The organism is Tepidiphilus margaritifer DSM 15129, assembly GCF_000425565.1.
Classification (GTDB): domain Bacteria; phylum Pseudomonadota; class Gammaproteobacteria; order Burkholderiales; family Rhodocyclaceae; genus Tepidiphilus; species Tepidiphilus margaritifer.
Window position 1 is genome coordinate 1 of record NZ_KE384397.1, and the last position, 55,241, is coordinate 55,241.

Here is a 55,241-nt window from a genome sequence, read left to right on the forward strand (position 1 = left end):
CTCGATGCCGACGAAGTCATCGACCCCGCACAGCAAGGCGCACACCGAAATCACCAGCATCTCGACCAGATCGTGCTTCGCACGTCCTACGACGCGCGGGTCCGGGATCTCCGAAAACACTTCGAGCAGCAACGAGCGGGACGGCTCGCCGTCCGCGTTTGTTTTCTCTGTCTTCATGCGCCGCCCCAAAAAGACAGAAAACTACACGAATCAGGGCACTGTGAACAGCCCCTCTGGGCAGCCCATGGAGTTTAAAAACTATTTTTTAAGACAGGACTCTTGGTTTGATGCGATTGCCCTGGGTGCCTTGACAGCGCAGGCCTGCATCGCCATAATTATGTGCGTTAACCCCGCTGGCGAGAGCATCGCCAGCCCGACGCCCTCCCCGTGAGGGCGTTTCTCTTTGTGCACCGCCGCAAATAGCATCTGCGGCCCGACGCCCTCTCCGTGAGAGCGTCCCTGTCTCTGAATCTGAATACGGCCCAGCCTCACAGCGAGCCCTCCGCACTCGTGGCGCGCGCGAGCAGTGCGTCGAGGTCGAGGTTGATGCTGCTGACGGCCCAGTCCGGCTCCTGCGTGAAGGGCTGGCGCACATAGAACGGACCTTCGTAGCGATCGCCATCCACCAGCACGATGGCGAGGAGGAACTGCTCGACCTGATTGAGGGCGTAGAGAATCTCGTTGCGGGTGACGGTGAGGGTGGTCTGACCCTTGGCGCGGCCCTTGACTTCGATGTGACGCGAGGCGGGGATTTTCCCGTCCCGCTCGGGCGGCAGGCTGGTGATGTCCCAGCCGCACTTTTGTGCGGACACGTCGATGACGGTATGGCCCAGCGCGCGCTCGGCATCCATCACCGCCTGCATGGCGATCCGTTCGATCCGCGCCCGCGCAGCGGCGTCCGCCGTCCAGCCGGGCTCGCCCCGGCGCTGCAGCAAGAGGCCCTTGGGGATGACCAGCGCGCCGCCCAGCACCACCGGCGTGGCCGAGACGACGTGGCGCATGGCTTCGAGCTGGGCGGTACGGCTGTGCAGGCGGGCGCCGAGATCGTCGATGGTGCGACGCACGTTCTCCAACGTCAGGCGTACGTCCTTGCCGGCGGCAAGGTCGTCTCGCAGTTTGAGCTCGCGGTCGGACCAGAAGTTGATTTCCTTGACGAGCCGCTCGCGCACGGCGGCGAGCGTCTTGTCCACCATCGCCTCCCGGCGGGCGCGCACTTCGGCGAAATGTTCAGGCGCGAGCCCAGCCGCGGCGTGCGCCAACGCCATTTGCTCCAGATTTTGGCGGATCCAGGGGGCGGAGAGCACGTCTTCGACCAGGTCGCGGTCGGCCGGCGTGATCGGTTCGATGTCGAGGTGGGGCGCCCAGCCGGCGTTGCGGGCATTGCCGGAAGGATCGATGTCGACGAACTGCAGGCGACGCGAGACGGTGCGCGCGGGGTCCGCCCCTTCCCTGATCGCGTGGTCGATGAGAAAGAGCAACCGCGGGGTGAGCCCCATGTCGGCCGGGTCGACCAGTACCGCGCCTTGCCTGAGCTTGGGCCGATGTTCCTCGAGGACGAGATCGGTGAGCGCCTGCATGAGCGGATGGCCGGGATGGATGAGGCTCGCCATCGGCGCACCCAGACGATCCACGAGGCGCACATGGCGCTTTTCGAAGCAGATACGCTCGTAGCGGCGTAGCACGGGGTGGGTGTAGCGCCGGTCACGACCGCTGATCTGCCGGTCGCGCTCGCGCAGAATGGCTGGCACGTGCGTGATCTCGTAACGACCGGGTTCACGCGGGTGCATGGCTCCTTGGAATCGCCGGAACGCCTGGGTAAAGAAGGAGCGAATGAAGAAAGGCTGCAGTTTGCGCGCATCGGCCTTTTCCATCTCTTCCTTGACGGCGAAGAGGCGCTTCTCGTCCATCACTTCCTCGCACAGGGCATTGCGCCGGATGAGGTCCTCGAGATGGCGGGTGTCGAGCGCGCCTTCGACTTTCTGGAGCAGGCGGGCGCGCACGTCGGGGTCTTCGCCGTAGCGGATGGCTTCGATCAGCAGGTCCTTGAGCGGTTTGTCCTCGAATACCTCGCCCAGGATGTCGAATACGCGGCCTCCCAACGCCTGGCGCTCGTTTTCCAGTTTCCTGAAGAGGCACTGGAAGACGTCGCCTTCGCGGGTCCCCGAGGCCACCATGTTCCACAGATGGCAGACCTCGGTCTGGCCGATGCGGTGGATGCGACCGAAGCGTTGCTCCAGCCGGTTCGGGTTCCACGGCAGGTCGTAGTTGACCATGAGGTGGGCGTTTTGCAGGTTTACGCCTTCACCGGCAGCGTCGGTAGCAAGCAGAATGCGCACGACGGGATCGTTGCGAAAACGCTCCTCTATCTTGCGCCGCTCTTCGCGTTTGATGCCGCCATGAATCAAGACCACGGCCTCTTCATTGCCGAGCAGGCCGCGGATCTTCACCGCGAGGTAGTTCAAGGTGTCGCGGTGCTCGGTGAAAATGATGAGCTTGCGCTGGCGGCCACCGGCATCCCGCATCTCGGGCGTATCCTGCAGGAGCCGCGAGAGTTCTTCCCATTTGCGATCCTGGCCGGAATACACCACCCGACGGGCCTGCTCTTCGAGGTGTTCGAGCACGTCGATCTCGCTGGCGAGCTCCTGGAGGGTCTGGGCGGTCGTGGCGAGATCGACGAGCGTTTCTTCGAGCGTTTCGTATTCCTCGGCGGGGAGTTCGTCGTCGGAATCCCAGAGCTCTTCGGGCAGGCTCCCGTTACCGGTCAAGGTCTGCGCCACCGTCTGCCCGCGTTGACGCAGCTTTTCTTCTTCGAGGCGGCGCTCGAGCCGCTCACGGCGACGCTTGAGCGATTGGTAGATGGCCTCGGGGCTGGAGGCGAGCCGGCGCTGCAGCGCCGTGAGCGCGAATCCTACCGTGCCTTTGCGTCCGCCGTCCGTGAGCGCATCGACCTTGTTGAACTGCTCCTTGACGTACTCCGTGACCGCGACGTAGAGCGCGGCCTCCTGGTCGGAGAGCGTGTAATTGACCGTGTAGGCGCGGCGTTCGGGGAAGAGCGGCGTGCCGTCGAACTTGAGGAGCTGCTCTTTGACCATGCGGCGCATGAGGTCGGAGACGTCCACCTTGTGCGCACCGTCGCGAAACTTGCCGTAGAAGCGGTCGGCATCGAGCAGGGAGAGAAAAAGCTGGAAGTCTTCTTCCTTGCCATTGTGCGGCGTGGCCGTCATCAGCAGGAAGTGCCGCGTGATCGAACCCAGCAGTTCGCCCAGCTGGAATCGCTTGGTTTTCTTGATCTCGTTGCCGAAGTAATTGGCCGAAAGCTTGTGGGCTTCATCGACCACGACGAGATCCCAGCGGGTCTGCGCCAGCTTGTGTCGCAGCTCATCGGCTCGGGCGAGCTGATCGAGGCGGGCAACCAGCAGGTCGTGTTCGTCGAAAGGGTTGCCGCTGCGGGATTGCTCCACCAGCTCGCGCGAGAAGAGGGTGAAGGACAGGCCGAATTTCTCCTCCATTTCATCCTGCCACTGCCCGACCAGCGAACCGGGCGCGACGATGAGCACGCGTCGGGCATCGGCCCGGATCATCAGCTCCCGCAGGTACAGACCGGCCATGATGGTCTTGCCGGCACCCGGATCGTCGGCGAGCACGAACCGCAAGGGTTGGCGCGGCAGCATGGTTTCGTACACCGCGGTGATCTGGTGCGGCAGCGGTTCGACGTTGGCAGTGTGCACCGCCATCATCGGATCGAACAGGTAAGCGAGATCGATGCGGCAGGCTTCGACGGCGAGCTTGAAGTCTTCGCCGGGGGCGTCGAACGCCCAGGGGCGACCCTGCTGCGCCAACGACAGCTTGGATTCTTCCACCCGAAACAGCAGGCGGTCGTGCGGTTCCCCGTTTGCCGTTTTGTAGACGATGCTGAGGGCGTCTTTGCCAACCGGTTTGGCCGCGACGATGCGCACGGCCTCTCCCGGCTCGATTCCGGCAATTATCGCGTCCTCGCGGATCTCTTCGAGCTTCAGCATGCCCGGCTCTCCACTCGCCTTTCACCACCGAAGACCAATGGTATCACCGTCGGCAAGCCCGGGCACGCGGGGCGATCAGGCCGGCAGCGCCTCCAGCCCGCCAGTGCGCGACCAGCACGATGCGCACTAGATCTTCTCCGATGGTTCAGTCATTCCCCTCTTCGAACCGGACTTCTGCTCCTCCACCACCCGCTCGGAAATCATGGATTTCCTTGCGGATAAATGCGCCTCCCCTCCCGGCGGATTTTATCCCTGAGGGCTGTATTGGCGAGGCGATCCCAGTGCAGGAGGTCGATCTTGAAGAGGATGGGAAGGTCGTCGATCTCCTGCCAAAGGGCGGCGAATTCCGCCTCGCTCATCGAGGGGGCGAACACGGCGAGGTCGATGTCGGAGCCGGGGCGATGCGTTCCCTTGGCGCGTGAACCGAAGAGGCGCACTTCCTCGATGCCGGGATGGCGGGCAAAGACGCGGCGCAGGTCGGCGAGGATTTCGTCCGACAGGCCGGATGGGTCGGTCACCGGGGCAACCATTGGCGCACCTGCCGTGCGAGTTCCTGAAAGAGGGGCAACCCCGTGCGGCAGACGAAACGATAGACTTCTTCGGCCAAGGATTCGTCGTAGGTGTGGCTGGTGAGGTTGCGCATGCGCTGGGCCTGGCTCCAGGCGTTGCCGTCATGCAGCAGCCCCGCGGCCAGGGCCTCACGGAAGACTGCGCGGGGCGTGAGTGCCTCGATTCCCTCCTCGAGCAGTTTGAGCCGCAGGACCTTCCAGGCGAGCTCCCAGCAGAATTCGAAACGTTGGATGACCGAATCGCGGAGAAATTCCGAATACGGCTGGGCGCAGGCCTCGGCGAGCCGATCGGTGGCCTTGAGGAAATCCTGGCAGCGTTCATGAAATCGTTCGTGATTCGTCATGCCGCCTCCCGAAAAGATCGAAAGACCGATCGTATCACCGTCGGCGAGCCCGGGCACGCGGGGCGCTCAGGCCGGCAGCATCGCCTGCCACTGCCCGGCGATGCGGCGGATCGCCCCGGCGCGCTCGAGCTCCTCGCCCAACCAGCGCACCGCCTCCTCGGGCGTCAGTTCGATCCACTCCAGAGCGCGTTGAAAGAGCTCGACCGAGGCCAAGGTGGAGCGCAGTTCGTCTTCCTGCATGCGCCCCCGTTCGAGCAGGGTGAAAGTGACGCAGGCGCGCAGGGCGTTGCGCGCGATGCGCCGGGGATCGTTGGCGAAGGCTTCGAGCCGACCCCAGGCGCGCTGCAAGGCGCCGGCCACGTCGCGAAAAGGGGCGCCGTGCCCGGGGATCACCCAGCGTACCGGCAGGCGTTCGATCGCCGCGAGCGCCTCGCGCGCCGCGGCGATGGCGTCGGCCTGGCCCAGTAGCGAGGGAAAGAGGATGCCGAATCCGTCTTCCCACAGGGCGTCGCCGCTGATGAGCACGCCGTGCGTCGGCTCGAAATAGGCGAGCGCGTGCATGTCGTGCCCTGGCACGGCGATCGCACGCCACTGCCATTCGCCCATCGCAATCGTATCGCCCGGGGCGATGGTGGCCGAATAGGAAAAGGGTTCGGCCCGCTGGCCGGCGGTGGAGAGCAGCAAGGCGGCTTCGTCCCAGCGCCCGATCGGGTCGGCCAGCCCCTCCGGCACCCAGATGGGACAGCCGAAACGCCGCGCCACCGCGGCGTTGCCGCCGAGATGATCCGAATGCGAGTGCGTGTTGACCAGGCGCACGATGGGCTCCCCGCCCACCGCGGCGTCGAGCAACGCCAGCGTCTCGCCAGCTTTCGTCACGTAGCCGCTGTCGACCAGCGTCCAGCCGTCGGCGCCACGCAGCAGCACCGAGTTCGACGACAGCCAGCCGCGCTGCAGCACCACCATTCCTTCGGGCAGAGTCTGCGTCGTCATCGTTTCCCCTGATTCTTCGCCATACATGCGCCGACCGCAGCCGACGCATACTCCGTCTTCGATCGTGCAGATGCCCACGCACTCGGGTTCCATGGAACGCCTCGAACGCGCTACGGCACCGCCGGATCGCCGCGTTGCGCGGCACCCGACCGCGCATCCAGCGCCTGGCTGTTCGCTTCCCTCTCACCGAGCGCGGCGCGACGCCGCGCCACCGCCGCGAGGATACGGCGGCGCCCGGTCTCGTCGGCGTCGCGCCAGCGGGCGATTTCTTCGCGCGTGCGCAGGCAGCCAACGCACCAGCCGGCCCGCTCGTCGAGCCGGCACACGCCGATGCAGGGCGAGGTCACGACCGTCATGACTGCGGCGCGGCGCAAGACCCGCCCAGCGCCCGGGCCACGCGCGAGGCCGGTTCGCGCCCGAGCAGCCCGCTCACCCACCAGGCGGTCTCGATGAGCGCTTTCAGGTCCACGCCCGTCTCCACGCCCAGACCGTCGAAGAGATAGACCAGCTCCTCGGTGGCAACGTTACCCGAGGCCCCTTTGGCGTAGGGACAGCCGCCCAGGCCGGCGACGGAGGCGTCGAACGTGGCCACTCCCAAACGCCAGGCGGCGTAGACGTTTGCCACCGCCATGCCGTAGGTATCGTGGAAATGCCCGGCGAGCCGCTCGAGCGGCACGCGCCGCGCCACCGCCTCGAGCATGGCGACCACCTGCCGCGGCGTCCCCACGCCGATGGTGTCGCCCAGTGAGATCTCCTCACAGCCCATCTCGAAGAGGGCGGCGGCGACTTCCGCGACTTTCTCCGGCGCCACCGGCCCTTCGTAGGGACAGCCCACCACGCAGGAGACGTAGCCGCGCACCCGCACTCCGGCCTCGCGAGCCCGGCGCACCACCGGACGAAAACGCTCGAGCGCTTCGGCGATGCCGCAATTGATGTTCTTGCGGCTGAAGGTTTCGGAGGCGGCGCCAAAGACGGCGATCTCGTCGACGCCGGATTCCAGGGCCGCTTCCAGCCCCTGGAGATTGGGCACGAGCACCGGATGGCGCACGCCGGGGCGGCGGCGCTCGCGCAGGGCACGCATCACTGCAGCGTGATCGGCCATCTGCGGCACCCATTTGGGCGAGACGAAAGCGGTGGCCTCGATCACCTTCAGGCCGCAGGCGGCGAGCCGCTCGATCAGCGCCAGTTTGTGCTCGAGGGCGATCGGGGTCTTCTCGTTCTGCAGGCCATCGCGCGGCCCCACTTCGACGAGCGTGACCTTGGCGGGTCTTTCCATCACGATTCCTCCTTGGCAGGTACGAAATCGACCAGCTCGGCCCCGTCGGGCACCTGTTCGCCCACGGCAAAGCGCACCGCCTCGACCACACCGTCGGCCGGCGCGACGATGGCGTGTTCCATTTTCATGGCTTCGAGCACCACCAGAGTTTGTCCGCGGCTCACCCGCGCCCCCGGTTCGACCTTGACCGCGATCACCCGCCCCGGCATGGGCGCGGTGAGACCGGCCGCATCGACCCCGGTGCCGGATCCTTCCGCTCCTTCTTGGCCGCAGAGGTCGAACACCCAGGCGCGACCATCGAAGAAGACGTGCCGCCGGCTGCCGGCGATCACCGCGGTCACGGTCGTCCGCCGCCCGTCGAGCTCGAGACGCAAGTTCTCCTCGTCGAGCATCGCGCCCCAGGCGGTGGCGCTCGCCAGAATCTCCCCCTTCTCGTCGAGCAACTGCAGCTGCAGCTTCTCGCCCAGACAACGGGCCTGCACGCGGCGCGTTGCCTCGCCGCAGCGCCACTGCCAGCGCCGCAGCGCCGGCGCATTGACGCGCCAGCCGTCCACCGCATGCCAGGGCGAGGTGGGGTCGGGCGCGCGACGGGCAAACTCCTGCATGCGGCGCGCCTCGGCCAGACGCTCGGCGCAGGAGACGGCGAACCAGGCCGCTGGCGGCGGTGTTTCGGGTGCGCCGAAGAGGAAGGCCGATTCGCGCTCGATGAGACCGGTGTCGAGATCCGCCTGGCGAAAGGCCGGAGAATCGACCAGTTTCCCCAAGAATTCGACGTTGTTCGCCACGCCGACGATGCGGTAGTGCGCCAGCGCCTGGCGCATGCGGGTGAGCGCCTGTGCCCGGTTCTCGCCCCAGACGATGAGCTTGGCGATCATCGGGTCGTAATAAGGCGTGATCTCGTCGCCCTGCTCCACGCCGGTATCCACCCGCACCCACACGCTCTCGGGCGGCGGCTGCAAGTGCACGAGCCGACCCACGGAGGGCAGGAACCCCTTGGCCGGATCTTCGGCGTAGATGCGCGCCTCGATCGCGTGCCCTTCGAGCGGAATCTGGTCCTGGGCAAGCGGCAAGGGCTCGCCGGCGGCCACGCGCAGCTGCCATTCGACCAGGTCGAGCCCGGTGATCATCTCGGTGACCGGATGTTCGACCTGCAGCCGCGTGTTCATCTCCATGAAGTAGAAAGCGCCGGAAGGCTCGACGATGAACTCGATCGTGCCGGCGCCGACGTAACCCACCGCCTTGGCCGCCGCCACCGCCGCCTCGCCCATGGCGGCGCGCCGCTCGGGGGTCATGCCGGGGGCCGGCGCCTCTTCCAGCACCTTCTGGTGGCGGCGCTGCACCGAGCAATCGCGCTCGTAGAGGTGGATCACCTGGCCGTGGCTGTCGCCGAAGACCTGCATCTCGATGTGCCGCGGGCGCAGGATGTACTTCTCGATCAGCACCCGGTCGTCGCCAAAGCTCGATCGCGCCTCGCGCTGGCAGGATTCGAGCGCCTCGGCGAAATCTTCGGGTCGATCGACGCGCCGCATTCCCTTGCCCCCGCCACCGGCGCTCGCCTTGATGAGCACCGGAAAGCCGATGCGCTGGGCCTGCTCGAAAAGAAACTCCGGATCCTGCTCCTCGCCGTGATAGCCCGGCGTGAGCGGCACGCCGGCCGCTTCCATCAGGCGCTTGGCCTCGGCCTTGGAGCCCATCTTGCGGATCGCCTCCACCGGCGGGCCGATGAAGACGATGCCGGCATCGAGACAGGCCTGGGCGAAGTCCTCGTTCTCCGACAGGAATCCGTAGCCGGGGTGGATCGCCTGAGCGCCGGTACGCCGCGCGGCCTCCAGGATGCGTTCGATATCGAGGTAGGACTCGCGCGCCGGCGGCGGCCCGATCCACACGGCCTCGTCGGCGAGCCGCACGTGGCGGGCGTTGCGATCGGCATCGGAATAGACCGCCACCGTGGCGATGCCGAGCCGCCGTGCCGTGGCGATCACGCGGCAGGCGATCTCGCCGCGGTTGGCGATCAGAATCTTTTGGAACATTGCTCCCTCCTCAAGGACGCGGTACCCAGGCAGCGGGACGTTTTTCCAGGAAAGCGCTCAGCCCTTCGCGCGCCTCGTCGGTGGCGCGCAAGCGGGCGATGCGTTGCGCCGTGTCTTCGAGCACCGCCTCGCTGAGCGGACGGTCGGCCACGGCGTCGATGAGCTCCTTGGCCGCCGCCTGCGCCTTGGGCCCGCCGGCGAGCAGCGCCTGCACCACCTCCTCGATCTTGGCATCGAGTGCCTCTTGTTCCACCACCTCGTGCGCCAAGCCCAAGGCAAAGGCCCGGGCGGCGTCGATGCGCTCGGCACTCTGGAAATAGCGCTTCGCCTGGCGCACGCCGATCGCCCGGATCACATACGGGCTGATCGCCGAAGGAATGATGCCGAAGCGCACCTCGGAAGTAGCGAACACCGCCCGCTGCGAGGCGATGCAGAGGTCGCAGGCGCTCGCCAGCCCCATGCCGCCACCCAGGGCCGCGCCATGCACCCGGGCGATGGTGGGTTTGCCCATATGCGCGATCTGCCACAGCATGCGCGCGAGCCGGCGCGCGTCTTCGAGATTCTCCTCGAAGGAAGCCGCCCCGGCCGCTTTCATCCAGTTGAGATCGGCCCCGGCGGAAAAGCTCTTGCCCCGCCCGGCGAGCACGACCACGCGCACCTGCGCGTCGGCATCGAGCCGTGTAAAGGCGGCCGTGAGTTCCTCGATCACCTTGGCGTTGAAGGCGTTGTGCACCTCCGGGCGATTGAGCCAGACCGTGGCCACCGGCCCGCGCGTCTCGATCACCAGTGTCTCGTACATCCTCTCCTCCTCGATTTTTTCCGTTACATGCGGAACAGGCCGAATCGCGTCTCGGCGATGGGGGCGTTGAGCGCCGCCGACAGGCTCAGCCCCAGCACGCGCCGCGTCTGCGCCGGATCGATCACGCCATCGTCCCACAGGCGCGCCGTGGCGTAATAGGGGTGCCCCTGGCGCTCGTACTGTTCGCGGATCGGCGCCTTGAAGGCTTCTTCTTCCTCGCGCGACCACGTTCCGCCCTTGGCCTCGATCGCGTCGCGCCGCACGGTGGCAAGCACGCTCGCGGCCTGCTCGCCCCCCATCACGGAGATGCGGCTGTTGGGCCAGGTCCACAGGAATCGCGGCGAATAGGCCCGGCCGCACATGCCGTAGTTGCCGGCGCCGAACGAACCGCCGATGATGACGGTGAACTTGGGCACCTGGGCGGTGGCTACGGCCGTGACCATCTTCGCCCCGTCCTTGGCGATGCCGGAATTCTCGTACTTCTTGCCCACCATGAAACCGGTGATGTTCTGCAGGAAGAGGAGCGGAATGCCGCGCTGGGCGCACAGCTCGATGAAGTGCGCGCCTTTTTGCGCCGACTCGCCGAAGAGGATGCCGTTGTTGGCCACGATCCCCAGGGGAAAGCCGTAGAGCTCGGCGAAGCCGGTCACCAGGGTGGTGCCGTAGCGTGCCTTGAACTCGTCGAAACGCGACCCGTCGACCAGCCGCGCGATCACCTCGCGCACGTCGTAGGGCTTGCGCGTGTCCTGCGGCACCACGCCGTAGAGCTCCTGCGGATCGTAGGCCGGCTCCTCGGCGTCGTGCCAGGACAGATCCACGGGCTTGCGCGCGTTGAGATGCGCCACGATGCGCCGCGCCAGATAGAGCGCATGCGCGTCGTTCTCGGCGAGATGGTCAGCCACGCCGGAGATGCGCGTGTGCACGTCGCCCCCGCCGAGCTCCTCGGCCGTGACCACTTCGCCCGTGGCCGCCTTCACGAGCGGCGGCCCGCCCAGGAAGATGGTGCCCTGGTTGCGCACGATGATGGTCTCGTCGGACATCGCCGGCACATAGGCCCCGCCTGCGGTGCACGAGCCCATCACCACCGAGATCTGCGGAATGCCCAGGGCCGACATGTTGGCCTGGTTGTAGAAAATGCGCCCGAAGTGGTCGCGATCAGGAAAGACCTCGTCCTGCAGCGGCAGGTAGGCGCCGCCCGAGTCGACCAGGTAGATGCACGGCAGGCGATTCTGCTGGGCGATCTCCTGCGCGCGTAGGTGTTTCTTCACCGTAATCGGGTAGTAGGTGCCGCCCTTGACGGTGGCGTCGTTGGCCACGATCATGCACTCCACGCCCTGCACCCGGCCGATCCCGGTCACGATGCCGGCCCCCGGGGCTTCGTCGTCGTACATCCCCCAAGCGGCCAGCTGCCCGACCTCCAAAAAGGGCGAGCCCGGATCGAGCAGGCGCTCGACGCGCTCGCGCGGCAGCAGCTTGCCGCGGGCGGTGTGGCGCCGCCGGGCCTCTTCCCCGCCGCCCTGCTGCACGCGGGCCACCTTCTCTTCCAGATCCGCGACCAGGCCGCGCATCCACTGCGCATTGGCGGCGAACTCCGCGCCGCGCGGATCCACCTTCGATACGATACGGCTCATCCCCTCCTCCTCGATCGTTCTGTCACAGCGAAAGGCCGCGGGCGATCACCAGGCGCTGGATCTCGCTCGTACCCTCGTAGATCTGACACACGCGCACGTCGCGGTAGATGCGCTCCACCGGAAAGTCGCTCACGTAGCCATAGCCTCCGTGGATCTGGATCGCCGCCGAGCACACCCATTCGGCCATCTCGGAGGCGAAGAGCTTGGCCATCGAGGCTTCCTGCAGGCAGGGGCGGCCGGCGTCCTTGAGGCTGGCGGCATGCCACACCAGCTGGCGGGCCGCTTCGATCCGGGTGGCCATGTCGGCGAGCTTGAACTGCACCGCTTGGTGCCCGAAAATCGGCTTGCCGAAAGCCTCGCGCTCGTGCGCATAGCGCAACGCCGCCTCGAACGCCGCGCGCGCCATGCCCACGCTCTGGGCGGCGATGCCGATGCGTCCGGCCTCGAGTTGCGACAAGGCGATCTTGTAGCCCTCGCCCTCGGCGCCCACCAGCGCATCGAGCGGCACGCGGCAGCGCTCGAAAGTGATCTGCGCCGTGTCGCTCGCGTGTTGCCCCATTTTCTCCTCGATGCGCGTGACGAGATAACCCGGCGTGTCGGTGGGCACGAGGAAACAGGAAATCCCCTTCTTGCCCGCGGCCGGATCGGTCACCGCCAGCACCAGCGCCACGTCGGCGTTCTTGCCCGTGGTGATGAACTGCTTGACCCCGTCGATCACCCAGGAATCGCCCTCGCGCACCGCGGTGGTGCGGATTGCCGCCGCGTCGGATCCCACGTGCGGCTCGGTGAGACAAAAGCAGCCCAGCGCCTCGCCCCGCGCGAGCCGCGGCAGCCATTCCCGCTTCTGCCGGTCCGAACCATAGGCGAGCGTGATGCCGCACACCAGCGAATTCTGCACCGACACCACCGTCGAGGTCGCCCCGTCGCCGGCGGCGATCTCTTCGATCGCCAGCACCAGGCTCAGGTAATCGAGCCCCGCCCCGCCCCATTCGACGGGCACCGTCACCCCCATCGCGCCGAGCTCGCCGAGTTCCCGCAGCGCTTCGCGGGGAAAGGTATGCTCGCGGTCCCAGCGCGCCGCGAAAGGGGCGAGCCGCTCCTGGGCGAAGGCGCGCATGGTGTCGCGGATCATTTCGTGTTCAGCATCGAGAATCATCCTCCCTCCTTGTTCGTTCTTCGTTTTCATTCAGCGCCGGGTCGTTGCCAGCCACACGCCGGCGAGCACGGCCGCACCGCCCACCACCACCGACGGCGGGAAGGCTTCGCCCAAGGTGAGCGCCGCCATCAGCACCGCCGCCACCGGCACCAGATTGATGAACATCGCCGCCCGCGCCGCTCCCAGCACCCGCACCGCGTCGGTGTACCAGGTAAAGCCGATCGCCGTGCCGAAGACCCCGAGAAAAGCCACCGCCGCCCACACCGCCGGGCGCCACTGCGCCCACTCGATGCCGCCGGCGGCAAAGGCCGCCGCCCACAGCAGCACGGCCCCGAGGGCACAGGACCAGAAAGTGGCCGCGAGCGCCGAGATGCGTCGCGTGGCACGCCGCCCCACGAAGGTATAGGCCGTCCAGCAGGTGACGCAACCCAGCAACAGCACCTCCCCCAGCCCGATGCGACCGGCGAGCGGCGCGAGCGGGTCGCCGTTGCCGATCACCGTGAGACAACCGACGAAGGCGAGCACGGCCCCGAGCACCGCCAGCGGACGGGCGCGCTCGCCGCCGAGCCACCACGCCAGCGCCGCCACCACCACCGGATTCAAGGCCACCACCAGCGCGCCCCGCCCGGCTTCGACGTACTTCAACCCATAGAAAAAGCACAGGTTGTAGAAGAAGACGCCGGTAAGCGCCAGCCCCACGATCGGCCGCCAGGCACGCCGCAGCGCAGGCCCGTCGAGCGGTTCGCGCTTGGCGAACATCACGGCACCGAGCACGAGGGCGGCGAGGGTGAAACGGGCCGCCGCCGCGGCGATCGGCGTACCCACCGCCTGCGCCACGACCCGGCCGGCCACCCAGGTCCCGCCCCAGCTCAACATCGCCGCGACGAGTTTCAGATAGACCGACAGAGTCGCCTCGCCGGCGACGGGGCTCAGCCGCAAGCCACGCCCCCTTCGAGCTCGATCGCCATGGCCGTGGCCTCCCCCCCGCCGATGCACAGGCTCGCCACCCCGCGCCGCCCGCCGGTGCGCCGCAACGCCCCGATGAGGGTGACGAGGATGCGCGCGCCGGATGCTCCGATCGGATGCCCCAGCGCACAGGCGCCGCCGTGGATATTGACCTTCTCGTGCGGCAGGTTCAGTTCCTTCATCGCGATCATGGTCACCACGGCAAACGCCTCGTTGATCTCGAAACAATCCACGCCGGCCGGATCCCAGCCCGTCTTCGCGAAGAGGCGCTTCATCGCGCCCACCGGAGCGGTGGTGAACCACGCCGGCTCGTGCGCGAAGGTGCTGTGCCCGACGATGCGGGCGATCGGCGTGCAGCCCAGGCGCTCGGCCTCGGCCCGGGTGGTGAGCACCAGCGCCGCCGCCCCGTCGGAAATGGACGAGGAATTGGCCGCGGTGACGGTGCCGCCCTCACGAAACGCCGGCTTCAAGGTGGGGATCTTGTCGAGCTTCGCCTTGAGCGGCTGCTCGTCGATCTCCACCACCCGCTCCCCGCCGCGCCCGGCGATTTTCACCGGTACGATCTCCCAGGAGAACGCCCCTTCCTTGATCGCCCGCTGGGCGCGCTCGGTCGAGGCGATGGCGTAGGCGTCCTGCTGCTCACGGGTAAAACCGTAGTGCTGCGCCGCGTCCTCGGCGAACGTCCCCATCAGCCGGCCCTTCTGGTAGGCGTCTTCCAGGCCATCGTAGAACATGTGATCCAGCAGCTGGCCGTGCCCCAGACGCAGGCCGGCCCTGGCCTTGGGCAAGAGGTAAGGAGCGTTCGACATCGACTCCATGCCGCCGGCCACGGCCACCGCCACGGAACCCGCCTTGAGCGCGTCGTGCGCGAGCATCACCGTTTTCATGCCGGAACCGCACACCTTGTGTACGGTGGTGCAGGCAACCGACGTGGGCAGCCCGGCGCCCAGCGCCGCCTGCCGCGCCGGAGCCTGACCTTCGCCGGCCTGCAGCACGTTGCCCATCAGCACCTCTTCGATCGCCTCCTTGGAGATCCCCGCCCGGCCGATCGCCGCCTCGATCGCCGCCGCGCCCAGGCGCGGTGCCGGCACGTCGGCCAGATCCCCGAGAAACCCACCCATCGGCGTGCGCGCCACGCCGACGATCACCACGTCGTCGGCCCGTTTGTCCTGCGTCATCGATCTTTCTCCTCGTGTCTCGTCAATCAACATCAATGATCAGGCCGTCTCGTCGAAGAGCTCTCGCCCGATGAGCATGCGGCGAATCTCGGACGTGCCCGCCCCGATCTCATAGAGCTTGGCGTCGCGCCACAGCCGCCCGGTGGGGTAGTCGTTGATGTAGCCGTTGCCGCCCAGCGCCTGGATCGCCTCGCCGGCCATCCAGGTGGCTTTCTCCGCCGCATAGAGGATGACCCCGGCGCAGTCCTTGCGCAGCTTGCGGCTGTGGTCGCTGCGATCGAGCGCTTGCCCCACCGCATAGACGTAGGCACGGCAAGCCTGCCAGGTGGTATACATGTCGGCGAGTTTCCCTTCCATGAGCTGGAATCGGCCGATCGGCTGGTTGAACTGGCGCCGCTCGTGCACGTAGGGCAGGACCACGTCCATGCACGCGGCCATGATCCCCAGCGGCCCGCCGGCGAGCACGGCGCGCTCATAGTCGAGCCCGCTCATGAGCACCTTGACCCCCTCATTGACCTTGCCGAGCACGTTCTCCTCGGGCACCTCGCAATTCTCGAAGAAGAGCGGATAGGTGTTCGAGCCGCGCATGCCGAGCTTGTCGAGCTTGTTGCCGGCGGTAAAGCCCTTCATCCCCTTCTCGACGATGAAAGCCGTGATGCCGCGGGGTCCCGCCGCCGGGTCGGTCTTGGCATAGACCACCAGCACGTCGGCATCCCCGCCGTTGGTGATCCACATCTTGCTGCCGTTGAGCACGTAGCGATCGCCCTTTTTCTCGGCGCGCAGTTTCATGCTCACCACGTCGGAACCGGCCTCGGGCTCGCTCATCGCCAGCGCCCCCACCCATTCGCCGGAGACGAGCTTGGGCAGGTATTTGCGCTTTTGCGCCTCGGTGCCGTTGCGGTGGATCTGGTTGACGCACAGATTCGAATGCGCTCCGTAGGAGAGCCCCACCGCGGCGCTCGCGCGCGAGATTTCCTCCATGGCGATGATGTGCGCCAGATAGCCCATGGCGCTGCCGCCGTACTCCTCGGCCACCGTCATGCCGTGCAGGCCGAGCTCCCCCAGCTTGCGCCACAGATCCGGCGGGAATGCGTTGTCACGGTCGATCTGCGCCGCCCGCGGTGCGATTTCCTGCGCACAGAACGACTGCAGCGTCTGGCGCAGCAGGTCGTGTGTTTCTCCCAGCCCGAAGTCGAGCCCGACCGTCTCCATGTTTCCTCCTCCTTTGGTGTTGACGTTGACGTTAACGTAAACCAAACCGGGGCGTTTGCAAAGCCCCCGTCAGGTGGCGGCCTCGACGCGTGCCTGCAGTTCCTGGCGTGCGGCCTCGGCCCCCCGGGCATCGTGCCCCAGCAGGCTCAGACACTGGCGCTCGAGCATGTCGATCTCGCCGAGCACCGCCTCGATGTCGCGGCGCTGCTGCTCGAGCGTACGGCGCCGTTCTTCCAGCACACTGAGGAAACGGCGCAGTTGCGGCGCCGAATCGTGGCGCCCGTCGTACATGTCGATCAGTTCCTTGATCTGCGCGAGCGACAACCCCAGACGCTTGCCGCGCAGCGTGAGCTTGAGGCGGGCCCGGTCGGCTCGATCATAGACCCGCACCCTCCCCTCGCGGCGCGGATGCAGCAGCCCCTGATCCTCGTAGTAGCGGATCGTGCGCGGCGTGATGCCGAATTCCCGCGCCAGATCCGAAATGGTAAAAAATTCCTCTTTCCGGCTCATCCTCGCCTCGTCGTTTTTCCGGTAGACTGGTTTCCGTTGACGTCAACGGAACATTACCACATGCAAGCCGAACTCAGCTATCCGCACCCCGCCACCCCCGAGCTCGGGCGCGTGGCCACCGTCGCCCCCGGCGTGCACTGGCTGCGCATGCCGCTGCCTTTTGCACTCGATCACATCAACCTGTGGCTGATCGACGACGCCGAGAACCAGGTCGCCCTCGTCGACACGGGATTTGCCTCGCCCAACGTGCAAGCGGCCTGGCGCGAGGCGCTGCGCCTGCGCCTGCCCTCGCGCCTCATCGTCACCCATTTCCACCCCGACCACTTCGGGCTGGCCGACTGGCTCATGCGTGAATGGCGACTGGAACTGTGGATGAGCCACTCCGAATTCCTCACCGGGCATGCCGTCTGGCATGGCATCGCCGGCCATTCGGTCGAGACCATGCTCGCCCTGTTCCGGGCAAACGGCCTCGACGAGGAGCGCGCGGCGGCGCTGGAATCCCGGGGCAACGCCTACCGCCGCGGCGCTCCGCGCTTGCCCGAGCGCTTCCATCGCCTGCACGACGGCGACGAGCTGGTCATCGGCGGGCGCACCTGGCAGGTGATCACCGGCTGCGGCCATTCCCCCGAGCACGTCGCCCTCTACTGCCCCTCGCAGAAGCTGCTCATCTCCGGCGACATGCTGCTACCCAGGATCTCCACCAACGTCGGCGTCTGGGCCGTCTCGCCCGAAGACGATCCGCTCGCCGACTTTCTGCGTTCCCTGGGGCGGTTCGAGCCCTTGCCGGAAGATACCCTTGTGCTACCATCGCACGGACTGCCGTTCGTCGGCCTGCACGCGCGCATCGCCCAGCTGCGTGCCCATCACGAAGAGCGCCTGGCGGTACTCGAAGCCGCGCTGGACACGCCGAAGACGGCGGCCGAGGTGATCCCGACGCTCTTTTCCCGCGCGCTCGACACGCACCAGGTCGTGTTCGCGCTCGGTGAAGCGCTCGCCCACCTCAACCACCTGGTCGCGCTCGGACGTGCCGAGCGGCTGCTCGGCCACGACGGCCAGCGGCGTTTCGTGCGCACGGGCTCGACCCACTGAACGAGAACGAGCACCAAGGGAACGAAGATGAGCGAGACCCAGCCCCCGACGCAAAAACCGGCCGCCCCACCCCCGGAGTTTCCCGATCCCCAAGAATTGGCCAAGGTGTACGCCGAGGTGGCCGAACGTGCCGCCCGCCTGCTCGGCGAGACCATGCGCAAGCAGCTCAAGGAGGGAGTCCATCCGCCGGCCGACGAAATCGGCATCGCGCAGACCTACATGGAGATGATGGCGCGGCTGCTCGCCAACCCCTACCGTCTCGCCCAGGCGCAAATGAACCTGATGTGGGACTACTTCACCCTGTGGCAGCGCTCCATGCTCAAGCTCATGGGCCTGAAGACCCCGCCCGTGGTCGAACCGGAAAAGGGTGACCGCCGTTTCAAGGACCCGGACTGGGAAGAGCACTTCCTCTTCGACTACATCAAGCAGTCCTACCTCATCGCCGCGCGCCGCATCCACGAGGTGGTCAGCGACATCAAGGGCGCCGACGAGCGCACGAAGAAGCGCATCGAATTCTTCACCCGCAACTTCATCGATGCCCTCTCGCCGTCGAATTTCGCTCTCACCAATCCCGAGGTCTTCCGCGAAACCCTGCGCACCCACGGCCAGAACCTCGTCCGCGGCCTGAAGAATCTCCTGCGCGATCTGGAGGAAGGGCACGGCCAGCTGCGCATCCGCATGACCGACACCTCCGCCTTCGAGCTGGGCAAGAACATTGCCACCACCCCGGGCAAGGTGGTATACCAGACCGAGCTCATGCAGCTCATCCAGTACACCCCCACCACGGAAACGGTCTACAAGCGGCCGCTCCTCATCGTCCCCCCGTGGATCAACAAGTACTACATCCTCGACCTTCGTCCGCAGAATTCGCTCGTCAAATGGCTGGTCGATCAGGGACACACAGTGTTCATCCTCTCCTGGGTGAACCCCGACGAGCGCCTCGCCCAGGCCACTTTCGAGGACTACGTGCAAAAAGGCGTGCTCGCCGCGCTCGACGCCATCGAGCAGCAGACCGGCGAGCGCGTCGTCAATGCCGCCGGCTACTGCCTGGGCGGCACTCTGCTCGCCACCACGGCCGCCTGCCTGGCGGGCAAACGGCAAAAGCGCCTTGGCTCGGCCACCTTCCTCACCACCCTCATCGATTTCTCCGAACCCGGCGAACTGGGCGTATTCACCACGCCCGAAACCGTGGCGGCGCTGGAAAAGAAGATGCAGGAGCGCGGCTACCTCGAAGGCTCGGAGATGGCCACCACCTTCAACATGCTGCGCGCCAACGACCTCATCTGGTCCTTCGTGGTCAATAACTACCTGCTCGGCAAGGAACCTTTCCCCTTCGATCTGCTGTACTGGAACTCCGACTCCACCCGCATGCCCGCGGCGATGCACAGTTTCTATCTGCGCAAGATGTACGTCGAGAACAAGCTCGTCGAACCGGGCGGAATCGAGATCCTCGGCACACCGATCGACCTTGGCAAGATCAAGCACCCGTGCTATTTCATCTCCACGGTCGAGGACCACATCGCCCCGTGGCGCACTACCTACAAGGGCGCGCGCAGGCTCACGGGCGCGCCGGTGCGCTTCGTGCTCGGCGGCTCGGGCCACATCGCCGGCATCGTCAACCCGCCCGCGGCGAACAAGTACGGCTACTGGACCAACCCGGTCACGCCGCTGCCCGAGGATCCGGAAGAGTGGCTGCGCGGCGCCGAACAGCACCCCGGTTCGTGGTGGCCCAACTGGAACGAATGGCTGGCGGCGCAGGACGACACGCGCGTGCCGGCGCGCGATCCCGCCCACGGGAAGCTTCCCGTGATCGAGGATGCTCCCGGCTCTTACGTGAAGGTGCGCATCTGAACGAACCAACCGGCACCGCCGCTGCAGAGCGGGCGGTGGTGCTCGACACCAACGTGGCGCTGGCGCTGTGGTACTTCGCCGACCCAGCGCTCGCCCGGCTGGCCGAGGCGCTCGCCGCCGGCCAGCTCGTGCCGGTCGCCACCCCGCCGATGCGCGCCGAGTGGGACTGCGTGCTCGAGCGCCCCGAATTCGACCCCCGGCGCGCGGCGGCCGCCCGCGCCGCTTATGGGGCGTTGCGTCGCGAACTGCCCCTTCCCGAGCTGGAGGCTCCGGCGCGCTGCCGCGATCCCGACGACCAGAAATTCCTCGTCTGCGCGCTCGCCTATGCGCCCTTGCTGCTCACCCGCGACAAAGCGCTCCTGCGTCTCGCGCGCCACCGCCGCATCGCCCCGCGGTTGCGGATCGTACGGCCGGAAAACGCTTTTCCGCGGTGACGAACAGGCTCCCGGTGACCCGTGCCACCGGGACGATTCTCACTTGCGCCAGGCGTCGGCCTGTACCAGCGAATCGTCGCGCCAGGCTTCGCGCGCGGCCTTGTTCGCCATCCAGTTGGGCAGGAAGGTGAACGCCTCGTCGAGCAGGTGCGGCGTGTGCTTGCCCGGCGAATAGCGCAGCGCCCGCTCGAAGTATTCGCGCAGCGCCGGCTTGAAGTTGGGATGGGCGCAGTTCTCGATGATAGTACGGGCGCGCTGCTTGGGCGAGAGGCCGCGCAGATCGGCCAAGCCCTGTTCGGTGACGATCACCTGCACGTCGTGCTCCGTGTGATCCACGTGCGAGGCCATGGGCACGATGCAGGAAATGGTGCCGCCCTTCGCGCTCGAAGGCGTCATGAAGATCGAGATGAAGGCGTTGCGCGCGAAGTCGCCCGAACCGCCGATGCCGTTCATGATCGAGGTGCCCATGATGTGGGTCGAGTTGACGTTGCCGTAGATGTCGGCCTCGATCAGCCCGTTCATGGCGATGACGCCCAGGCGCCGGATGACTTCGGGGTGATTCGAGATTTCCTGCGGCCGCAGCAGGATCTTGTTCTTGAAGTCTTTCAGGTTGGCGTTGAGCTCGGTGAGCGCGTCCGGGCTGAGCGAAAAGGACGTGGCCGAGGCGCAGGTGAGCTTGCCGCAGCGGATCAGCTCGAGCATGCCGTCTTGCAGCACCTCGGTGTAGGCGGTGAGATTCTCGAAGGGGCCGTCGCGCAGCCCCGCCATCACGGCGTTCGCGACGTTGCCCACGCCCGATTGCAACGGCAGGAGGTTTTCCGGCAAGCGCCCTTTTTTCACCTCGTGTTGCAGGAATTCGAGGATGTGGCCGGCGATGCGGCGCGAATTCTCGTCGGGCGGCGTGAACGGCGTGTTGCGGTCGGGGTGATTGGTTTCCACCACCGCGATCACTTTATCGAGGTCGACGCGGTAATAAGGGATACCGATGCGATCGGCCGACTTCAGGATGGGAATGGGCTTGCGGTGCGGCGGCAGGGCCGTGCCGTAGTAGATGTCATGCATGCCCTCGAGCTCGGGATTCTGCCAGGCATTGACCTCGAGGATGATCTTGTCGGCCTGATCGAGCCAGGTCTTGTTGTTACCCACCGATGAGGAGGGAATCAGCAGGCCGTCTTCGGTGACGCCCGCCACCTCGACCACGGCGATGTCGAGCTTGCCGAGAAACCCGCCCCAGACGAATTGCGCCACGTGCGAGAGGTGGATGTCGATGTACTCCATCTCGCCGGCGTTGATGCGCTTGCGGCAGGTGGGGTCGGACTGGTAGGGCAGGCGCATTTCGATGCCGTCGACCATGGCCAGCGCCCCGTCGAGCTCGGGGGCGGTGGAGGCGCCGGTCCATACGCTGATCTTGAAACGCTGTCCGCGCAGGTTCGCGTCGAGGATGCGCTTGGCCAACGCCGCGGGCACCACTTTGGGATAGCCTGCGCCGGTGAAGCCACTCATACCGACGTTCACGCCAGAAGGAATCAGGGCCGCGGCCTCGTCGGCCGACATGATCTTGCCGCGCAGCTGCGCGTTGAGGATACGGTCGTTCACGCTCATGGTCCAGGAAAAGAGGAAGGGAGACCGGGCGATTCTACCCCGCAAGACATGAGTTTTATATAAAACATCAAAGACTTGCCATATGAATCCCTTTATCCACCGGTCTTCGAGTAGCCATGGGGATTGGCTTGCTGCCAGCGCCAGGCGTCGCGGCACATCTCTTCGAGCCCGCGCGCGGCGCGCCAGCCCAGGCGCTTGGCCGCCAGGCTCGGATCGGCCCAGCAGGCGGCGACGTCGCCGGGGCGGCGTGGAACGATCTCGTAAGGGATCGTGCGGCCGCTCGCCTGCTCGAAGGCGCGCACGAGCTCGAGCACGCTATGGCCCCGGCCCGTCCCGAGGTTCACCGCCAGGCATTGCGGCGGTTCGGCGGCGAGCGTGCGCAGCGCCGCCAAGTGCCCCAGCGCCAGGTCGACCACGTGCAGGTAATCGCGCACCCCCGTGCCGTCGGGCGTGGGGTAGTCGTTGCCAAAGACGCGCAGTTTCGGCAACCGCCCCACCGCCACCTGGGCCACATAGGGCATGAGGTTGTTGGGCACGCCGCCCGGATCCTCGCCGATGCGCCCAGAAGGATGCGCTCCTACGGGGTTGAAATAGCGCAACAGGGCGATGCGCCAGTCGGGTTGGGCGCGGAAGAGGTCGCGCAGCATCTCTTCGACCACCAGCTTGGTGCGGCCGTACGGGTTGGTGGCGCTCAAGGGGTGATCTTCGGTGAGCGGCAGACGCTGCGGTTCGCCATAGACCGTGGCCGAGGAGCTGAAGACGAGCGTCTTCACGCCGCACGCCTGCATCGCCTCCAGCAGACGCAGGGTACCGAGCACGTTGTTGTCGTAATAGGCGAGCGGCTGCGCCACCGATTCGCCCACGGCCTTCAAGCCGGCGAAGTGGATCACCGCCGTGCAGCCGTGCCGCTCGAGCACGCGCACGAGCGTGTCGCGGTCGCGCACATCGGCCTCGATCACCGTCGGCGCGCGCCTGGCCAGTTCGGCCACGCGCGCGAGCGCTTCAGGGTGGCTGTTGGAGAAATTGTCGAGCGCCACCACTTCGTGGCCCGCCATCAAGAGTTCCACGCAGGTATGCGAACCGATATAGCCGGCCGCGCCGGTCACCAGCACCTTCATCCGATCGTCCTCAAGCAATGCAAAAAAAGAAGGAGCTTACCGCGAAACGACCTCTGCGGAGGCAGCCAGACGGCCCAGCGTCATCACGGCGTGCTCGACGCGCTCGCTCCATGGCACGGCGCAATTGAGCCTCAGGTAGTTGCGATACCGCCCCGAGGCGGAGAAGAGATGCCCCGGCATGATGCCGACCCCTTCGCGCAGGGCGAGCCGGTACAGTACCGCCGCGTCGCTTTCTTCCGGCAAGCCGACCCACAAGACGTACCCTCCCGAGGGTCGGCTCACGGTCGTGCCTCGCGGAAAGTGGCGGGCGATGGCGGCGGAAAAACGCTGCACCTGGGCAGCGTAGCGTATGTGTACCTGCCGTAGATGACGGTCGTAGCTGCCGTCGGCCATCATTTCGGTCACCGCCATCTGGCACAGCGCCGGCGTACTGACGCTGCTGAACGACTTCATGAACATGACTTCGTCCTGGAATCTGCCGGGCACGCACCATCCCACTCGCAAGCCGGGTGCCAAGGACTTGGAGACCGAGGCGCAGTAGGAGACCAATCCCTGGCGGTCGAAGGCCTTGGCCGCCGGCACCCTCCGTCCCGCTTCGGCCAGATCCCCGAATTCGTCGTCCTCGACCAGTGGGATGCCGCGCTCAGCAAGCATCTCCACCAGACGGCGCTTGTGCTCGAGCGGCATGCTGGCCCCCGAGGGATTGCTGTTGGCCGTCATGAAGGCGCAGGCGCGAATCTCCCACTGCGCCAGCGCGAGCTCGAGCGCCTCGAGGCTGACGCCTTCACGCGGATGAGAAGGAATCTCCCGGGCGTGTCATCGCCCGCAGACTCAGGAGCAATGCCTCCTGGGCGCCGTTGGTGACCACGATGTGTTCGGGAGAGACGGCACAGCCGGCGTCGGCCATGCGTTTGGCGAGCTCGCGGCGCAGGCAGGCCATGCCGGCGGAGAACTGCATGCCGACGACTTCGGCCATGCGCTCGCGCACCACCCGGCCGATCGCCCTACGCAGGCGCTCCACGGGCAGAAATTCGGCCGAGGGAATGGCGGTTCCCAGATCGAGCACGCCTTCGCCCTGACAGCGACGCAGCACTTCGGCCGCCTCGTGGCGAATCTCCACCGCCACCGGTGGCTGCATCGGCTCCGGGGAAGGTTCTACCGGCGGTGCAATGGTGTCGCGCACATAGTAGCCAGAGCGCGGGCGCGACTCGATCAGCCGCCAGGATTCGAGCAAGGCATAGGCGCTTTGCGCCGTGGTCAGACTCACCCCATGGCGCTCGATCGTCTTGCGCAGCGAGGGAAAACGCTCACCCGGACGATAGACGCCTTCGCGGATGCGCTCGGCGAGTTCGCAGGCCAGACGGCGATACCTCGGCTCCTCCATGTTTCCTCCGCTCGTCGGATCAGTTTTGCCCTTTTTTGACCGGTACAGAGCGGCTTTCAGGGTCTCTGTACCGGTTCATGGATGAATTTTCTATGTCTGTATTTTTCTCACGAATATACGTATAAATCCATCACATGAAAAGCCCCCAAACGGGAGACGAAGGAGGAGGACATGGAATACCGGATCCTCGATGGCAATGAACTGATCATCCAGGGCGGACTGGAAGCGGGCGTGTCGCTCTACACCGGTTATCCCGGCTCGCCGCTGGCCGATTTCTTCAACGTCTTGCGGGTAAGCGGATTAAATGGTTGATCTTACCTTTGCATGAGAGTGAGACAGACCGGCATCTCATCGGATTATCTGGTTGATGCTTCACCTACTGCTGGTGCATGTTTCCTTCGCTAATTCCAGCAAGAACCCCACACGCCTCAACTTCCCGGTCATCGTTGCAACTCGCTCTCAGTGAAACGAGTTGTTTCTCAAGCGCTTGCAGAGCGGTTATCTGCGACCGCACATGAGAGATGTGATCATCGAGCAAGGCGTTGACGGCGGTACAAGGCTGATGAGGGTCGTCCTGATAGCTCTGTAGTTCGTGAATCTCAGCCAGTGACAGGCCCAGGATTCTGCAGCGACGGATGAAGGCCAGCCCCTCACCATGCTTCTCGGTATAGACACGGTAACCGTTGTCCTGCCGACCAGGCGGCGGCAACAAGCCCTGCCGTTCGTAGAAGCGGATCGTCTGTGTATCTACCCCTACTGACTGTGCCAACTGACCAATACGCATCGGGTTCCTCCGCAACGGATTCTCTACGCTATTGACATTATAGCTACTATATAGTTTTAAATGAAAACCCGATCACATTCAAGTGGAGTCATATCATGAGTAAAAACTGCGGAGGCCCCTGTGGCGACCATGCAAGGCCTGCGGCGGATATCGATATACAGGCCTCCTCCGAGGCGCCAGGGAGATGGGTCAGTGTTTATGCCGTGCCGAAGATGGACTGTCCATCAGAAGAGCGCATGATTCGCCTGGCCCTGAACGGCGTTGAGGGGATTCGGGCACTGTCCTTCGACTTGTCGAACCGCCGGTTGAAGGTCGTGCATGACGGCGAGGCTGAGCCCATTACCGCGAAACTGGCGACCTTGGGGCTAGGCGCCTCTCTTCAGGAAACCGTCATTGCCGACCCAGAGACGATCAAGGCCGCTGAGAGCTCGGCAGTCTCTGCTACGCAGGAGTCAGGCACTCTGCGCGTGTTGCTCGGTATCAATGCACTTCTGTTCGTGGTGGAAATGACTGCCGGCCTGATCGCCCAGTCTACCGGCCTGATCGCTGATTCCCTGGATATGTTTGCCGATGCAGCCGTCTATGGCCTGGCTCTCTATGCCGTAGGGCGCAGTGCGAAAATGCAGGTACGTGCCGCGCATCTGGCAGGGGTACTGCAACTGATCTTGGCTGTGGGCGTGCTCGTAGAGGTGGTGAGACGCTTTGTATTCGGTAGTGAGCCTGAATCGCTGGTGATGATGGCTATCGCATTCGTCGCATTGATTGCCAATACCAGTTGTCTGCTGCTCATATCCAAACATCGGAAAGGCGGGGCGCACATGAAGGCAAGCTGGATATTCTCGGCCAACGACGTGGTGATCAACCTGGGGGTCATCACCGCCGGCGCCCTGGTCGCGTGGACCGGGTCCAATTATCCGGATCTGATTATCGGCACCATCGTGGGGGTCATTGTACTTAACGGTGCCAGACGCATTCTGGCGTTGAAGGGTTAAATAATGCTCATTATTGGCAAAAAGCTCTCGCCGTATGCCCTATTGTCCATATCGGGCCTGCTGGCAGCGTCTGATCAGGCTGTAAAGTGGCTGGTGCAGCAATCAATGGCCTATGGCGAGTATGTTTCGGTGACCCCGTTCTTTAACTGGGTGCACCTATGGAACACCGGTGCCGCATTCAGTCTTTTTGCGAATGGTGGAGGCTGGCAGCGCTACTTTTTTATCGGAATCGCGGTAGTGGTCTCGATTTTTCTGATCAAGCTGATCCTTGAAAATCGTCATAAAGGAGAAGCCATCGCTTACAGTCTTATCCTCGGTGGCGCCATGGGCAACCTGATTGACCGGGTCTTTCGCGGCTATGTTGTGTATTCCTTTGATTTCTATTGGCGAGACTGGCATTGGCCGGCCTTCAACCTGGCTGATATTGCAATTGTCCTCGGTGCCTTACTTTTCGTTTCCAGCAGCTTGTTGGGTAAAAAAGCAAACACCAATGCCGAGTCGGATGGATCTGACTGACACCTACGCCTATACAACACCATGACCGAACTTCCCGACAACATCCTTCACCTGCCGCAATATCAAGTACTGGGCTGCAAATCAACCGACGACGAAATGCACTTCCAGGTGGACGTGCCCGATCCCATCGCCTGCGAGGAATGCGGCGTGCAGGGTGAGTTCGTACGGTTCGGCAAGCGTGACGTTCCCTATCGTGATCTGCCCATCCACGGCAAGCGGGTCACTCTCTGGGTGGTCCGCCGCCGATACACCTGCCGGGCCTGCAAGACAACATTCAGGCCCCAGCTACCGGAGATGGTGGACGGATTCCGTATGACACTGCGGCTGCATGAGTACGTGGAGAAGGAATCCTTCAACCACCCCTACACCTTTGTGGCGGCACAGACCGGCCTGGACGAGAAGACGGTGCGCGACATCTTCAACGCCCGCGCCGAGTTCCTGGGGCGCTGGCACCGCTTCGAGACGCCCCGCATCCTGGGCATTGACGAGCTATACCTGAACAAGCGCTACCGCTGCATTCTGACCAACATTGAGGAGCGAACCCTGCTCGACCTGCTGGCCACCCGCCGCCAGGACGTGGTGACCAACTACCTGATGAAGCTGAAAGACCGGCAGAAGGTCGAGATCGTCAGCATGGACATGTGGCACCCCTACCGGGCAGCGGTCAAGGCTGTGCTGCCCCAGGCCCGTATCGTGGTCGATAAGTTCCATGTGGTGCGCATGGCCAACGATGCCCTAGAGAGAGTGCGCAAGGGCCTCAGAAAGGAGCTGAAACCGTCCCAGAGCCGGACTCTCAAGGGAGACCGGAAAATCCTGCTGAAACGCGCTCACGAAGTCTCAGACCGGGAGCGCCTCATCATGGAGACCTGGACAGGCGCGTTCCCGCAACTGCTGGCCGCCTACGAGCACAAGGAGCGCTTCTACGGCATCTGGGACGCCACCACACGGCTCCAGGCAGAAGCCGCCCTGGACGAGTGGATAGCCACCATCCCGAAGGGCCAAAAGGAAGTCTGGAGCGATCTGGTCAGGGCAGTGGGAAACTGGCGCGAAGAGACCATGACCTACTTCGAGACGGACATGCCCGTCACCAACGCTTACACGGAGTCCATCAACCGACTGGCCAAGGACAAGAACAGTGAAGGGCGCGGTTACTCCTTCGAGGTGATGCGGGCACGAATGCTCTACACCACGAAGCACAAGAAGAAGGCACCGACTGCGAAGGTCTCTCCTTTCTACAAGAAAACCATCGGTTACGGACTGCCGGACTTCGCAGAGGAACTCAACTACGGAGTCGATCTATCAACCATCTGAGGGTGGTATCAGATTGATGGGGTGAAGGTGCCCCATCAACCATTAAATCCGTATACCCAAACTTTTTTAGGATATCGTTTTCCTCCTGAAGCTCCGATACTCGGCGTTTCAGGCGGGCAATCTCATCCTGTTCCTGTATTTTCTTTTTGGCGTCTGCTGGCGCCTTCTTGACCCGTTTCATGGTGAACTTTCCTTCACGATATTCCCTTCGCCAGCGTGACAGCATGAAGGGGTGAATATCCAGCGCTTCGGCAACGCTTTTGACGCTGCGGTGGGCCTGGTGACTCCACTCCACCGCTTTGACTTTGAACTCAGTGCTGTACTGCTGGGTTTTCTTGCCCGTGATCATTTCCGGCATCGGTTTTCTCCCACTGCGGCGTTATCGATGCGTGTCCACTGAACTGGGGGAAGTCCAACGTCGGCTTGAAGCGCTGGTTATGCGCGCCCATGCTTGTTTGCCCAGTAGTCATGAACTTTGTTGAACTCCGCCACCCAGCAAGCTAGTGGATCTTTTGTATTTCTTCCGAGCGACCGAGCCAGCTCGAAGAAGCCGGGGCCAGGCTGCATATCTCCAGATTTGTGGACGACTATGGCGGTAAGCATGCCGCGACCTGCTTGATCTTCTTCGCTGCTTATTTCTCCGAGAAGATGGAACAGGCGACTGTCATGCGGCTCCAGCCGTAAGGCTGTGATTTGAGCCACTAGCTCAGAGTACGCCATGCGCCCTTTACGTTTTGCGACCTGAACCAAAATGTCTTTGGCTTGCTGTTTCGCAGCGTCCCACTGCGCACCTTCAAAGCCATACTCATTGAGCATCACATTTCTCCAAGCGCATAACGCTTTTGTTTAGCGGCGACTACGGAGCGCAGCGTAGTAGGCGTCCGGTGTAGGGCCGCCAGGCCCGGAACGCACTACAACAATTTGTTATGCAGTGCCAAGTCGTCGCGCGACATTCGATACACGCGCACAGGCCGGGCATGGAACTCTCGAGTCGTATAGTCTCCGAACCCGACTTTCTCCGTGACCCTGACGGAAGCTGTATGCTCCGGCTCGATAATAACAATTACCGACTCGCAGTGTTTTTGGTCGAAAGCATACTGGAGAACACCTTTTACAGCTTCTGTCGCATACCCCTGATGCCAGAACCTGCGCGCCAGACGATAACCTAGATTGATTTCTTCAACATCGCCAATCAACTCCGGCCCAACGCCACAGAAGCCGATAAAATGCCCTGATGCCTTCTCGCACAATGCCCACGGCCCTATTCCATGTGAGGCGTAACACTTAAGGCACCAATCAACGAACTTTCGGGTAGCTTCTTCGTCGCAAACTCCACGAACGGAGAACTTCATGACTTCCGGATCACTGAGCATTGTGGTGAGCACAGGAACGTCTTGATGGGATAGCTTCCTTGCAACCAACCTCTCTGTTTCAAACAATGACACTGTTCTCACCCACCGCTATAACGCTTTTTGTTTAGCGGCGCACATGTAGCGCAGCGAAATGGGCGTCCGGTGTAGGGCCGGAGGCCCGGAACGTACTACAACAATTTGTTAAGTGATTCCAGGCTCTCAGGACCGCCCTCCAATCGTGCGCACTCAGTGGATTCCTGCTCCCATGGCGCTGCGGATGCTGTATGGAGGTGAACAGAAACCCTTGATACGGCCAGTTCACCGAGCAAACCAGCTGGAACCCAAACCATCTCGGTGCCCCGCAGGCTATTTGGAACCGGGCTCCCACAACTCGAACAGAAATCGCTCCGGAAACCACTTGGCTTTTGGTGCGTCCGAATCTCGCTTTGACCTGAGACCCAACGAAAATTAGAACCCTGCACAAACGTGGCAGCGTTAGCGGCAGCCCCTGTGGCTTTGCGGCATAGCGAGCAGTGACACTGATAGAGATTGCGTATCTCCCCATCAATTTCGAATTTCACGTTTCCGCAGAGACATTCACCTTGCATCGATCAATCCTTTGACACTTAACGCCAAAGCTCAGCCGCCGCCGGAGTGCGCGAAGCGCACGGAGGGAACCCAAAGCACGACAGTGCTTTGGGCGGTCGGCTGCAGCGCCTTGTTGGGCAAAGGCAACAGGTGTCAACCGATCGTCGATGCTGCCAACGACCTACCCAAGCCATGCCGCTCGCACCATGAAAAAGCGGACATTTTCGTTGACAAACGCGATAAAAAGCTAACAATAAATGTCGACCAGATACTCCACACAATAGTGACTTGGTTTATAGACAACAGGATTCTCAAGCTATGATCAAGTGGTACGACAAACACCATCGATTTAAACCGGTTATCATAGTATGGCTGACTTCTATCAGCCTACTTTTGATCCAAGGATGTGCGCTAACCCAAGAAAATAAACGAATAAATATAAACTATAAATCCCTTCACATCGCATTGCCAAAAGAAGGGCTTTTTTCAATAACAAAAACATCAGATTTAATCGCGCTGGAGTATGTTAATGGCAATGTAGTCGCATTATCTTACTTTCCATGTGCGACGCCAGGAGATAATATCGAAATTGCCGCGTCTGCGTGGTTCGAGTTTCTTTTTGGGACAGGCTATGAACTTGATGACTACGTAAAAAAAATATTACCTATAGAAGAAATAAGACGAATAAGGTGGCAATTCGTAGTGTCGACTAAAACAGTGACACGTGATCATACACGAATCTACTGGCTTAATTACAAGGCTCAAGCGCCGATAGATGCAAGAATCCTTATAGTTAGCGGGGGTCACTCCGAAAGCTATTACGAGGTAGTTTACAAAGGCGACCAGAAATATCCTATAGAAGAAATAGTTGAGTCTATTAACCTAAGTAAGAACTAGAAAATAAGCACAATAATCCAAACTGCTGCTAATAAGATTAACGCTAGCATCAGGTCCTTCCTAAAAGACCACCTTAAAACTTCGCTCACTAAACTAGAAACTTTGTTTATGAGGTATAAGAGCCCAAAGTCATCCATCTACAAAATACGCCTCTGTGTGGGTGCGTTAAATACCTAGGGAAACCTCGATCAACCCCCGTTTTCCGGGGAATTTGGGGTGAAGCAGACTCTTCATGACATCCGGCACTGAATTCCACTCGATTTCCCCCCGTTTTGGCCGCTCGTTGCGGCCTCGTGCCCCGGTTTTTTCCTGCCCACGGCCGCTTTGGGCACACTGCGGCCGTGGGCAGGCCTCACCAGGGGATGGCGTTGGACTTCACGAGCCACACCGTGCGCCGGATGTTGTAGCAGGCAGCCATCAGGGTGAGGGCAAAGTCGGCTCTGGCCTGTCCGATGGTGCGGATCATCTTGCCGCCCATGGCTTCGATGGCAGCGAACACGTGCTCGACCCGCGCACGCACGCGGGCAATGCGCGTGTTGCGCGCTTTCTGCCGCTTGGGCAGTGGCCGGTGGGGCTTGGCCTTGCGCTGGATCTGCGGCCGGTAGCCTTTGGCCTGCAGCGATTCCTCTCGCTCCTTGCTCGCGTAGCCCCGGTCGGCGTAGACGTCGCTCGCGGCAGGTGTTGCCCGAGTCGAGCAGCTCCTCGAAGTGCTGGCTGTCGTGGGTGCTGGCCGTGTCGGTCTTCAGGCGCCGGATGAGCTTGTGCTTGCGATCGACACAGACCGAAAGTTTGTAGCCGTAGTAGCTCTTGCCGTGTTTCTTGGTCCAGGTGGCATCCAGGTCTTTTTGACGGCGTTTGGCCGGCTTCCACCCGCGGGGCATGGCACGTTGTTCCACGATCTCCTGCTCTTCCCGAGTGAAGTGCTGACGGGGAGCGCGCTACCGGCGTCGCATCCACGATCTGCCCACCCCGGGCGATATAGCCCTTGCGTTCGATTTGGCGCTTCACCGCCTCGAACAGGGCTTGCGCCCCTGCAGCTCCGATGCGGTTCTCGAACAGCCAGATCGTGGTGCGATCGGGAATCGTACGCGAATGCTCCAGCCCACAAAAGCGCTTGAAACTCGTCCGATCAAGGAGCTGGTACTCCATCTGCTCGTCCGAGAGCCCATAGAGACGCTTCAACACCACGATACGCACCATCGTCTCGATCGGATAGGGCGGCCGTCCGCCTTTGGACTGATCCTTCGAGGGAAAAATCTTCTCCACTTCCGCCGCCAGCGCCGCAAAGTCGATCACCGAGTCCATCTCCTGCAGGGGATCGCCCAAGCGATCGAGCTTGGCGCGATGTTCTTCTGCGGCAAAGAGGTCGGGCTGGATCGCGGTGCGGCGCGTCATGGTTCGGGCTCCTCTCGACTCAGGACAGAGGAATTTTATCAGAGGCCGGGGGTGGAGGGGTTTTTCGAGGTGCCCTCGATCTCCCGCAGCGACACGCTTCGCCGGTTGCACTGCTAGAATCGCCCCTTCCCTTTCCCGACCATCCCCGCATGCGTTTCCTCCTCAAGCTCTCCCCCGAGATCATCATCAAGAGCACCTCGGTGCGCAAGACGATGACCAAGATCCTCGCCGACAACGTGCGGCGTCTGGCCGAGAAAGACGGCATCGCCTGCCGCGTGCGCCGATTCTGGGACAAGATCGAAGTCGAAGTGGCCGACGAGGACGGCGCGCGGCTGCAGCGGCGGCTGTGCGACACCCCCGGCATCGATCTCGTGCTGCGCGTGCGCGAGCTCCCTTTGTCCGAAGTCTCGCCGCAGGCGGTGGCGCAAGCCGTGGCCGCGGTCGCCGCGCCCTGGGTGGCCGGCAAGACCTTTGCCGTACGCGCCAAGCGCAAGGGGCGGCATGCCTTCACCTCGCTCGAACTCGAACGCACGGCGGGCACCGCGCTCCTTGCCGCTGCTCCCAGGGCCAAGGTCGATCTCACGCACCCCGAGGTGACGGTGGCGATCGAACTCGCCGGCGACGTGCTCGAGCTCGTGGAGGCACGGGAACGGGGGTTGGGCGGTTTTCCACTCGGCGCGCAGGGCGAAGCGCTCGCCCTCGTCTCCGGCGGGTTCGACTCGAGCGTGGCCGCCTTCCTCATGCTGCGCCGGGGAATCAAGACGCACTTCGTCTTCTTCGACCTGGGCGGAGCCGAGCACGAGGCGGCCGTGCAGCAAGTGTGCCACTACCTGTGGCAACGCTACGCCCGTTCGCATTCGGTGCTCTTCGTCTCCGTGCCCTTCGGCGAGGTGATCGAGCGGCTGCTCTCCGACGTGCGTGAAGGCTACATGGGCGTGATGCTCAAGCGCCTGATGCTGATGGCCGCCTCTCGCCTGGCCGACGAGCTCGGGCTCGACGCGCTGGTGACCGGCGAGAGCCTCGCCCAGGTCTCGAGCCAGACGCTGAGAAACCTCGCCCTCATCGACCGGGCCACCGACAAGCTGGTGGTGCGCCCGGTGGTGGCGCTACACAAGAACGAAATCATCGCCTGGGCCGAGCGCATCGGCACGCGCTCTTTTGCCGAGCACCTGCCGGAACACTGCGCCGTCATCTCCAGGCGGCCGGTGATCCACGGCTCCTTCGAGCGGCTCGCCGAGCTGGAGCAGAACTTCGACTTCACGGTGCTCGACCGGGCGCTCGCCGCGCGCAAAACCTGGAAAATCGAGGCGCTCGCCACGCCTCCCGAAGCCGGTGAGGCGCTGCCTGTCGTGACACGCAAAGCCCCCGGCGAGCTCCTCATCGACATCCGCCCCCCCGAGCTCGCCGACGAAGCGCCGCTGCCCGAGGCCGATCTGGTGATCCCTTTCTTCGCCCTGCGCGAAGCCACCTTGCCCGAGGCGCAGCGCTATCTGCTCTACTGCGACCGCGGGCTGCTGAGCCAGTGGCACGGCCGGGCGCTCGCCGAGCGCGGGCTGGACGTGGCGGTGTATCAGCCGGCGCGCGCCGGTATAGTGGCCCCCGAATTTGAGACACCGGTTTAAGCTGTCGTCCAAAGAGGACGATGACATGAGCGAAGGCAAGAAGCGCAAGGTGCATCGCTCAGCGTTCAAGACGAAAGTAGGGCTGGAAGCGCTCAGAGGGGTAAAGAGGCTCAACGAGATCGGGCAGCACTACGGCGTGCATCCAGTTCATGTTGATGAACCTGCTCGAAGCAGCCAATCCCAATCCCCAGATCCGCTTTCATGCGACCGACTTCAAGCCCTCCCACATCGCCGGCGCCCGCGCCTTGGCTGCAGAGGCCGGCCTGCAAGACGCAATCGTCCCCATCCGTACCTGGCCCCTCATGCGGCGATTGGACAATCCGGTCATGGCTGCCCATAATGTGCGATGCAGCACGGACCGTTTTTCCCACCGATCGAGGAAATCGCCATGAGTGACACCACAGCGTACGTGCCACCAAAGGTCTGGAAGTATTGCGCGCCCTCGGGTGGCCGATTCGCCAGTATCAACCGCCCGAGCGCCGGCCCCACCCATGACAAACCGTTGCCGGTGGGCAAGCATCCGCTGCAGCTCTATTCGCTGGCCACCCCAAACGGCGTGAAAGTCACCATCATGCTCGAGGAGTTGCTCGCCCTCGGCCATGCCTGTGCCGAGTACGACGCCTGGCTGATCCGCATCAGCGAAGGCGAGCAGTTCTCCAGTGGCTTCGTCGAGATCAATCCAAACTCGAAGATTCCGGCGCTCGTCGATCGCAGCGGCGCAAAGCCACTACGCGTGTTCGAGTCCGGCTCGATCCTCCTCTACTTGGCCGAGAAGTTCGGTGCCTTCCTGCCCACCGACACGGCTGGACGCACCGAGACCCTAAACTGGCTGTTCTGGCAGGTGGGTTCGGCCCCCTTAGTGGGCGGCGGCTTTGGTCACTTCTACGCCTACGCACCGGAAAAATACGAGTACCCCATCAACCGCTATGCCATGGAGACCAAGCGCCAGCTCGACGTGCTCGATCGCCTGCTGGCCGAGCGTCGCTACATCGTCGGCGATGACTACACCATTGCCGACATGGCCATCTGGCCATGGTATGGCGCTCTGGTGTGCGGCGAGCTCTACCAGGCGGCCGAATTCCTCTCGGTGCAAGACTACAGACACGTACAGCGCTGGGCCGCCGAGATCGCCACACGCCCCGCCGTGATCCGCGGACGCAAGGTCAACCGCACCTGGGGCGAAGAGGACGAGCAAGTACCAGAGCGCCACGATGCCTCGGACTTGGGCTAATTGGGACAATGGGTTCGAGGGTGTAAGATCACGGTGCGCCACGCCTTGCAAAGGCACGCTGCGCTGGTGCGAAACCTCGTCTGATACCCCGGCGCAGCTCGCGCTGGCTTGGGTGTTGGCGCAGGGCGAGGACATCGTGCCCATCCCCGGCACCAAGCGCCGCGCACGGCTGGAGGAGAACGTCAAGGCGCTGGAGGTACGGCTGAGCGCCGAGGATCTGGCGCGCATCGACCGCATCCTGCCGCCCGGCGCCGCCGTCGGGGAGTCGCCAATCGCTGGCGGGCTGAAAATCCCGAGGGAGCGCTCGAGGACGCCGGCTGGGCAGCGAACGCTTATTTCCAACCCTGATTCGCTCGACGGATCACTTTCACCGGCACGGGGCTGACCCGGTACCGGTCCGACAAAGGGGTAGACGATGAACGAGAACATCCGGGGAAAAATCGTGGTAATCACCGGCGCGAGCAGCGGCCTGGGCGAGGCGACGGCGCGCCGACTAGCCGCCGAGGGCGCCATCGTGGTGCTCGGTGCGCGGCGGCTCGAGCGCATCCAAGCGCTAGCGGCCGAACTGGGCGGCGAGGAGAAGGCGCTGGCCCTGCGAACCGATGTGACCGACCGTGGTCAGGTGGAGGCGCTGGTCAACGCCGCGGTGCAGCGCTACGGGCGGGTCGACGCCATACTCAACAACGCCGGCCTGATGCCCCATTCACCGCTGGAGCGGCTCAAGGTCGATGACTGGGATCGCATGATCGACGTGAACATCAAGGGCGTCCTGTACGGTATCGCTGCGGCCCTGCCACACATGATCCGCCAGCGATCCGGACACATCCTCAACGTCGCTTCCGTCGCTGGCCACAAGGTGCGCGCCGGCAGCACGGTCTACTCGGCCACCAAGCACGCGGTGCGCGTGATTTCCGAAGGTCTGCGCCAGGAAGTGAAGCCCTACGGCATTCGTACCACCATCCTCTCCCCCGGTGCGGTGGCCACCGAGTTGCCGAACAGCATCACCGAGCCGGATGTGGCGGAGAACGTCCGCAAGCTCTACGAGATCGCCATTCCTGCCGATGCCTTCGCCCGGGCCGTGCTCTTCGCGATGAGCCAGCCGGACGACGTGGACATCAACGAGATCCTGTTTCGCCCCACCGCGCAGGAATACTGAGACTGAGGTCTTTGCGCCGAGGCATCAACCCGGCGGGTGATTCGCTCGCCGCCGAGCACCAGGCCTTGCCGTCTCGTCCGTTTCAAGGGAGCCGCCATGACCACCCGCAAACCGCAAATCGTCATCACCTATTGCACCCAGTGCCAGTGGCTGCTGCGGGCCGCCTGGCTTGCCCAGGAACTGTTATCCACCTTTGCCGACGACCTCGGGCGGGTGGTTCTGGAGCCGGGCACCGGCGGGGTGTTCCGCATCACCTGTGACGGCGAGCAAATCTGGGAGCGCCAGGCCGACGGCGGCTTCCCCGAGGCGAAGGTGCTCAAGCAGCGCGTCCGTGACCGCATCGCTCCGGGCCGTGACCTCGGCCATAACGACCGCCACTGAACGCGCTGCAGGAGTGCCAAGGGACAGCATGGAGAGCACCAACGTATTTTCTCGTCTGCATGGTACCGGCCGGTGCAAAGGGCCATGTGGCAGTGGCGCCGCTCGACGAATTCCGTGTGGGAGGACTGGTGCGCGATCGGCCCACCGAAAGAAGTCCGGCTCAAGCGCAGGAACGACAGAAAGACGCGCCCGGCCCCGTGGCGCTTGATGGGCGGCTCGGGCCTCAGAGGGCACTTTGGTTCACTCGCTTGGCCAATGCCTCGGCGCTTTCCTTGCGCTCGCTATAGCGGTCCACCAGATACGGCACCGCGTCGCGCGTGAGCAGCGTGAACTTCATCAGCTCCTCCATCACGTCCACGATGCGCTCGTAGTACGGCGAGGGCTTCATGCGGCCGGCCTCATCGAACTCCTGGTACGCCTTGGCGATCGAAGACTGGTTGGGGATGGTCAGCATGCGCATCCAGCGCCCCAGCACGCGCATCTGATTCACCGCGTTGAAGGACTGTGAGCCGCCCGAGACTTGCATCACCGCCAGCGTCTTGCCTTGGGTCGGGCGTACCGCGCCAACCGACAGCGGAATCCAGTCGATCTGGGTCTTCATTAGGCCACTCATCGCACCGTGCCGTTCCGGCGAGCTCCATACCATGCCTTCGGCCCACTGCACCAGCTGGCGCAGTTCCCTGACCTTGGGGTGATCTTCGCTGGCGTCGTCCACCAGCGGCAGGCCCGACGGGTCGAAGAAGCGCGTCTCACCCCCGAGCGCGCGCAGGATGCGCGCCGCTTCCTCGGCGGCCAGGCGGCTGTACGAGCGCTCGCGCAGCGAACCATAGAGCAGCAGAAAGCGCGGTGCATGGCTGGCACGTGGGGGCGTCAGCAGCCGTTGCCTGTCGGGCTGCTGGAATAGCGTGGCGTCCAGATTCGGCAGATCGATGAGCGCGTCAGACATCTTGCCCCCGCGCATCCACCACCGGTTTGCCGTCTTCCTTGCTGAACGCGCCGCGCTGCGGCTGCGGCAGGATCTCCAGCACGGTTTGCGCGGGGCGGCACAGGCGCGTGCCCAGCGGCGTGACCACGATGGGCCGGTTGATCAGGATGGGATACTGGAGCATGAAGTCGATCAGTTCCGCGTCGCTCCATTTCGGATCGGCCAAGCCCAGCTCCGCATAGGGCGTGCCCTGCTCGCGCAGCACCGCGCGCACCGGCACGCCCATGGCGAGGATCAGCTGCTCGAGCGTGTCGCGCTCGGGCGGCGTTTTGAGGTACTCGATGACGATCGGCTCCTCGCCGCTGTTGCGGATCAAGGCGAGCACGTTGCGCGAGGTGCCGCAGTTGGGGTTGTGGTAGATCGTGATGTGGCTCATGATGAAAGGCTTCCTATCTATGGGCGGGCTGCGCGCCGCGTTCGTACCAGCCGCGTGAGCGATTGACCACGTGCACGACCAGCAGCATCACCGGCACCTCGATCAGTACGCCGACCACGGTGGCCAGCGCGGCGCCGGAGTGCAAGCCGAACAGGCTGATGGCGGCGGCCACCGCCAGTTCGAAGAAATTGCTCGCGCCGATCAGTGCCGAGGGGCACGCGACGCTGTGCTGCTCGCCCGCCTTCCGGTTGAGCCAGTAGGCCAGGCCGGCATTGAAGAACACCTGGATCAGGATCGGCGCCGCCAGCATGGCGATGACCAGCGGCTGGTGCAAAATGGCTTCTCCCTGAAAGGCGAACAGCAGCACCAGGGTCAGCAGCAGCGCGGCGATCGACAGCGGACCGATGCGCTCCAATGCCTGATCAAACGCGGCCTGGCCTCGGCGCAGCAGCGCACGGCGCCAGAGCTGCGCGAGGATGACCGGGATCACGATGTAGAGCATCACGGAAATCAACAGGGTATCCCACGGCACGGTGACGGCCGACAGGCCCAACAGCAGGCCAACGATGGGCGCAAAGGCGAATATCATGATGACGTCGTTGAGCGCCACCTGCGACAGCGTGAACACGGGGTCGCCGCCAGTCAGCCGGCTCCAGACGAACACCATCGCCGTGCAGGGCGCAGCGGCCAGTAGGATCAGACCGGCAACATAGCTGTCGAGCTGGTCGGCAGGCAGCCAGTCGGCGAAGAGCCGTTGGATGAACAGCCAGGCGAGGAGCGCCATCGAGAACGGTTTGACCGCCCAGTTGACGAACAGAGTGACGCTGATGCCACGCCAGTGCTGGCGCACCTGACCCAAGGCGCCGAAGTCCACCTTCAGCAGCATGGGAACGATCATCACCCAGATCAGCACGCCGACCGGGAGGTTCACCCGAGCGACTTCCATGTGACCGATGGCCTGGAATACGCCGGGCGCGAACTGCCCGAGCACGATGCCGGCGACGATGCACAGCAGCACCCACACGCTCAGATAGCGCTCGAAGACGCTCATGGATTCAGGCGCTCGCGCTGATTGCACGGCTTCGCGGGCTGCGTCCCGCGTGGCCGTCCCGCTGCGCCGATGCTGCACCACCCGGGCTGCGACGAGATGAGCGCCAGGCGATGGGGCTCAACACGCGATGCAGGCATGGGAATCGTCGCTGGCTTGGCACACGCCGCCCTGGCAGCAGTGCTCGGTCAGATAGCCGAGCAGGTCATTCATGTGGCCATACTCGGCGCGGTAGATCAGGTTGCGGCCCTGCTGCTCGATCGTGACCAGGCCGGCACGGGCCAGCTCCTTCAAGTGAAAGGACAAGGTGTTGCGGGCCACCTCCAGCTGCTCGGCCAGCACGCTCGGGGTGAGCCCTGCAGGGCCTGCGGCGACCAGTGCGCGGAACACGCGCAGCCGTTGGGTATGGGCCAGGGCACTCAGGGCGGATACGGCTTGGGTCTCATCCATAATTCAATGATACCACGTCTATTGAATCATCGCGCAAGAGCTCAACAGAGCAAACTTCAGGCGTGCAGCGTTGCGCCAGCGCTCTATACTAGCCTAGCGCGGGTGGACGACGAGGCCACGCGCCGGGTCTGGAACAGAGCGACTATCCTTTTGTTCGGTGTTTGTTCGGTGGCCATGCGCATTCTGCGGCACGGCTCATCGGTGCAGCTGCTGCTGAATCGCTACAAGGAGCACCGTCGTCGGGCGTTTTCCTGCAGCGGTGATGAACAATGACCCGCGCGGGTTCGTGATGGGTCCGCCGCGCCCGCATCTGCAGAAAAACACAGGGCGCCGCGAAAAACCGTCGCGAGCGGCTGCAGGGCAAGGCGCACGGAGCGCAGGAGGCGAGACATATCATGAAGATAGGCGAGCATCCGAGCACCGCGCAACGCCGCCATGCAGCCGCGCAGTAGGTTGTTCGAGGCGCCCCACAGATGCCCCCTTTTTCCGTTGGAGTATCGCCATGTCCCGATTGTCCCACACCCGTTTTTCCGTACTCGAGCTCGCGCCGATCCGCGACGACGGCACACCTGCCCAGGCGCTGCATAACGCACTGACCCTGGCCCGCCATGTCGAGGCGCTCGGCTTCACCCGCTTCTGGGTCGCCGAGCACCACAACATAGACGGCATCGCCAGCGCCGCCACTGCGGTGCTGATCGGCTACATCGCCGCCGGCACCTCGCGCATCCGCGTCGGCGCTGGCGGCATCATGCTACCCAACCATGCGCCGCTGGTGATCGCCGAGCAGTTCGGCACGCTGGAAGCGCTCTATCCGGGGCGCATCGACCTCGGCCTGGGCCGGGCGCCGGGCGCCGACCCGTTCACCGCCCGCGCCCTGCGCCGCGACCGCCTCGGCAGCGCCGACGACTTCCCCGCGGACGTCGAGGAGCTGGAATACCTGCTCGGACCCGCGCAGGACGGTCAGCGGGTCGTCGCCATGCCCGGCGTCGGCAGCCAAGTGCCGCTCTGGCTGCTCGGTTCGAGCCTATTCAGCGCCCAGCTGGCGGCGGCCAAGGGCCTGCCCTACGCCTTCGCCTCGCATTTCGCACCGCGCTACATGCACGAGGCGATCCGCCTGTACCGTGAGAATTTCCGCCCCTCGGCAGTGCTGGACGAGCCCTACGTGATGCTTGGCGTGCCGCTGGTCGCCGCGCCGACCGACGAGGAGGCCCAGTACCTGGCCACCACGGTGTTCCAGCGCGTGCTGGCGCTGATCCGCGGCCAGAGCCTGCGCTTGAAGCCGCCGGTGCGGAGCATGCAGTCGCTGTGGCTGCCCCACGAGCAGGACGCGGTCGGCAGCTTCCTCGGCATGGCGGTGATCGGCGGGCCGGAAAAGGTCCGTGCGCGGCTCGACGCGATCCTCGAGCAGACCGGCGCCGACGAGCTGATCTTCACCTGCGACGTCTACGACCCGGACGCGCGCCTGCGCAGCTTCGACATCCTCGCTGGGCTGCACGACTGAGCGCGGCGCAGGGGCCTTCGGCGCTCATGCCGGCACGCGCGCCAGACGCCTCCGCACCTATGCCGGGAAGGGCTTGTGATGGGGATGCTCCGGTTGCACATTTCATCCGCGCTGTCCGCATGCCAATGCGCGCTGCAAGGAACAAGCGCCGGCGCCCCATACGTATCGCTCGAGCATCGTGTCGTGTCATGCGATCGAGGAGGGACGTCTGGCCTGAACCGCCTCGCTCTATCAAGGAAAAGGCGAGAGGAACACCGGGGGCTTTCGTTCATCGCTTCCGTTGAAGCAAGCCCCGCCGTTCATGGCGGTGAAGGAGTGCGCCGATGCCATAGCCGTCTTTGTCATCCCCTATTGAACGTGATGGGCACCTCGAAAAACCCCTCCACCCCCGGCCTCTGATAAAATTCCTCTGTCCTGATTCGAGAGGAGCCCGAACCATGACGCGCCGCACCGCGATCCAGCCCGACCTCTTTGCCGCAGAAGAACATCGCGCCAAGCTCGATCGCTTGGGCGATCCCCTGCAGGAGATGGACTCGGTGATCGACTTTGCGGCGCTGGCGGCGGAAGTCGAGAAGATTTTTCCCTCGAAGGATCAGCCCAAAGGCGGACGGCCGCCCTATCCGATCGAGACGATGGTGCGCATCGTGGTACTGAAGCGCCTCTACGGGCGCTTGGACGAACAGATGGAGTTCCAGCTCCTCGATCGGATGAGCTTCAAGCGCTTCTGTGGGCTGGAGCATTCGCGTACGATTCCCGATCGCACCACGATCTGGCTGTTCGAAAACCGCATCGGACCGGCAGGGGCGCAAGCCCTGTTCGAGGCGGTGAAGCGCCAAATCGAACGCAAGGGCTATATCGCCCGGGGTGGGCAGATCGTGGATGCGACGCCGGTAGCGCGCTCCCCGTCAGCACTTCACTCGGGAAGAGCAGGAGATCGTGGAACAACGTGCCATGCCCCGCGGGTGGAAGCCGGCCAAACGCCGTCAAAAAGACCTGGACGCCACCTGGACCAAGAAACACGGCAAGAGCTACTACGGCTACAAACTCTCGGTCTGTGTCGATCGCAAGCACAAGCTCATCCGGCGCCTGAAGACCGACACGGCCAGCACCCACGACAGCCAGCACTTCGAGGAGCTGCTCGACTCGGGCAACACCTGCCGCGAGCGACGTCTACGCCGACCGGGGCTACGCGAGCAAGGAGCGAGAGGAATCGCTGCAGGCCAAAGGCTACCGGCCGCAGATCCAGCGCAAGGCCAAGCCCCACCGGCCACTGCCCAAGCGGCAGAAAGCGCGCAACACGCGCATTGCCCGCGTGCGTGCGCGGGTCGAGCACGTGTTCGCTGCCATCGAAGCCATGGGCGGCAAGATGATCCGCACCATCGGACAGGCCAGAGCCGACTTTGCCCTCACCCTGATGGCTGCCTGCTACAACATCCGGCGCACGGTGTGGCTCGTGAAGTCCAACGCCATCCCCTGGTGAGGCCTGCCCACGGCCGCAGTGCGCCCAAAGCGGCCGTGGGCGGGAAAAAACCGAGGCACGAGGCCGCAACGAGCGGCCAAAACGGGGGGGAAATCGAGTAGAATTCAGTGCCGAGTGTCATGAAGAGCCTGTTTTACCCCAAATTCCCCGGAAAACGGGGGTTGATCGAGGTTCCCCGGTACACGAAGATTATACCCCTGCATTTTGTTTACTTCACCCTCCTTTTCCGCGCCGGAGGCCCTGGCTTTTAAGCCTGGGGAGGAAGGCGCAGTGTACGAAAACTGCGGCCGCATCTGACACGCCGGCGCCAACGCGGCGCTTACTCCTTTTGGGCTCCTCGAAAGGGCACGGGGCGGAGGCCACGTCCCGGCAGCCGCTTGCCTTGAGGTGGAACCGCCACCGGTGGGTGAGGCACCGCGAATCTGCCGCCGGTACGCCAAGCGGCGAACGGCAGCCGAATGGCGGCTTATGCCGCCTGAAGGAATCCCAGGGCTTTAGCCCTGGGGAGGAAGTGAAGCCCTTTTCGGGCAAAAACCCCTATCAAAGATTTCAACGACACTTTTTTAGAACGTTATCGTTCCAGTTTTTAGTTAACCAACAACGGTAGCACAAGGGGTTGCGGGACCGGATCCTCTGCCAGATTGACGTTAAATCCCGATTTTACGCCGGATTTATACGACATGTCCCGGATTCCCATCCCTCACCCTTCCAATCCTGGGGGCAGCCGCTTCAGCACCACCTTTTCCTCCTCCGTAATCTCGTACCAGCCCGGTTCCAGGCAGCGGTGTGACGTCCGATAGTATGGTGTAAAAACGGGTGGCCGGAAAGAAGGAAGGGCCATCCATCCCCTGGAATAGAGGTAGTGGACCCAATAGCAACATCCAGGGAGGGATGGAAATGGCCCATACTTCAGATTGCCATTGACCAGGAGCAGGTGAAAAGCCTGTTGCAAGAAGACACTGGGCTGGCAAAGTTGGTGGAGGCCGTCCTCAATCAAATTCTTGAGGCGGAGGTATCTCAGTGCGAAAGCCTACGAACGGACGGATACGCATCGTGGATATCGAAATGAACCCCGTCCTCGCCTGCTCATACCCGTGTGGGGACGCTAGAACTCTTAGAGCCCCGTGTTCGACAGGGGAACTTTCGGACCACGCGCGCTCATCTTATTGACCTAATCGTTTCAATAATGCCTCCCGCCAACTTTCTGAAAGCTCTTCCAGAGCAAGAATCCTCCTGATTCCATCCACATTGTCCTTTTCGTGATACATAATCCGATTGGCATAAGCAATCGTAATTCATTGGGGGTGACGACTAATCAGCCGTACAGGCGAATTTTTCTCTACCCAGCCTTCTTGTAAAACACGACAATAAAATCCGGTAAATCCCGTATTCTGAATTTGGTTGGGTAAATCTTGCACACTCAATTTAATGCTCAATTTATAACAGGGTTGACGAGGCTGACTTACCTGGACCAATGCCTCTCCTAATTGAAATATGTCACCAATACAAACCTCCTCTTCCACCATTCCAATCATGGTCAAATTTTCACCAAAAGAACCGTATTCCAACGACCTCCCAAGTTTCTTTTCCCAATAAGAATAATGCTCGTAAGAATACGCACAGACCGCCTTGTCTTTCCCACCATGATGAACTAGATTCGCCTGGCCGTCACCTTCAAAGTTTAAAAATGAGAGGTAAACTGGGTGCTCTACGGGTTTTTTGAATATACCGGTAGATACCTCCTTCCCCTTGTATAGAACAGTTTTCGGCTTTGCTACGTTAATCGAGACAATTTTATATTGATTCCCATTCATTAAAATTCCCCCTAATGGTCTGGTGTTAGACCCAAAAACGTCATTGGAACCCAATACCACTTGGCAAACCCTTAGCCATGGCAACCCCGTAAACGGGTTCAGCAAATATCATGCTTGTAGACGCTCGAATGCCTCTAGACATGTCTTGCAGGTACTACTTTTCCTTTCTCTATCCTTCATTCGCGCAGGCATACAGTTTGTTAATTTATGAAAGAAAAAACGGAAACCTTCATCTGTAAATCAGATGAAGGTTTTTTATGTTCTTTCAATCTCTCTCTGACATTTGTTCCTCATCAAAAATGTCTTGTGCGATTTTGAAACTATCCAGTGCGGCAGGAATCCCACAATAAACGGCAGTTTGTAAGAAAACCTCACGGATTTCCTCAATAGTTACACCATTACGCAGTGCTCCCCGAATATGAATCGCTAATTCATTAGGTCTGTTTAAGGCTGTCATTATTGCAAGATTGATGAGGCTCCTTGTCTTAAGATCAAGACCAGGGCGAGTCCAAATTTCTCCCCAAGCAAATCGGGTAACCAAGTCTTGAAACGGTCTCGAAAAATCCGTCGCAGTTGCAAATGCCCTCTCGACATAATCTTCACCCAGAACCTTTTTACGAACCTTTAATCCTTCTTGGTACTTCAACTCGTTCACCATGGAAAAATCGCTCCTTTCTCATCAAGATAGCAATGGTCAAAAATAACCTTAGGAGTTACACTAGAACAATGAGTCAAAATACTGAGGAAAGTCCTTGCCCCGGATTCATCTCCGTGAGTTGTATCCCATTGACCAGCACAATCGTCGGAAACCCAAGAAAATAACCAAAACTCACTTTATCATGATCCTCGTAAACCGATCCAAAATTTCTTCCGTTTCTTGAACAAGCCGTCGTACAATTTCGCCCGCACTCGCTTCTCGACTCAAACCTGATCCCTGTCCCGCCCACAAAGACATGAAATCTGGATTTGCTTCCCGTGAAGCCCAGTTTCGAATGGGACGAGTTAGGGCGTTTTGGAGGGGATACGGGGGTATTGCTCCCTTGTAATGTTGCATGGAATTAATGAAAGCATTTCGAATTCCACGGGCAGGTTTACCTGAAAAAGCAGTCGTGATAACGGTATCGACATCCCGACTATTCAGGATCGCTCGCTTGTATTCAGGGTGTGCCCCGCTCTCACGACTAACGAGAAAAGCTGTCCCCATCTGAACACCAGATGCCCCGAGCGCGAAACAGGCCACGATCCCTCTTCCATCCATGATTCCCCCTGCTGCAATGACGGGCACGCTGACCCTATCCACCACCTGCGGGATGAGCGCCATAGAGCCTATTAACCGAGATTCATCGAAGCCGAGAAAAGATCCTCGATGTCCACCGGCTTCATAGCCTTGGACAACGATGGCATCCACATTCATTTTTTCAAGTGTTGTTGCCTCCTCGACAGTAGTCGCAGTACCAATAACATAAATATCCTTTGATTTTAACTCCTCTATTTCTTCCGCAGTTGGATGACCGAACGTAAAGCTACAAACGGGAACTCTTTCTTCTAGCACGACTTCCAATTGCTTTACAAATTGATCCTTTGACGGCTGCTCTATAGGTACATTCTCAATCTCGTCAGCAACACCACTTGCATGGGGTACCATCCGCTTGAGATGGTCCTTCATCGAAGCAACGGCGGTCAAATCTACTTGCTCATCCCTTTCCGGAACGAAAAGATTCACGCCAAATGGCTTATCCGTCAATTCCCGTATTCTGTGAATCGCTGCCCGCATTGAGTCCGCGGACATGTAACCCGCTCCCAGAAAACCAAGTCCTCCAGCGTTCGAAACGGCTGCAACCAATTCGGGTGTGGTCGGCCCTCCAGCCATGGGAGCCTGAATGATTGGATACTGGATACCTAACGCTCGGGTTAGCACCGTCTCATTCCACATGGTAACCACCCCTTCGACTTACTTGAATTGTTTGGGAACATGACGCGTACCGACCCATCACAAGCAACACGCCCCCCACAAAGATGATAATAGCTGCACCTATTAAGGACCAACTATAACTGTGAGTTTGCTGTTCGATAAGAGCTCCTGCAATTGGCCCCAATATTTGACCAATGCCATAACAAGCCGTCAAATACCCGATCGAACGATTGCTCTGATCAGAAATGTTTCTTGCAAGCGAAGTGGCCAAGGTGGTAATCCCCATGAACGTTCCACCAAATAGAAATGCACTCAGAAGGATTCCTGTTGCATTCGATTGAACCACAGGAATGACGATACCGATAGCTTGCAACAGGTATGCACACACGAGTGTTCTTACGTGTCCATAACGCTTCCCAACCCAAGCCCAGAAAAGAGTAGACGGAATAGCCCCAAGGCCAGCAATCACCCAACTGAGCGAGCTTACCTCCTTGGTAGATGGAGAAGACATGGCGATATCCACCAGGAACGTTCCTGTAATGATATACCCCAACCCTTCCAAGCCATATGAAGCGAGTAACCAGTAGAAGAAACTCGCATTTTGATCTTGCTGTGTTTGGATAGTTTCAGTGTCAGACACCACCGATTTACGTGAATCCTCTGTCCAGAATAAAGGGGCCGGGCTGAGTAATAGGCACAAAAGCATTAACCCTAGCCACGCGCCTCTCCAATCGGCCAGCTGATTCAAAAAGGGGACGAAAAGCCCACTGATCACAATACCAATTCCAACACCGCTATAGAAAAGCCCGGACCATGCTGATCTGTTCTTAGACGCAAGAAAATCCAGTGTCATACTCGAGGCAAGTACGAAGACAATACCACTGCTTATTCCCGAAATAAATCGGTAAACTGCCCATCCTACTAAAGATGTTGTTAATGCCATAGCCCCATTGCATAAAATGTTGATTACAAGAGAAACGCGAAACACTTTTTGTTTGTTACTCTTTTGGACTCTACTGCCCAACAACGCGCCCAGAAGATAACCAAAGTAATTGCTGGCAGCTATATAACCGGCATCAGCATTTGAAAAGTGTAAAGCCTCTTGCATCAATGGAAAAATGGGGGTATATGCAAACCTTCCAATTCCCATGGCGATCACAAGGGCACAGATACCGGCAATGGTTACACAGAGAAGTTTTAGCATCCCTTTCTGCGACCTCCGGATACGGTCGTGCGATGCATTTTATTTTGAGTTTGCTTGAGGTCTCTAGAGATTACCTTCAATATTTCTCGACTTATTGCGTCCGATTCACTTAGTGTAACCGAGTTGACCCCCGGACGGATTCCTGCGGCCGTTACCCAGTGTACCCCCTCAGTGGGAACTCCGAGCGCAAAACGACGAGGATGTACGTTTCCATTCGCATCAACCAATCTGTTGGGCGGTGGGGTCACTTCAAGTCCCCCAGTGACATAGGCCGTCCCATCAGAACAGGGTATAGCAAAGGCTCGGCACTGACCCGTCTCCAGGAGATGTTTTAAGAGGGGTTCCGTGGTACGCCGTAAATCGACCCCTGGAATCCTGGCTTCAATGAGCACACGAGCCTCCACATCGCTACCCTTTACACGTGGCGAGATTGCCTTAAATCGCGGTGGATCTTTCAACATTTCAATCTGTAACTCCGGCCCTATTACTTCAAGAATACCAGCCTCTATGAGAGCTATCATTTCTTCAATTCGCGAAGCCGGCGGTCCAATTGACAAAAAGGCATTGAAGGGTGTATACCAACGATCAAGATCATCACGGTAGGATTCGCCACTGATACCGCCGTGATCAACCACCAAACGAACTTCGTTGCGGAGATCCCGCAGCGCATCTAAAGCTGCCTTCAGTGGTCCTTCAACATTTCCCTTTCGCGCCTCGGACACATCTTTGCGGAGATATTCGAGTAACCACTCCCGGTACTCGTCAGGGCTTTCGAATGTTCTTGTGCCAAATGGATTCGCCAGCCGCTCCCAACTAAAACGCTGATCCTGGTCAATTTCAAACTGATTTAAAATTCCTTCCTCTTCTGGGCTGTTCCATGGACATTTTTTGTAAAGTTCCTTGAACTTTTCCGCCCGACATTCACAATCACGCGATCGGATTAATGTATAGTAATATAAAGTTTCTACCTCTTTTGCAATGAGAGGCCACACATCCCTGCGAAAATTGATTTGTTCTCCTTTTTTGGTTCGAACGTGTAACTGATCAATCACTTCATGTGTGAGAAACTGCGGATGATAGCGTCCATATGGCCCTTTCTGATTTTCCCCACGTGCATGGTAAGGAACGCCACGTCGAGAACTGGCAAAAAGCCGTGGTTCACGTCCGGAAGGTTCGTAGACCAATCGTCCTTGGTGTCTGATAAAACGACCACCTCGACCAACTGTAAATAACGCCATGTAGTCGAAGAAATTCAATCCAAGGCCCCGAAGGATAACTTTTTCCCCCGCACCAATGTTATCGAGATATACGTCTGCAGGGTTTGCCGGTGGGACGTATAGCAATCCGTTTTCTAAAGCAAATTTTTGTAAACACTGTTCTTCTTCGCTCAGTGCTATCGGAGTATGACCCAAAGCAAGCACAACAGCGTTAACAATAAGTGGTTGTTCCTCATTGTCAAGTTTAATCACTTGTCGACCATCAAAATAATCATCAAGGGACACTGCTCGAGCTTTGTGAGAACGAATAGTAACATTGGCCGGAGCATAACGTAAGATCTTTCGGTAATCCCATTGTAAATAATAACCATAAAGTGCTCGTCTGGGATAAGAATCTGGCTTAAGTTCGCGAGCTTCTTCTAATACCCACTCATCGTACTGATCTTCCTCATCCAATAAGGGGAGAAACCGTGCCCATTCGTATAGACTTGGACCTGGTATTTTCGGCCCTTCACAGACAACACTCTCATCTGTGAACACGGTAACCTGTGATGCCACAGTGTTCATCAACAAATGCTTCGACTGGTCAGTTCTCCATACACTCCCTGCGCCAATTTGATACGGGTCTATGACATGGATTTCAATACGTTGATCCGGTATGAGTTCAGGAATATTAGCACAGAGGCGTTCTAGAACAGAAAGACCGCGTGGCCCCATACCCACAATCGCAATTCGAAGCGGATATTGAGTCATGGCGCACCCCCCCCGGAATGCATCCAAACAATGTCGGCTGTATTCCGTGGTGAAATAGAAGCAGGAGATTCACTCTTGCAGCAGATGCGGAGCTATAATAATAGCGTTCTAATTCACCTCCTAACCGAGAAAGCTGTTCACTGAATTGTATTCGCATATTTTCGATTCCATTCTAATCCACCCCAAGCGCAAATGTTAACAATATGATGTCGAGATCGACGACGGAAACCGGCCCGATGATGAGGACCAGCTGCGCGAACAGCTGGAGCGCGAACTGGAAGAGATCAAGCGACGCAAGCGGAAGTGGCAGATGGCCTTCGCCAATGACGTCATTACGTTGGACGAGCTTCGGGAGCGCATGGCAGAGGAGCGGGCCCGCGAGGAGGCCGTCATGCAGCAGCTGGCCCAGCTTGGGCAGCCTGATGATCATCCGGCCAGGCGGTTAACAGCGCAGGAAGTGATCGAGTTTGCGCGCGAGCTGCGCGCTAAGTGGTCCTATTTCGAGCCTGAGCACAAGAAGGCGGCCATACAAACGGGCACCTCGAAAAACTCCTCTACCCCCGGTCTCTGATAAAATTCCTCTGTCCTGATTCGAGAGGAGCCTGAACCATGGCACGCCGCACCGCGATCCAGCCCGACCTCTTTGCCGCAGAAGAACATCGCACCAAGCTCGATCGCTTGGGCGATCCCCTGCAGGAGATGGACTCGGTGATCGACTTTGCGGCGCTGGCGGCGGAAGTCGAGAAGGTTTTTCCCCCGAAGGATCAGTCCAAAGGCGGACGGCCGCCCTATCCGATCGAGACGATGGTGCGTATCGTGGTGTTGAAGCGCCTCTATGGGCTCTCGGACGAACAGATGGAGTTCCAGCTCCTCGATCGGATGAGCTTCAAGCGCTTCTGTGGGCTGGAGCACTCGCGCACGGTTCCGGATCGCACCACGATCTGGTTGTTCGAAAACCGCATCGGACCGGCAGGGGCGCAAGCCCTGTTCGCAGATCCAGCGCAAGGCCAAGCCCCACCGGCCACTGCCCAAGCGGCAGAAAGCGCGCAATACGCGCATTGCCCGCGTGCGCGCGCGGGTCGAGCACGTGTTCGCTGCCATCGAAGCCATGGGCGGCAAGATGATCCGCACCATCGGACAGGCCAGAGCCGGCTTTGCCCTCACCCTGATGGCTGCCTGCGACAACATCCGGCGAACGGTGTGGCTCGTGAAGTCCAATGCCATCGCCTGGTGAGGACTGCCCACGGCCGCAGTGTGCCCAAAGCGGCCGTGGGCAGGAAAAAACCGGGGCACGAGGCCGCAACGAGCGGCCAAAACGGGGGGAAATCGAGTGGAATTCAGTGCCGAGTGTCATGAAGAGTCTGTTTCACCGCGAGTTTCCCGGAAAATAGGGGTTGATCGAGGTTCCCCAGTGTCTTGATTTCGGTGGCCACTATACATCGTGACGCAGAAATCTCCGGGCGAGATCCTCATCGACATCCGCCCCCCCGAACTCGCCGACGAAGCGCCGCTGCCCGAAGCCGACCTGGCGATTCCCTTCTTTGCCCTGCGCGAAGCGAAGCTACCCGAGGCGCGGCGCTATCTGCTCTACTGCGACCGCGGCCTGCTGAGCCAGTGGCACGGCCGGGCGCTCGCCGCGCGCGGGCTGGAAGTGGCGGTGTATCAGCCAGCGCGTTCGGCCTGAGCCGATTCACCGGCCACGAGCCGGGAACGGGGCACGAAGGCGAAAGCGAGCACGAAGAGCATCGCCCCCCAGAAGGCGACCAGGCCGGCGAAGGGCCAGGGCATGTCGCGCGCCAGCATGCCGAGCACCACCCCGGTGAGAAAGGCGATCGACATCATCACGAACCCGCTCAGGGCGGAGGCCACGCCCGCCGCCCGCGGAAACGCGCCGACCGCCCCACTCTGGCCGCACGGCTGATGGATGCCATGCGCGATCATGAAGCCGCAGAACGGCAGGAGCAATCCCATCGGCCCGCCTCGCCCGATCAGCAGCAGGATCACCATCACCACTCCCGCCGTACAGGAGAGCATACCGCCCGCTTGCACCGTGCGCCTCAGCCCGAAGCGCCCGAGCAGGCGGCGGCACAGCACCGTTCCGCAGAGATAGGAGGTGGCGCTGGCGAGCATCACCAGGCTGTATTCGGTGGGTGAAAACCGGTAGAAATTGATGAAGATGAAGGAAGAACTGGCGAGAAAGGTGAAGAGCCCACCGTAGGAAGATGAGGCGAGCAAGGTAAAGATCCAGAAATCCCGGTGCCCCAGCACCTCGCGCCAGGCCTGCAGCAGCGCCGCCGGGCGCAGGGCGTGTGGGTTGCGCCGCGCCAGCGTCTCGCGAAAGATGCGCCAAGTGAGCGCCAGTGTGATCGCCCCCGCCACGGCCAGCACGAAGAGGGTCGCCCGCCAGCCCAGGACGCGCACCGTCGCCCCGCCGACCAGGGGGCTGAGGCAGGCGAGGAGCCCGAGGCCGGAGAAGGCGCGACTCAAGAGCTTCGCCCCGGCCAGGGGATCGTGCAGGTCGCGCACGATCGCCCGCCCCGCCATCACCGACGCCCCCAGCGCCACCCCTTGTACCACGCGCCAGCCGAGCAGCTGCGCCATGGAGGTAGCGAAAGTGCAGCCCAGCGCCGCCGCCACGTAGAGGCTCAGCCCCGCGAGCAGGATGGGCTTGCGCCCGAAGCGATCCGACAAGGGTCCCCAGAAGAGCTGCGCCACGCCGAAAGCAAAGAGCATCGCCGCCAGCGTCTGCTGCGCCTGCGCCACGCTCGCCCCCAGACTGGCGGTGATCCCCGGCAGGGCCGGTAGATAGAGGTCGGTGGTAATCGGCTGCAGCCCCAGCAGGAGGGAGAGCAGGACGACGGTTTGCAGTTCGGTCATCGGCGTTCCGTTTCGTTTGCGGGAAGATCTTGCTGTCCAGACAAGATTATCCCACCACGAACAAGGATATCGCCCTCTCGCCCCTTCCTTCACAAATCCGTCCTGGCGTTTTCGATGAGCGCGGCCACCTGCTGCGCATCATCCAGCGCATGGGCGGCGAGCAGGGCGAATTTGGCGAGGAAGAGGCGGACCTTGTCTTCGGGGACGGCGTCGATCGCCTCGGCCAGGAGGTCGTAGATTCGTTCCAGATCGGCGATGTTCATGCGGACTCTCCCAAGCGGTTGACGAGCCGTTCCAGGACGGGGGCGATGCGATGAACGGCGCAGTTGCCCCAGCGGGCGGCGACGTGCTGGTCGGGACGCACGAGGTAGGTCGCGCCGTCGACACTTGCGCCGTATTTGCGCCAGCAGCGGCCCTCGGGATCGGGCAGCGTCAGGTCGGCGCCCTCGACGTGGTCCCGGCCGAGGCTGATGGCGAGCAGCCGCAGCGGCACGCCCCGCGCCCGCAGGCGCTGCAGCAGCGCCGTGACGTCGGCTGGCAGCGCTTCACGTTCGGTGAAGACGAGCAGGTGGATCGATTCGTCCCAGTGATCGAGCAGGAAATCATCGAGCCCGAGCTTGACGTTGGGGATCGGCGCGCCGTCGACTGGCCCTTCGAGGAAAAGCGCCTGATCGTCGTCGCGCGCGTTGAGGCGCGAGTGCGCATAGACGTGCGGGCGCGACGTGCGCCAGTGAAAGAGCGGCCCGACGAACCCGTTCTTCAGCGAGAGCGAGAGCACCGCGTCGCGCATCGTGCGATGGCCCGTGGTGGGCGGCGTCATGAAGCGCGTGCTGCGTCCAGCCTCCTCGATGATCTCCTTGGCGGCACCGACGCGTTCTTCGGAATAGGAGGCGAGCAGGGAGCGGCCGGACCAGCCGTGCAGCGTGAAGGCGAGTTTCCAGGCGAGGTCGAACGCATCCTGGAATCCGGTGTTGGCACCGCGCACGCCGAAGATGGGCAGTACGTGCGCCGCGTCGCCGGCGAAGACGACGTGGCCATGGACGTAGTTTTCGAGCGTGAGGGCACGGGCGGAATAGACCGAGCACCAGTCGAGCTCCCAGGATTTGCCTTCGTAGCCGATCATCTCGAGGTGCGCGTCGATGCGCGCCTTGAGTATCTCGAAGCGCAGCGCCTCCTGCGGCTCTTCGCCCTCCGGCAGACGGAAGTCGATGCGCCAGATACCAAAGGGCTGACGGTGCATCAGCACGGTATTGCCGGGATTCCATTCGGGATCGAAGAAGGCGAGCCGCTCGGTGGGCAGATCGAGGTCGATCTTGATGTCGGCGATCACGAAGCGCCCGGCGTAGGAATCCCCGACCAGCGACAGCCCCAGGAGGCTGCGCACGCTCGAGCGGGCACCGTCGGCGGCGACGAGCCAGTCGGTCGAGAGGGTATATTCCCCCAGCGGCGTGTCGATGCGCGCCTCCACCCCGTCGTCGCGCTGGCTCAGACCGATGAGCCTGTTGCCCCAGCGCACTTCGACGAGGCCGCTGCGACACACCTCGTCGAGAAGAAACTCTTCGAGGTATTGCTGCTGCAGGTTGATCATGGGGTAGAAACGGCTGTCTTCGTCGTGCGGCGCCTCCATGCGGAATACCCGCTGCCCGCGATAGTAGGAGTTGCCGAAGCGCCACGGCAGCCCGATTTCGGCGATGCGGCGCGCCACGCCCGCCTGCTGCAGGATCTCCATCGAGCGGCGCGTATAGACGATGGCGCGGCTGCCCTCGCTCACCTGCACTTCCGAGTCGAGGATGACGCTGGGGACGCGGTAGCGGGCGAGCAGCAGTGCCAGCGTCATGCCCACCGGTCCGGCGCCGACGATGACGACTTTCTGGCGGGGCTCGGTTTCACGGGGCAGATAGGGCGGAAAGACTCGATAGCGGTAATAGACGGACTTGCGCGGTTCAGCGTTTGGTTGGTGCATCTCCCCCTCCCTGGTTCGGTCGCAAATGGATCTCCGCGAGCGCACGGCCGGGTGCGCCACGAAAGGGCGATCGGTGCCGCCCTGTTTTGTGAATGGCGCGACCTGCCCTCAGGCGGGCTGCGGCGCGTCCGGTTGGCAGGCGGGGGCCGCTTGCCGGAACGCGGGCAGCGCCTCGCAGGCGTCCACGATGGCGCGGATGCGCGGAAAGGTGTCCAGCGAACACTCGTAGCGCCGGGCATTGAAGACCTGCGGCACGAGGCAGCAGTCGGCCAGCGTGGGGGTGTTGCCGTGGCAGAAGCGGCCGGTACGGGGATCGTCGAGCAGCCGTTCGAACGTGTCGAGCCCCCGTTCGATCCAGTGCCGGATCCAGTCGAGTTTCTGCTCCTCGCTCACGCCGAGCCGTTCGGTGAGGTAGCGCAGCACGCCGAGGTTGTTGAGCGGATGCGTGTCGCAGGCGATCGTCAGCGCCAGGCCGCGCACCCGCGCCCGCCCCAGCGGGTCGGGCGGCAACAGGGGCGGCTCGGGATGGGTTTCTTCGAGGTATTCGATGATGGCCAGCGATTGCACCAGCACCTCGCCCCCGTCGGTCTGCAGCGCCGGCACCAATCCCCCGGGATGGATCGCCCGGTATTCCGGCCGGTGCTGCTCGCCGCCGTCGCGCAGCAGATGCACCGGCACCGCCTCGTACTCCAGCCCCTTGAGCGCCAGCGCGATGCGCACGCGATAGGCGGCGGAACTGCGGAAGTAGGTGTAGAGTTTCATTTCCCCAACCCCCTCACCCGGTTGCGGATGCTGCCGAAAATCGACGCGCCGTTGGCGTCGTGCATGGCGATCTCAACCGTGTCGCCGTGGCGCATGAAGGGCGTCTGCGGCGCGCCCGATTCGATGGTCTCGTACATGCGCACTTCCGCGATGCAGCAGTAGCCCACGCCGCCGTTCTCGATCTTGGAGCCGTAGAGTCCGCCCTGCTTGTTGGAGACGGTGCCCGAGCCGACGATGCTGCCGGCCTCCATCTCGCGCGTTTTGGCGGCGTGGGCGATGAGGCGTCCGAAGTCGAAGGTCATGTCGATGCCGGCATTGGGTCGGCCGAAGGGGCGGCCGTTGTATTGGACTTCGAGCGGCAGGTGCAGCTTGCCGTCGCGCCAGGCCTCGCCCAGTTCGTCGGGGGTGACCGCCACCGGGCTGAAGCTGGAGGCGGGCTTGGACTGGAAGAAGCCGAAGCCTTTGGCGAGCTCGCCGGGCACGAGGTTGCGCAGGGTGACGTCGTTGACGAGCAGC

Annotated in this window: 53 protein-coding genes and 7 pseudogenes (1 of these 60 running past the window's edge); 21 read left to right on the top strand and 39 right to left on the bottom strand. The window is 62.3% G+C overall.

Annotation, left to right across the window (positions count from 1 at the left end):
- From H607_RS13795 to H607_RS0108705, 15 genes are all read right to left on the bottom strand, one after another.
- On the bottom strand, window positions 1–177 hold a 177-nt coding region (locus tag H607_RS13795; RefSeq protein ID WP_169393600.1), incomplete at its 3' end, for a transposase family protein.
- 311 nt (window positions 178–488) lie between these two features.
- A complete protein-coding gene (locus H607_RS0108640) occupies window positions 489–4,019 on the bottom strand; it encodes a helicase-related protein (RefSeq protein WP_028875110.1) in 3,531 nt (1,176 codons plus the stop codon).
- A gap of 200 nt (window positions 4,020–4,219) precedes the next feature.
- A complete protein-coding gene (locus H607_RS0108645) occupies window positions 4,220–4,549 on the bottom strand; it encodes a nucleotidyltransferase family protein (protein WP_028875111.1) in 330 nt (109 codons plus the stop codon).
- On the bottom strand, window positions 4,534–4,932 hold the full coding sequence (locus tag H607_RS0108650; RefSeq protein ID WP_028875112.1) for an HI0074 family nucleotidyltransferase substrate-binding subunit: 399 nt from the start codon (window positions 4,930–4,932) through the stop codon (window positions 4,534–4,536). Before H607_RS0108650 ends, H607_RS0108645 begins: the two co-directional genes overlap by 16 nt.
- A 66-nt stretch (window positions 4,933–4,998) precedes the next feature.
- Window positions 4,999–6,015 (bottom strand): MBL fold metallo-hydrolase, encoded by a 1,017-nt coding sequence (locus H607_RS0108655; protein WP_211218522.1) that lies wholly within the window; start codon window positions 6,013–6,015, stop codon window positions 4,999–5,001.
- A 17-nt stretch (window positions 6,016–6,032) separates the two neighbouring features.
- The gene (locus H607_RS12340) at window positions 6,033–6,278 is read right to left on the bottom strand and encodes a DUF1289 domain-containing protein (protein ID WP_051240787.1); all 246 of its coding nucleotides are present in this window, start codon (window positions 6,276–6,278) and stop codon (window positions 6,033–6,035) included.
- The gene (locus tag H607_RS0108665; protein ID WP_028875114.1) at window positions 6,275–7,198 is read right to left on the bottom strand and encodes a hydroxymethylglutaryl-CoA lyase; all 924 of its coding nucleotides are present in this window, start codon (window positions 7,196–7,198) and stop codon (window positions 6,275–6,277) included. Before H607_RS0108665 ends, H607_RS12340 begins: the two co-directional genes overlap by 4 nt.
- Window positions 7,198–9,228 carry an acetyl/propionyl/methylcrotonyl-CoA carboxylase subunit alpha gene (locus H607_RS0108670; RefSeq protein ID WP_028875115.1) on the bottom strand — a complete coding sequence of 677 codons (2,031 nt, stop codon included), beginning with the start codon at window positions 9,226–9,228 and terminating at the stop codon, window positions 7,198–7,200. The genes H607_RS0108665 and H607_RS0108670 overlap by 1 nt, the downstream gene beginning before the upstream one ends.
- Window positions 9,229–9,238: 10 nt before the next feature.
- The gene (locus H607_RS0108675) at window positions 9,239–10,027 is read right to left on the bottom strand and encodes an enoyl-CoA hydratase/isomerase family protein (RefSeq protein ID WP_028875116.1); all 789 of its coding nucleotides are present in this window, start codon (window positions 10,025–10,027) and stop codon (window positions 9,239–9,241) included.
- Between the two features lie 23 nt (window positions 10,028–10,050).
- On the bottom strand, window positions 10,051–11,658 hold the full coding sequence (locus H607_RS0108680) for a carboxyl transferase domain-containing protein (protein WP_028875117.1): 1,608 nt from the start codon (window positions 11,656–11,658) through the stop codon (window positions 10,051–10,053).
- A gap of 22 nt (window positions 11,659–11,680) precedes the next feature.
- Window positions 11,681–12,814: an acyl-CoA dehydrogenase gene (locus tag H607_RS0108685; RefSeq protein ID WP_028875118.1), complete on the bottom strand. Its 1,134-nt coding sequence runs from the start codon at window positions 12,812–12,814 to the stop codon at window positions 11,681–11,683.
- A 30-nt stretch (window positions 12,815–12,844) separates the two neighbouring features.
- The gene (locus tag H607_RS0108690) at window positions 12,845–13,753 is read right to left on the bottom strand and encodes a DMT family transporter (RefSeq protein ID WP_083962001.1); all 909 of its coding nucleotides are present in this window, start codon (window positions 13,751–13,753) and stop codon (window positions 12,845–12,847) included.
- Window positions 13,744–14,958 carry an acetyl-CoA C-acyltransferase gene (locus tag H607_RS0108695; RefSeq protein ID WP_028875120.1) on the bottom strand — a complete coding sequence of 405 codons (1,215 nt, stop codon included), beginning with the start codon at window positions 14,956–14,958 and terminating at the stop codon, window positions 13,744–13,746. The genes H607_RS0108690 and H607_RS0108695 overlap by 10 nt, the downstream gene beginning before the upstream one ends.
- Window positions 14,959–14,997: 39 nt before the next feature.
- Window positions 14,998–16,170: an isovaleryl-CoA dehydrogenase gene (locus H607_RS0108700; protein ID WP_028875121.1), complete on the bottom strand. Its 1,173-nt coding sequence runs from the start codon at window positions 16,168–16,170 to the stop codon at window positions 14,998–15,000.
- Window positions 16,171–16,239: 69 nt separating this feature from the next.
- Window positions 16,240–16,680, bottom strand: a complete 441-nt coding sequence (locus tag H607_RS0108705) for a MerR family transcriptional regulator (RefSeq protein ID WP_028875122.1) — start codon at window positions 16,678–16,680, stop codon at window positions 16,240–16,242.
- Between the two features lie 60 nt (window positions 16,681–16,740).
- Between H607_RS0108705 and H607_RS0108710 the strand changes: the two genes are divergently transcribed.
- The 3 genes from H607_RS0108710 to H607_RS0108720 are packed head-to-tail and all read left to right on the top strand — an operon-like array spanning window position 16,741 to window position 20,054.
- Entirely contained in the window at window positions 16,741–17,769 is a 1,029-nt protein-coding gene (locus tag H607_RS0108710) for an MBL fold metallo-hydrolase (protein ID WP_028875123.1), read from the top strand.
- Between the two features lie 27 nt (window positions 17,770–17,796).
- Complete coding sequence (locus tag H607_RS0108715; RefSeq protein ID WP_028875124.1) at window positions 17,797–19,620, top strand: PHA/PHB synthase family protein; 1,824 nt, start codon at window positions 17,797–17,799, stop codon at window positions 19,618–19,620.
- Between the two features lie 35 nt (window positions 19,621–19,655).
- A complete protein-coding gene (locus tag H607_RS0108720) occupies window positions 19,656–20,054 on the top strand; it encodes a PIN domain-containing protein (protein WP_037990175.1) in 399 nt (132 codons plus the stop codon).
- A gap of 39 nt (window positions 20,055–20,093) precedes the next feature.
- On the opposite strand, the gene scpC is transcribed toward H607_RS0108720, so the two are convergent.
- The 4 genes from scpC to H607_RS13240 all read right to left on the bottom strand — a co-directional run bounded on the left by scpC (window position 20,094) and on the right by H607_RS13240 (window position 24,158).
- Window positions 20,094–21,656, bottom strand: a complete 1,563-nt coding sequence (gene scpC / locus H607_RS0108725) for a succinyl-CoA:acetate CoA-transferase ScpC (RefSeq protein ID WP_028875125.1) — start codon at window positions 21,654–21,656, stop codon at window positions 20,094–20,096.
- A 92-nt stretch (window positions 21,657–21,748) separates the two neighbouring features.
- A complete protein-coding gene (galE, locus tag H607_RS0108730; protein WP_028875126.1) occupies window positions 21,749–22,774 on the bottom strand; it encodes a UDP-glucose 4-epimerase GalE in 1,026 nt (341 codons plus the stop codon).
- 36 nt (window positions 22,775–22,810) lie between these two features.
- Entirely contained in the window at window positions 22,811–23,578 is a 768-nt protein-coding gene (locus tag H607_RS13235; RefSeq protein WP_088178706.1) for an aminotransferase-like domain-containing protein, read from the bottom strand.
- A complete protein-coding gene (locus H607_RS13240; RefSeq protein WP_051240789.1) occupies window positions 23,559–24,158 on the bottom strand; it encodes a GntR family transcriptional regulator in 600 nt (199 codons plus the stop codon). The genes H607_RS13235 and H607_RS13240 overlap by 20 nt, the downstream gene beginning before the upstream one ends.
- Window positions 24,159–24,329: 171 nt before the next feature.
- On the opposite strand from H607_RS13240, the gene H607_RS13375 reads away from it, so the two are divergent.
- Window positions 24,330–24,470 carry a hypothetical protein gene (locus H607_RS13375; RefSeq protein WP_157381288.1) on the top strand — a complete coding sequence of 47 codons (141 nt, stop codon included), beginning with the start codon at window positions 24,330–24,332 and terminating at the stop codon, window positions 24,468–24,470.
- Window positions 24,471–24,534: 64 nt separating this feature from the next.
- On the opposite strand, the gene cadR is transcribed toward H607_RS13375, so the two are convergent.
- On the bottom strand, window positions 24,535–24,942 hold the full coding sequence (gene cadR, locus H607_RS0108745) for a Cd(II)/Pb(II)-responsive transcriptional regulator (protein ID WP_028875127.1): 408 nt from the start codon (window positions 24,940–24,942) through the stop codon (window positions 24,535–24,537).
- Window positions 24,943–25,037: 95 nt separating this feature from the next.
- On the opposite strand from cadR, the gene H607_RS0108750 reads away from it, so the two are divergent.
- Genes H607_RS0108750 through H607_RS0108760 form a run of 3 tightly spaced genes read left to right on the top strand, consistent with a single transcriptional unit; the run spans window position 25,038 to window position 27,761 of the window.
- On the top strand, window positions 25,038–25,934 hold the full coding sequence (locus tag H607_RS0108750) for a cation efflux transmembrane domain-containing protein (RefSeq protein ID WP_028875128.1): 897 nt from the start codon (window positions 25,038–25,040) through the stop codon (window positions 25,932–25,934).
- A 3-nt stretch (window positions 25,935–25,937) separates the two neighbouring features.
- On the top strand, window positions 25,938–26,450 hold the full coding sequence (lspA, locus tag H607_RS0108755) for a signal peptidase II (protein WP_028875129.1): 513 nt from the start codon (window positions 25,938–25,940) through the stop codon (window positions 26,448–26,450).
- Window positions 26,451–26,471: 21 nt separating this feature from the next.
- Complete coding sequence (locus H607_RS0108760; RefSeq protein WP_028875130.1) at window positions 26,472–27,761, top strand: ISL3-like element ISPpu12 family transposase; 1,290 nt, start codon at window positions 26,472–26,474, stop codon at window positions 27,759–27,761.
- Here H607_RS0108760 and H607_RS13535 read toward each other — a convergent pair.
- The 4 genes from H607_RS13535 to H607_RS13755 form a co-directional block, all read right to left on the bottom strand.
- On the bottom strand, window positions 27,730–28,119 hold the full coding sequence (locus H607_RS13535) for a transposase (RefSeq protein WP_211218523.1): 390 nt from the start codon (window positions 28,117–28,119) through the stop codon (window positions 27,730–27,732). The two genes, H607_RS0108760 and H607_RS13535, sit on opposite strands and share 32 nt — an antisense overlap.
- 77 nt (window positions 28,120–28,196) lie before the next feature.
- Window positions 28,197–28,577: a hypothetical protein gene (locus H607_RS13380; protein WP_157381289.1), complete on the bottom strand. Its 381-nt coding sequence runs from the start codon at window positions 28,575–28,577 to the stop codon at window positions 28,197–28,199.
- A 95-nt stretch (window positions 28,578–28,672) separates the two neighbouring features.
- Window positions 28,673–29,206 (bottom strand): GNAT family N-acetyltransferase, encoded by a 534-nt coding sequence (locus tag H607_RS0108775; protein WP_028875131.1) that lies wholly within the window; start codon window positions 29,204–29,206, stop codon window positions 28,673–28,675.
- A 95-nt stretch (window positions 29,207–29,301) separates the two neighbouring features.
- On the bottom strand, window positions 29,302–29,721 hold the full coding sequence (locus tag H607_RS13755; RefSeq protein ID WP_083962002.1) for a GFA family protein: 420 nt from the start codon (window positions 29,719–29,721) through the stop codon (window positions 29,302–29,304).
- Window positions 29,722–30,019: 298 nt separating this feature from the next.
- Between H607_RS13755 and H607_RS13385 the strand changes: the two genes are divergently transcribed.
- Entirely contained in the window at window positions 30,020–30,598 is a 579-nt protein-coding gene (locus tag H607_RS13385; protein WP_157381290.1) for a hypothetical protein, read from the top strand.
- Between the two features lie 352 nt (window positions 30,599–30,950).
- On the opposite strand, the pseudogene H607_RS12355 reads toward H607_RS13385, so the two are convergent.
- Window positions 30,951–31,993 (bottom strand): annotated as a pseudogene (locus H607_RS12355) (IS5 family transposase).
- A 149-nt stretch (window positions 31,994–32,142) separates the two neighbouring features.
- Between H607_RS12355 and thiI the strand changes: the two are divergent.
- The 6 genes and pseudogenes from thiI to H607_RS0108810 all read left to right on the top strand — a co-directional run bounded on the left by thiI (window position 32,143) and on the right by H607_RS0108810 (window position 36,383).
- A complete protein-coding gene (thiI, locus tag H607_RS0108790; protein ID WP_028875133.1) occupies window positions 32,143–33,615 on the top strand; it encodes a tRNA uracil 4-sulfurtransferase ThiI in 1,473 nt (490 codons plus the stop codon).
- Between the two features lie 155 nt (window positions 33,616–33,770).
- Complete coding sequence (locus tag H607_RS0108795; protein WP_141056139.1) at window positions 33,771–34,007, top strand: hypothetical protein; 237 nt, start codon at window positions 33,771–33,773, stop codon at window positions 34,005–34,007.
- Window positions 34,004–34,846 (top strand): glutathione-dependent disulfide-bond oxidoreductase, encoded by an 843-nt coding sequence (yghU, locus tag H607_RS12360; protein WP_037990181.1) that lies wholly within the window; start codon window positions 34,004–34,006, stop codon window positions 34,844–34,846. Before H607_RS0108795 ends, yghU begins: the two co-directional genes overlap by 4 nt.
- A pseudogene (locus tag H607_RS12365) lies at window positions 34,827–35,108 on the top strand (aldo/keto reductase); the annotation flags it as partial. The gene yghU and the pseudogene H607_RS12365, both read left to right, overlap by 20 nt.
- 153 nt (window positions 35,109–35,261) lie before the next feature.
- On the top strand, window positions 35,262–36,002 hold the full coding sequence (locus tag H607_RS0108805) for an SDR family oxidoreductase (RefSeq protein WP_028875135.1): 741 nt from the start codon (window positions 35,262–35,264) through the stop codon (window positions 36,000–36,002).
- 96 nt (window positions 36,003–36,098) lie between these two features.
- Entirely contained in the window at window positions 36,099–36,383 is a 285-nt protein-coding gene (locus H607_RS0108810) for an Rdx family protein (protein ID WP_028875136.1), read from the top strand.
- A 223-nt stretch (window positions 36,384–36,606) separates the two neighbouring features.
- On the opposite strand, the gene arsH is transcribed toward H607_RS0108810, so the two are convergent.
- The 4 genes from arsH to H607_RS0108830 form a co-directional block, all read right to left on the bottom strand.
- Entirely contained in the window at window positions 36,607–37,329 is a 723-nt protein-coding gene (gene arsH, locus H607_RS0108815) for an arsenical resistance protein ArsH (RefSeq protein ID WP_028875137.1), read from the bottom strand.
- The gene (gene arsC, locus H607_RS0108820) at window positions 37,322–37,744 is read right to left on the bottom strand and encodes an arsenate reductase (glutaredoxin) (protein WP_028875138.1); all 423 of its coding nucleotides are present in this window, start codon (window positions 37,742–37,744) and stop codon (window positions 37,322–37,324) included. The genes arsH and arsC overlap by 8 nt, the downstream gene beginning before the upstream one ends.
- Before the next feature lie 13 nt (window positions 37,745–37,757).
- Window positions 37,758–38,795, bottom strand: coding sequence for an ACR3 family arsenite efflux transporter (gene arsB / locus H607_RS0108825; RefSeq protein ID WP_051240790.1), 1,038 nt, complete (start codon window positions 38,793–38,795; stop codon window positions 37,758–37,760).
- 117 nt (window positions 38,796–38,912) lie between these two features.
- Window positions 38,913–39,242, bottom strand: coding sequence for an ArsR/SmtB family transcription factor (locus tag H607_RS0108830; protein WP_028875140.1), 330 nt, complete (start codon window positions 39,240–39,242; stop codon window positions 38,913–38,915).
- A 502-nt stretch (window positions 39,243–39,744) separates the two neighbouring features.
- On the opposite strand from H607_RS0108830, the gene H607_RS0108835 reads away from it, so the two are divergent.
- The 3 genes and pseudogenes from H607_RS0108835 (at window position 39,745) to H607_RS12370 (ending at window position 42,223) form a co-directional block, all read left to right on the top strand.
- Complete coding sequence (locus H607_RS0108835) at window positions 39,745–40,743, top strand: LLM class flavin-dependent oxidoreductase (RefSeq protein ID WP_028875141.1); 999 nt, start codon at window positions 39,745–39,747, stop codon at window positions 40,741–40,743.
- Window positions 40,744–40,831: 88 nt separating this feature from the next.
- Window positions 40,832–40,960 (top strand): annotated as a pseudogene (locus H607_RS13765) (ABC transporter ATP-binding protein); the annotation flags it as partial.
- Window positions 40,961–41,180: 220 nt separating this feature from the next.
- Window positions 41,181–42,223 (top strand): annotated as a pseudogene (locus tag H607_RS12370) (IS5 family transposase).
- A gap of 1,163 nt (window positions 42,224–43,386) precedes the next feature.
- On the opposite strand, the pseudogene H607_RS12950 reads toward H607_RS12370, so the two are convergent.
- From H607_RS12950 to H607_RS12385, 5 genes and pseudogenes are all read right to left on the bottom strand, one after another.
- Window positions 43,387–44,037, bottom strand: a pseudogene (locus tag H607_RS12950) (MOSC domain-containing protein).
- Between the two features lie 265 nt (window positions 44,038–44,302).
- The gene (gene pcaC, locus H607_RS12955; protein WP_051240791.1) at window positions 44,303–44,695 is read right to left on the bottom strand and encodes a 4-carboxymuconolactone decarboxylase; all 393 of its coding nucleotides are present in this window, start codon (window positions 44,693–44,695) and stop codon (window positions 44,303–44,305) included.
- A gap of 171 nt (window positions 44,696–44,866) precedes the next feature.
- A complete protein-coding gene (locus tag H607_RS12375; protein WP_037990188.1) occupies window positions 44,867–45,970 on the bottom strand; it encodes an NAD(P)H-dependent flavin oxidoreductase in 1,104 nt (367 codons plus the stop codon).
- Entirely contained in the window at window positions 45,960–47,153 is a 1,194-nt protein-coding gene (locus tag H607_RS13185; protein ID WP_037990191.1) for a YbfB/YjiJ family MFS transporter, read from the bottom strand. The genes H607_RS12375 and H607_RS13185 overlap by 11 nt, the downstream gene beginning before the upstream one ends.
- Window positions 47,147–49,123 carry an FAD/NAD(P)-binding protein gene (locus H607_RS12385; RefSeq protein ID WP_037990195.1) on the bottom strand — a complete coding sequence of 659 codons (1,977 nt, stop codon included), beginning with the start codon at window positions 49,121–49,123 and terminating at the stop codon, window positions 47,147–47,149. Before H607_RS12385 ends, H607_RS13185 begins: the two co-directional genes overlap by 7 nt.
- Window positions 49,124–49,433: 310 nt before the next feature.
- Between H607_RS12385 and H607_RS13190 the strand changes: the two genes are divergently transcribed.
- The 4 genes and pseudogenes from H607_RS13190 to H607_RS0108890 all read left to right on the top strand — a co-directional run bounded on the left by H607_RS13190 (window position 49,434) and on the right by H607_RS0108890 (window position 50,807).
- A complete protein-coding gene (locus tag H607_RS13190) occupies window positions 49,434–49,694 on the top strand; it encodes a hypothetical protein (RefSeq protein WP_083962003.1) in 261 nt (86 codons plus the stop codon).
- Window positions 49,695–49,732: 38 nt separating this feature from the next.
- Window positions 49,733–50,113, top strand: a pseudogene (locus H607_RS13800) (transposase); the annotation flags it as partial.
- 4 nt (window positions 50,114–50,117) lie between these two features.
- Window positions 50,118–50,318, top strand: a pseudogene (locus H607_RS13805) (transposase); the annotation flags it as partial.
- Between the two features lie 246 nt (window positions 50,319–50,564).
- Entirely contained in the window at window positions 50,565–50,807 is a 243-nt protein-coding gene (locus H607_RS0108890) for a rhodanese-like domain-containing protein (RefSeq protein ID WP_028875147.1), read from the top strand.
- Here the strand turns inward: H607_RS0108890 and H607_RS12390 are convergent.
- The 5 genes from H607_RS12390 to H607_RS0108915 all read right to left on the bottom strand — a co-directional run.
- Entirely contained in the window at window positions 50,786–52,000 is a 1,215-nt protein-coding gene (locus tag H607_RS12390) for a multidrug effflux MFS transporter (protein ID WP_037990197.1), read from the bottom strand. The two genes, H607_RS0108890 and H607_RS12390, sit on opposite strands and share 22 nt — an antisense overlap.
- A gap of 89 nt (window positions 52,001–52,089) precedes the next feature.
- On the bottom strand, window positions 52,090–52,263 hold the full coding sequence (locus tag H607_RS13250) for a DUF2783 domain-containing protein (protein WP_088178260.1): 174 nt from the start codon (window positions 52,261–52,263) through the stop codon (window positions 52,090–52,092).
- Window positions 52,260–53,963, bottom strand: coding sequence for an FAD-dependent monooxygenase (locus H607_RS12395; protein ID WP_083962004.1), 1,704 nt, complete (start codon window positions 53,961–53,963; stop codon window positions 52,260–52,262). Before H607_RS12395 ends, H607_RS13250 begins: the two co-directional genes overlap by 4 nt.
- A 108-nt stretch (window positions 53,964–54,071) precedes the next feature.
- Window positions 54,072–54,725, bottom strand: a complete 654-nt coding sequence (maiA, locus tag H607_RS0108910; protein ID WP_028875148.1) for a maleylacetoacetate isomerase — start codon at window positions 54,723–54,725, stop codon at window positions 54,072–54,074.
- Window positions 54,722–55,241 carry the 3' portion of a fumarylacetoacetate hydrolase family protein gene (locus H607_RS0108915; RefSeq protein ID WP_028875149.1) on the bottom strand. Its footprint extends 494 nt past the window's final position, so 520 of the gene's 1,014 nt are visible here — the last part of the coding sequence; its start codon lies beyond the right edge, outside the window — the gene reads right to left on this strand; the stop codon is at window positions 54,722–54,724. The genes maiA and H607_RS0108915 overlap by 4 nt, the downstream gene beginning before the upstream one ends.

What these genes read in the sequence shown, in the direction of transcription:
- H607_RS0108805 (WP_028875135.1), top strand. Translation starts at nt 35,262, where the DNA reads ATGAACGAGAACATCCGGGGAAAAATCGTGGTAATCACCGGCGCGAGC.
- H607_RS0108695 (WP_028875120.1), bottom strand. Translation starts at nt 14,958, where the DNA reads ATGACGCAGGACAAACGGGCCGACGACGTGGTGATCGTCGGCGTGGCG.
- H607_RS0108705 (WP_028875122.1), bottom strand. Translation starts at nt 16,680, where the DNA reads ATGAGCCGGAAAGAGGAATTTTTTACCATTTCGGATCTGGCGCGGGAA.
- H607_RS0108830 (WP_028875140.1), bottom strand. Translation starts at nt 39,242, where the DNA reads ATGGATGAGACCCAAGCCGTATCCGCCCTGAGTGCCCTGGCCCATACC.
- H607_RS13535 (WP_211218523.1), bottom strand. Translation starts at nt 28,119, where the DNA reads ATGCCGGAAATGATCACGGGCAAGAAAACCCAGCAGTACAGCACTGAG.
- H607_RS0108710 (WP_028875123.1), top strand. Translation starts at nt 16,741, where the DNA reads ATGCAAGCCGAACTCAGCTATCCGCACCCCGCCACCCCCGAGCTCGGG.
- pcaC (WP_051240791.1), bottom strand. Translation starts at nt 44,695, where the DNA reads ATGGTGAACGAGTTGAAGTACCAAGAAGGATTAAAGGTTCGTAAAAAG.
- H607_RS0108810 (WP_028875136.1), top strand. Translation starts at nt 36,099, where the DNA reads ATGACCACCCGCAAACCGCAAATCGTCATCACCTATTGCACCCAGTGC.
- H607_RS12340 (WP_051240787.1), bottom strand. Translation starts at nt 6,278, where the DNA reads ATGACGGTCGTGACCTCGCCCTGCATCGGCGTGTGCCGGCTCGACGAG.
- H607_RS0108655 (WP_211218522.1), bottom strand. Translation starts at nt 6,015, where the DNA reads ATGGAACCCGAGTGCGTGGGCATCTGCACGATCGAAGACGGAGTATGC.
- H607_RS0108685 (WP_028875118.1), bottom strand. Translation starts at nt 12,814, where the DNA reads ATGATTCTCGATGCTGAACACGAAATGATCCGCGACACCATGCGCGCC.
- H607_RS0108760 (WP_028875130.1), top strand. Translation starts at nt 26,472, where the DNA reads ATGACCGAACTTCCCGACAACATCCTTCACCTGCCGCAATATCAAGTA.
- H607_RS0108715 (WP_028875124.1), top strand. Translation starts at nt 17,797, where the DNA reads ATGAGCGAGACCCAGCCCCCGACGCAAAAACCGGCCGCCCCACCCCCG.
- maiA (WP_028875148.1), bottom strand. Translation starts at nt 54,725, where the DNA reads ATGAAACTCTACACCTACTTCCGCAGTTCCGCCGCCTATCGCGTGCGC.
- H607_RS0108680 (WP_028875117.1), bottom strand. Translation starts at nt 11,658, where the DNA reads ATGAGCCGTATCGTATCGAAGGTGGATCCGCGCGGCGCGGAGTTCGCC.
- H607_RS13380 (WP_157381289.1), bottom strand. Translation starts at nt 28,577, where the DNA reads ATGCTCAATGAGTATGGCTTTGAAGGTGCGCAGTGGGACGCTGCGAAA.
- thiI (WP_028875133.1), top strand. Translation starts at nt 32,143, where the DNA reads ATGCGTTTCCTCCTCAAGCTCTCCCCCGAGATCATCATCAAGAGCACC.
- H607_RS13375 (WP_157381288.1), top strand. Translation starts at nt 24,330, where the DNA reads ATGGAATACCGGATCCTCGATGGCAATGAACTGATCATCCAGGGCGGA.
- cadR (WP_028875127.1), bottom strand. Translation starts at nt 24,942, where the DNA reads ATGCGTATTGGTCAGTTGGCACAGTCAGTAGGGGTAGATACACAGACG.
- H607_RS13385 (WP_157381290.1), top strand. Translation starts at nt 30,020, where the DNA reads ATGATCAAGTGGTACGACAAACACCATCGATTTAAACCGGTTATCATA.
- H607_RS13190 (WP_083962003.1), top strand. Translation starts at nt 49,434, where the DNA reads ATGGCCTTCGCCAATGACGTCATTACGTTGGACGAGCTTCGGGAGCGC.
- H607_RS12395 (WP_083962004.1), bottom strand. Translation starts at nt 53,963, where the DNA reads ATGCACCAACCAAACGCTGAACCGCGCAAGTCCGTCTATTACCGCTAT.
- H607_RS0108835 (WP_028875141.1), top strand. Translation starts at nt 39,745, where the DNA reads ATGTCCCGATTGTCCCACACCCGTTTTTCCGTACTCGAGCTCGCGCCG.
- H607_RS0108645 (WP_028875111.1), bottom strand. Translation starts at nt 4,549, where the DNA reads ATGGTTGCCCCGGTGACCGACCCATCCGGCCTGTCGGACGAAATCCTC.
- H607_RS0108650 (WP_028875112.1), bottom strand. Translation starts at nt 4,932, where the DNA reads ATGACGAATCACGAACGATTTCATGAACGCTGCCAGGATTTCCTCAAG.
- arsC (WP_028875138.1), bottom strand. Translation starts at nt 37,744, where the DNA reads ATGAGCCACATCACGATCTACCACAACCCCAACTGCGGCACCTCGCGC.
- H607_RS13755 (WP_083962002.1), bottom strand. Translation starts at nt 29,721, where the DNA reads ATGCAAGGTGAATGTCTCTGCGGAAACGTGAAATTCGAAATTGATGGG.
- H607_RS12390 (WP_037990197.1), bottom strand. Translation starts at nt 52,000, where the DNA reads ATGACCGAACTGCAAACCGTCGTCCTGCTCTCCCTCCTGCTGGGGCTG.
- H607_RS0108675 (WP_028875116.1), bottom strand. Translation starts at nt 10,027, where the DNA reads ATGTACGAGACACTGGTGATCGAGACGCGCGGGCCGGTGGCCACGGTC.
- arsB (WP_051240790.1), bottom strand. Translation starts at nt 38,795, where the DNA reads ATGAGCGTCTTCGAGCGCTATCTGAGCGTGTGGGTGCTGCTGTGCATC.
- H607_RS0108665 (WP_028875114.1), bottom strand. Translation starts at nt 7,198, where the DNA reads ATGGAAAGACCCGCCAAGGTCACGCTCGTCGAAGTGGGGCCGCGCGAT.
- H607_RS0108670 (WP_028875115.1), bottom strand. Translation starts at nt 9,228, where the DNA reads ATGTTCCAAAAGATTCTGATCGCCAACCGCGGCGAGATCGCCTGCCGC.
- H607_RS13250 (WP_088178260.1), bottom strand. Translation starts at nt 52,263, where the DNA reads ATGAACATCGCCGATCTGGAACGAATCTACGACCTCCTGGCCGAGGCG.
- H607_RS0108795 (WP_141056139.1), top strand. Translation starts at nt 33,771, where the DNA reads ATGAACCTGCTCGAAGCAGCCAATCCCAATCCCCAGATCCGCTTTCAT.
- H607_RS13185 (WP_037990191.1), bottom strand. Translation starts at nt 47,153, where the DNA reads ATGCTAAAACTTCTCTGTGTAACCATTGCCGGTATCTGTGCCCTTGTG.
- H607_RS12375 (WP_037990188.1), bottom strand. Translation starts at nt 45,970, where the DNA reads ATGTGGAATGAGACGGTGCTAACCCGAGCGTTAGGTATCCAGTATCCA.
- galE (WP_028875126.1), bottom strand. Translation starts at nt 22,774, where the DNA reads ATGAAGGTGCTGGTGACCGGCGCGGCCGGCTATATCGGTTCGCATACC.
- H607_RS0108700 (WP_028875121.1), bottom strand. Translation starts at nt 16,170, where the DNA reads ATGGAGACGGTCGGGCTCGACTTCGGGCTGGGAGAAACACACGACCTG.
- H607_RS12385 (WP_037990195.1), bottom strand. Translation starts at nt 49,123, where the DNA reads ATGACTCAATATCCGCTTCGAATTGCGATTGTGGGTATGGGGCCACGC.
- arsH (WP_028875137.1), bottom strand. Translation starts at nt 37,329, where the DNA reads ATGTCTGACGCGCTCATCGATCTGCCGAATCTGGACGCCACGCTATTC.
- scpC (WP_028875125.1), bottom strand. Translation starts at nt 21,656, where the DNA reads ATGAGCGTGAACGACCGTATCCTCAACGCGCAGCTGCGCGGCAAGATC.
- H607_RS13240 (WP_051240789.1), bottom strand. Translation starts at nt 24,158, where the DNA reads ATGGAGGAGCCGAGGTATCGCCGTCTGGCCTGCGAACTCGCCGAGCGC.
- yghU (WP_037990181.1), top strand. Translation starts at nt 34,004, where the DNA reads ATGAGTGACACCACAGCGTACGTGCCACCAAAGGTCTGGAAGTATTGC.
- H607_RS0108640 (WP_028875110.1), bottom strand. Translation starts at nt 4,019, where the DNA reads ATGCTGAAGCTCGAAGAGATCCGCGAGGACGCGATAATTGCCGGAATC.
- H607_RS0108750 (WP_028875128.1), top strand. Translation starts at nt 25,038, where the DNA reads ATGAGTAAAAACTGCGGAGGCCCCTGTGGCGACCATGCAAGGCCTGCG.
- lspA (WP_028875129.1), top strand. Translation starts at nt 25,938, where the DNA reads ATGCTCATTATTGGCAAAAAGCTCTCGCCGTATGCCCTATTGTCCATA.